Raw genomic sequence first — 49,367 nt, 5'->3', positions numbered from 1 at the left:
AGCGCACCGACGCCAACCGCCTGACCCCTTGGGGCAAGGCAATCTATAAGCGCCGCAAGGAGACGGTCGAGCGCTCGTTTGCCGATGCCAAGCAGCTTCACGGGCATCGCTATGCCCGCTTTCGAAGTCTCACCCGCGTCGCATGCCAGTGCCTGCTGGCTGCAGCCGCCCAAAACATCAAGAAGATCGCCATGGCGCTCACCAAGCCACCCAGACCAGCCATGGCATGAGGGCCAGAGGCCGCCAACTTCGCCCCGCCTCAGAACCCAACTAAAACAACCAACGTCCAAAAAACAAACCCGCCGAAAATATCGACGGGTTTGTCAGCAGTCTGACGGGCCCTCGCGGGCCCGTTTTTCGTTGTATTGGAAAGACCTCTCAGGCTCTCGCCTGAAAGGATCAGGCTTCCATCGAATAGCCGGCACCGCGCACGGTGCGGATGACGTCCTGCATGTTGGAAAAGTTCAAAGCCTTGCGCAGGCGGCCGACATGGACGTCAACAGTACGCTCGTCGACATAGATGTCGTGACCCCAGACGCCGTCGAGCAACTGCGAGCGCGAGAAGACGCGGCCGGGCGATGCCATCAAGAACTCGAGAAGGCGGAATTCGGTCGGGCCGAGGCGGACTTCGCGGCTCTTGCGGTGAACGCGGTGCGTCTCGCGATCCAGCTCGATATCGCCGCACTTCAACAGCGTCGAGAGCACCTCGGGCTTGGCACGACGCAGCATCGCCTTGACGCGAGCGACAAGCTCCGGCGTCGAGAACGGCTTGACGACGTAATCGTCAGCACCGGTCGAGAGGCCGCGAACCCGTTCGCTTTCCTCGCCACGGGCGGTCAGCATGATGATCGGCAGGCGCTCGGTTTCCGGCCGCATGCGCAGGCGGCGGCAGAGCTCGATGCCAGACACGCCCGGCAACATCCAATCGAGGATGAGAAGGTCCGGCGTGCGTTCCTGAAGCCGGATCTCGGCCTCGTCGCCGCGCAGGATGGTATCGACCTCAAAGCCTTCGGCCTCAAGGTTATAGCGGAGAAGCACGCTCAGCGCTTCTTCGTCTTCAACGACAGCTACTTTAGGGATCATTCGTTTCGGTCTCCTGGGGGCGCGGTCGCGGAATGACTATTCAGTGACTGCGCCGACGGTGTTGGCGGTATCGTCCTTCGGACGTTCGCCTTCCGGCTGGGCACCGGTGGCCATGTAGTAGATCGTTTCGGCAATGTTGGTGGCGTGGTCGCCGATGCGCTCGATGTTCTTGGCGCAGAACAGAAGATGCGTGCAGCTGGTGATGTTGCGCGGATCTTCCATCATGTAGGTGAGCATTTCACGGAACAGCGAGGTGTACATCGCGTCGATTTCCTCGTCGCGCTCACGGACCGATTTTGCTTTGTCGGCAGCACGGCTCGTGTAGACGTCGAGGACTTCCTTGAGTTGGACGAGGGCGAGCTCGGACAGGTGCTCGAGGCCGCGGGCGAGCTTGCGCGGCACGCCGGCGCTCTGTACGGCAATGACACGCTTGGCAGTGTTCTTGCCCAGGTCGCCGACGCGCTCCAGGTCTGCCGCGATGCGGATGGAGCCCATGATCTCGCGAAGATCGGCCGCCATCGGCTGGCGGCGGGCGATCGTGACGATCGCCTTGTCGCCGATCTCGCGCTCCGCGTGGTCGAGGATCACATCGTCCGAGATGACCTTCTGGGCAAGAGCCGTATCGCCGTTTACGAGCGCGCGTACGGCATCCGAGACCATCTGCTCGGCCAAGCCGCCCATTTCCGAGATACGGCGGGACAGGAACTTCAAATCATCGTCGTAGGCAGAAAAGATATGTGTCGATGCCATAGGGCTCATCCTTGAATATCGTAAGTGCTACCGAGACGGCCGATCAACCGAAGCGGCCCATGATGTAGTCCTGGGTGCGCGGATCGTCCGGGTTGGTGAACATCTTGTCGGTGTCATTCTCCTCGACGAGGTTGCCAAGGTGGAACATGGCTGTGCGCTGCGAAACACGGGCGGCCTGCTGCATCGAGTGCGTCACGATGACAATCGTGTAGTTCTCGCGGAGCTCGTGGATGAGCTCCTCGACCTTGGCCGTTGCAATCGGATCGAGTGCCGAGCATGGCTCGTCCATCAGGATGACTTCGGGGCTGACGGCGACGGCGCGGGCGATGCAGAGGCGCTGCTGCTGACCACCGGAAAGACCGGTGCCGGCTTCGTGAACGCGATCCTTCACCTCATTCCAGAGGCCGGCGCGCTGCAGGCTGTGTTCGACGATCTGGTCCATGTCGGCCTTCGACTTGGCGAGCCCATGGATACGCGGACCGTAGGCGACGTTTTCGTAGATCGTCTTCGGGAACGGGTTGGGCTTCTGGAACACCATGCCTACACGCGCGCGAAGCTCCACAACGTCGATATCCGGATCGTAGATATCTTCGCCATCGAGCGTGATCTTGCCCGTGACGCGGCAACCGTCGATCGTGTCGTTCATGCGGTTCAGGCTGCGCAGGAAGGTGGACTTGCCGCAACCGGATGGGCCAATCAGGGCGGTCACCGTGTTTTCACGGATGTTCAGCTTCACGTCGAACAGCGCGCGCTTCTCGCCGTAGTAAACGGAGACGTCCTGGCCGATCATCTTGTAGGGAATGGCGTTCATCTTCTGATCAACCGCTTTCTCAACTGCTGCTTCCGTCAACATGTTCATAATGTCTACTCCGTTTACCAGCGGCGCTCAAAGCGACGACGCAAGAGGATGGCTCCGAGGTTCATGAGGATCAGGAATAGGAGCAGGACGATAATGGCGCCGGAGGTCCGCTCGACGAAGGCGCGCTCGGCTTCATTGGCCCACATGTAGACCTGCACCGGCAGGGCCGTCGAAGGCTCCATGGGCGTCGCCGGAGCATTCGCGACGAAAGCGACCATGCCGATCAAAAGCAGCGGCGCCGTCTCCCCGAGCGCGTGCGCCAGACCGATAATCGTGCCGGTCAGGATACCGGGCATCGCAAGCGGCAGGACGTGGTGGAAGACCATCTGCATCTTGGAGGCGCCGAGGCCGAGCGCGGCCGAGCGGATCGATGGCGGGACGGCGCGAAGCGCTGCGCGGGTCGCGATGATGATCGTGGGCAAGGTCATCAGGGTCAGTACCAGGCCACCAACCAGCGACGCTGAACGCGGCAGGCCGGCGAAGTTGATGAAAACAGCAAGACCGAGCAGACCGTAGACGATGGAGGGAACCGCCGCGAGGTTGTTGATGTTGACCTCGATCAGGTCCGTCAGCTTGTTCTTCGGTGCAAATTCCTCGAGGTAAATCGAAGCGGCAACGCCGATCGGCAGGGATAGGACGAGCACGATCAACATCAGATAAAGCGAGCCAACCAGGGCGACACCAAGACCGGCGGCCTCGGGACGGCTGGAGTTGCCGTTGACGAAGAGTCCGGTGTTGAATTTCTTGTGCAGCGCACCGGTTTCCGCCAGCTGGTTCATCCAGCCAACCTGCCTGTCGTTCACCTTGCGGTTCTTCTCGTCGACCTTGAGGTCAATCTGACCCTTGTTGGCGGAGTCAACGTTGGCGTCTGCAAGCAGGGTGATGTTGACTGTCCTGCCGATGAGCGACGGATCGGCAACGACCATGTCGCGCAGCTGGATCGGCGCGCCCTTGGAGATCATAGCGGTCGCGTCACGCACCTCGGGACGGCTCGATGCATTGAGGTTCAGCGTCTTGACCATCGCGTCGCGGATGAGAACCGAATAGTTGGCCGCGATCAGCACGGACGGATCCGTTGCGCGCTTGTTGTTCGGGTCGATGGTTTTCTCGCTGAACTCGATCGGCAGCGTGATCGCCGTCTGCAGGAAGGCCGTGTAGCCCTTGCTGACGACGCTCGTCAGCAAAACCGCCAGGAAGATCAAACCAAAGGAGATCGCAGCGATGCCATAGATGCGGAACCGGCGCTCGGCGGCATAGCGGCGCTTGAGGCCGATGTCGCGACGTTCAGGCGCCTTCGAAACAACAACGCCCTGACCCGGAGAAACAATATCCGTCATTCGTACTGCTCCCGGTATTTGCGCACGATATAGAGCGCGTAGATGTTGAGGCAAAGCGTGATGAAGAACAGCGTGATACCAAGCGCGAAGGCAACCAGCGTCTGCGGCGAGGTGAACTCCAGATCACCAGTGAGCTGATTGACTATCTTGACAGTGACTGTCGTCATTGGCTCGAACGGGTTGATCTGGATGCGCGCCGCGACACCCGCCGCCAGCACCACGATCATGGTTTCGCCGATGGCGCGCGATGCAGTCATCAGAAGCGCGCCGACGATGCCGGGCAGCGCCGCGGGAAGCACCACCTTCTTGATTGTCTCCGAACGCGTCGCACCGAGACCGAGCGAACCATCGCGGAGCGCACGCGGCACAGCGGTGATGATATCGTCGGAGAGCGACGAAACGTATGGGATCAGCATGATGCCCATGACGATACCCGCTGTCAGAACGCTCTGCGCCTGAATAAAGTTCGCATAATTGCCGGTAAGGAGGCCGTTTACCTGCGAAGACAGGTCGCGGAGGAAGGGGCCGACCGTGACGAGGGCGAAAAAGCCGTAAACAATCGTCGGAATACCAGCGAGCACTTCGAGCAGCGGCTTTGCGATCGATCGCACTGCGGAGGCCGCGTATTCCGCCATGTAGATCGCCGCGAACAGGCCGACAGGCACCGCCACCAGCATCGCAACGAAGCCGATGTAGAGCGTGCCTAGCAGCAGCGGTATCAGGCCGAATTGCCCGAAGGACGAGCCGCCGGCACCGGCAAAGCGCGGATCCCAGACCGTACCGAAGAAGAAGTCTGCAGCAGGAACGACCGCGAAGAAATGCGCGGCTTCCGTCAGCATTGACAGAACGATACCGATCGTCGTCAGGATGGCGATCGAGGACGCCAGGAGCAGGCCCCAAAGCATGACACGTTCGACGCGGTTGCGTGCACGGAATCGCGGAGCGACTTCACGAAGCGCATAGAATGCGCCGGCAACGGCAAGGATGAGGACGACCGCCGTCATGACGAGGCGGCTGGAAGCCGATTCTTCGTTCAGCTTTTGCGCTGCGTCGATCATGTATGGCTGCGGCTGGCCGGCCAGCGGAACGCCCTTTGCAGCAAGCTTTGCCTGGAGGCCAGCCGGATCGCTGGCAGCACCGCTGATCTCCTCCGGGGTGAGGAGCGGCAGGCCGCGCGCAATCGCGCTGACCATCCCGTAATTCAGGTTCTGCTGCGCGGCCGGCTGCGCCTTGACGTCATCCGGGAAAGTGCTACGGACGGAAGACTCAATGATCGAAGGGCTGATCGCCAGCCAGGCGCACAGCACGATAAGTGCCGGCAGCACCGCCCAGATGGCGGCATAGGCGCCGTAGTAGCCCGGTCGCGAATGCAGCGCGGAGGACTTGCCCCCGGCAAGTGCCGTAGCACGGCTGCGCGCTGCGATGAAAGCAACGGCGCCAAGCACCACGAGACACAAGAGTATGATGGATGTACCCATTCGTTTAGGTCCCAGGCCCTTTGACCCCAAAAGCGGAAACGGCAGGCGGACCGATCCGGCTCTCAAACTTGCAGAAGTTCAGACCCCGTCCCGACTTGGCGGAACAAGGCAAAGCCGGCGCGATCTGGTGATCGCGCCGGCAAGGTCATTACATAGTCTTGCCGTCTTCAACGCCCTTGCGGATCGCGTCGCGCTCACCGTCCGGAGCGGCAACGAGGCCGTACTCGACGAGCGGGCTGTCCGGTCCGATCATCTGTTCGGATACGAAGAAGTTGACGTATTCCTTCAGGCCCGGGATGACGCCGAGGTGTGCCTTCTTGACGTAGAAGAACAGCGGACGGGAAACCGGGTACGTGCCGTCGGAGATGGTTTCGGTCGACGGAACGATACCGTTGACGGTCGCAACCTTCAGCTTGTCGGCGTTGTTTTCATAGAAGGAAAGGCCGAAGACGCCAACGCCGGTCTTGTTGGCAGCGATGCGTGCCAGCGTTTCCGGATAGTCACCGTCGATGTCGACAGCAGCGCCGTCCTTGCGGACTGCGACGCAAGCCTTGGTCTGAGCGGCGGCGTCAGAGATCGAAGCCTTGATGACGTCGAGAGCGCCGGAAGCCTTGCAGCCAGCAGCAAGAACGTTCTGTTCGAAGACTTCGCGCGTGCCGTGCTTTTCGCCCGGGATGTAGGCAGCAATGTCAACAGCCGGGAGTGCCGGGTTGACTTCCGACCACTTCTTGTAAGGGTTGGCGACGAGCTTGCCGTCAACAACGACCTGGGCAGCCAGAGCCTTATAGATGTCGGCCGGGACGTAGGCGACATCAGGGTTGGACGAGTCGGTCGCGAAGACGATGCCGTCATAGCCGATCTTCACTTCCTGGATGTCGGTGACGCCGGCTGCCTTGCAGGCGTCCAGTTCCTTGGCGTTGATCGGACGCGAAGCGTTGGCAACGTCGATGGTGTCCGGGCCGACGCCCTTGCAGAATTCCTTGAGGCCAGCGCCCGTGCCGCCGGATTCAACGACCGGCGTCTTGAAGTCCTTGAAGGTTTCGCCGAAGGTTTCGGCTACGATCTTGGCGTAAGGCAGGACGGTGGACGAGCCAGCAACCTGAACCTGGTCGCGCGCAACGGCCGCGCCAGCGAAAGCGGCGGAAGCGGCAAGTGCTGCGACCGTGAGTTTAAAAGCGTTCATAACAGTCTCCCGGGCATATAGCGGTCTGAGTGCGGCCTTGAGCGGCCTTTGCAGTGCCGTCTTCATCAGCGGCCCGCTCTCTTTAGCCCCTGATGCCCAGAGCTTTTATGTCATTTTCACGAAACATTTGTGACAGATTAAATATATGAAATCATTATACAAAGAATGCGATCCCGCACGATTGATCGCAGTTTTATGTCAAAACCGCACGGTGAAGCTCGTTCCCTTGCCGACTTCCGACTTGACGATCAAGCGCGCGCGGTGCCGCGTCAGGATATGCTTGACGATGGCAAGGCCCAACCCCGTGCCTTTCTTCGAGCGGCTGTCCTCGATGCTCACACGGTAGAAACGCTCGGTCAGTCGCGGCACATGCTCGGCCGGAATTCCCGGTCCCTTGTCGACAACCGTGACCTCCACCGGCTCGCCCGGTGCATTCTTCAGGAACACATCGACGGTCTTGCCCTCCTGCCCATACTTGCAGGCATTTTCCATCAGGTTTTCAAAAACCTGGACCAGTTCGTCGCGGTCGCCAAGCACCTCTGCCTTGCCCAGCGGAAGATGCAGCACGATCTCAACGCCGACATCGTTTGCGAGTGGTGCCAGCGAGTCCCTCACATGGCCGAGAAGTGGAACGAGATCGACCTTCTGATCCGGGGCGATGTGTGACTTGAGTTCCAGCCGCGACAAGGACAGGAGGTCGTCGACAAGACGGCTCATACGAGTGGCCTGATCCAGCATGATGCCGAGAAAGCGCTCCTGCGCCTTGCCGTCATTCTTCGCCGGGCCCTGGATAGTCTCTATGAAGCCGCGCAGGGACGCGAGTGGCGTGCGCAACTCGTGGCTGGCATTGGCGACGAAATCGGAGCGCATGCGGTCGATGCGGCGAACCTCGGAAATGTCCCGGAAGGAGAGCACGAAGAAACGCTCATCAGCCGGCTGCTGTTCGTCAAACTCCACGGGGGCGCTGCGGACGATGTAAACGCGCTCGGATGGCAGGCGTTCGGAGTGCTCGATCTGGTTCGGCGCGTTGGTTGCAATCGTTTCGCTGACCATGTCGAGGATGCCAGGCGAGCGCAGGCGAGCGGAAATATGCGCACCAATGGCGGCCTCGCCGAAAGCCTTTTCGGCCGCGCGGTTCTGGTAAAGCACCGAGGCATCACCGGAAAGCACCATGACGGGGATGTCGAGCGCGGCAAGCGCCGCGGCAACCTCGGCCAAGCGGTTCCCGGGCGCTTCGATAGTCTCGGGAACTGGTTCCAGCTGGACTTTCGGGAGGGCCGCCGGAACCGTGTGCCACAACGCCGTGATGATCATTAGCAACAGAAGACCGAGCACGACCCACTTGTTTGCGCCTGCAGCCAGAGCAATCAGGGCAATCAGCAGAGCCACGAGCAGGACGGGACGCTCCTGCCGAATGCGTGCAATCAGGCTTCGTGTCCATGGCGCTTTGTCTTCCAACTGCCCCTCGCGGTTTTCGGCTCGTACTCTTATCTTCAAACTCTGCCTGATAGCCGTGATTCATGACAGAAGTTTTCGCCTGCACACGACACGCGGAAAGCCTTTGCTGCGAACACACAGAAATTTCCACGATCCGCAAGACATTTGATTTTCAACAGGAAATATGGTCGCCTGTATGCGACGAAGTTCACCGGAGAAGAAGCCATGGCCGATGATGTCGAAAGCAGAGCCGTCGAACTGGACATCCGCGGAGAGAAGCGCGTCTTTGATGTCGACAATGCCTTGCTGCCGGACTGGGTTGACAAGGCGGCTTTGGAATCCGGCGGCTATCCATACGACAAACACCTCAAGGAAGAACAATACCTTGAAGAACTCAAAAAGCTGCAAATCGAGTTGGTCAAGGTGCAGTTCTGGCTGCAGGCCACCGGCAAGCGGGTCATGGCGCTTTTCGAGGGACGGGATGCGGCGGGCAAGGGCGGCGCGATTTCTGCCTCATCGGCGCACATGAATCCCCGCCTTGCCCGGGCGGTCGCATTGGCCAAGCCCACCGATCGTGAGGCCGGGCAATGGTATTTCCAGCGCTATGTCGCGCAATTCCCGACCGCGGGCGAGTTCGTGCTCTTCGACCGGTCCTGGTACAATCGTGCCGGCGTCGAGCCCGTCATGGGCTTCTGCACACACAAGCAATACGAAGATTTCCTGAACCAGGCGCCTCAGCTTGAGAAGGTCATCGCGCACGAGGGTATCTTCTTCTTCAAGTTCTATCTCGATATCGGCCGCGAGATGCAACTGAAGCGCTTCCACGATCGGCGCCACGACCCGCTCAAGGTCTGGAAACTGTCGTCGATGGACATCGCAGCGCTGACGAAATGGGGCGACTACAGCGAGAAACGCGACCGGATGCTGAAAGAGACACATACGGAATTCGCGCCCTGGACGGTCATTCGTGCCAATGACAAGCGTCGCGCCCGGCTAAACCTGATCCGGCACATGCTGAAGACGATGGATTATGACGGCAAGGACAAGGATGCCATCGGCAAGCTCGATGACAAGATCATCGGCTCGGGTCCGCATTTCCTGAAATAGCCTATTGCCCCGGCAGGATTCGGATAGCGTAGAGGTTGATGCCGCGCGCCTTGCCGTCGACATCGCTGTTGATGATCAGACGTCCGGCGGCGTTCGGCGCCAGCGAGCGATCGAAGCGGACCTGGAGAAGCACATCCGACTTCTGCCGGGTGACCGAGAAACGGTGACGGGCGCAGTCGCCGAGCGACTGGAAATCGCATTCCACCGTAACCTGAGTTGGTTCGTCGGACGTCGATTGCAGCGTGATTGCAATCGTCGAGGACTTGCCGGCCAACTGCTGAAGGACATCGGCGGGAACGCTGATGCTGATATTGCCGTCGCTGTCGTTGCTCTGCGAGATCAGGCGGACCGCGGTGCCCTCGTTTTCCGCAACATTCTGAATTTCCGCCCGTGCACCGGTCTTGATCTTGTCCGCATTGGACGGCTTGAAAACCTCAATCCAGTCGGCGGAGAAGGAGTTCTGCGGGTCGATCGCAACCGGCGCCGCATTGCCTGCTGCACCGCTGTCGCCACTGTTGTCCGCGCCGTCGAAGTCTTCCGGCTGAGTGCTCGCCGGCGGATTGGCAACGCTTGTATCTCGTTCCGCAGCGGTCTTAAGCACGCCCGAGGTGTATACCCACCACGCACCCATGCCGATGAAGGCCAGGAGCACGCAGGCGACAAGCAGTCGGGAGAAAAACTTGCGCGGCTTGCGTCGAACCGCGGCGCGCTCCGGCCGGAAATCCATCTGCGTGGGCTTTCGCTCCGCCGCTGGCGATTCAGCGACCGGCTCGGCGCCAAGATGATTGCCGCTCCCGGCATGGACGCCGGCGAGGCTGGATTCATCGTCGAAGCGTGGGTCGGTAACCGAATGCTCACGGGTTTCGCCGCCAATCGAAACGTTCGCGACTTCTTCCTCTGCCACATGATCAGCCGGCCTTGGTACTTCCACCACGGGGGGAACAGCAACTTCCGGCGGCCCCTGGCGCGGATGAAGGCGTTCGCGCTCCTCCGCTTCGATCATATGGATCGTCGTTTCGAGCCTGTGGCGATGATAGGCGACCGCTTCCGTCTCGGTGATGTCCTGCTTGCGGAGACCGGCTTCAAGAGCCTGACGCGCGGACTGATAAATCTTTGCACGGACTTCGGGATTGTCGCGATCGGCATTGCTGAGCGCCGTTTTGATAGCCGTTTCTAATCCGCTCACGTCCGGTCCTTTACTCTGAGACTGGGCTTTGTACTTAACAATTCGTAAATGCGGTAGCCGCTGCCGCCGCAAATCGCAAGCCTCACCCGGTGTCCGGGTTCGCATCGGCAGGGGATAACGCAGGAGACCCTGACCGTCCTATGTCCTTGCAACAATAGCCGATATTTGAAGAATCGATAGAGCGCACTTTTCCTCTGTCAAAGTCTCTGCTATCACATTGACGTTTTCGTAAACGTCAATTCCTACGGTGTCCCATGGCCCTGCCTCCGATCCTGACCCAGAATCTCAGATTGCCGGTCGTCGCCTCCCCGCTCTTCATCATTTCGCACCCGGCACTGACGCTGGCGCAGTGCAAGGCTGGGATCGTTGGCGCCTTCCCGGCCCTGAATGCGCGGCCGGAAAGCCAGCTCGACGAATGGCTCGCCATTATCACCGAGGATCTCGCCGCGCACAACGCCGCGAACCCCGAACGGCCAGCGGCTCCGTTTGCCGTCAACCAGATCGTCCATATGTCGAACAAGCGGCTGGAGCACGATCTGAGGCTCTGCGTCAAATATAAGGTGCCGGTTGTCATCTCGTCACTCGGCGCCGTGCCGGAAGTGAACGCCGCGGTGCACTCCTACGGCGGCATCGTGCTTCACGACGTCATCAACAATCGCCATGCGAACTCAGCCATCCGCAAGGGCGCGGACGGGCTGATTGCCGTCGCAGCCGGTGCCGGCGGCCATGCCGGCACGCTTTCGCCGTTCGCGCTTGTCCAGGAAATCCGCGAATGGTTCGACGGGCCGTTGCTGCTTGCCGGCGCGATAGCCAATGGCGGTGCCATCCTCGCGGCGCAAGCGATGGGCGCCGACATGGCCTATATCGGCACGCCCTTCATCGCGACCAAAGAGGCCCGCGCCTCAGACGCCTACAAGCAGGCGATTGTCGACGGCATGGCGAACGACATCGTCTATTCCAACTACTTCACCGGCGTGCATGGCAATTATCTCAAACCGTCGGTGAAGGCCGTCGGCCTCGACCCCGACAATCTGCCGGTCGCCGATCCCTCGAAAATGGATTTCGAACAGGCCGTCGGCGGTGCCAAGGCATGGAAGGACATTTGGGGCAGCGGACAAGGCATCGGCGTCATCAAGGCGATCGAACCAGTCGGCAAGCTCGTCGACCGGCTGGAAGCCGAATATGCGGCTGCCCGGACGCGGCTGTCACTGTAGAGATCGGCGGCGGATTTCCACAGCACCGTTCTTTTTTGCCGAAGAGCCGACAGGGCGCTTGAAATCTTCAAACAATGCCTGTATCAGCCCATGCAAATCGCGGGCCGCATGGTTCGGCCGCAGGGATTGCCGCTTTAGCTCAGTCGGTAGAGCACATCATTCGTAATGATGGGGTCACGTGTTCGAGTCACGTAAGCGGCACCATTCTTTCCTTGATAAATCAAATAGTTATCAAGGGTCGCGCTCCACCAAGCCCGTTGCAATTCATCACTGTCACACCACGGTCACAGCATGAGGTTTTGCAATGGCGACCATCCGTAGGCGCAATGGAAAGTATCAGGTGCAGGTCCGCGTTCAGGGCTGCGCCCCACTCTCCAAGACATACAGCCGCCTCGAAGACGCAAAGACTTGGGCACAGCTCACGGAGGTTGAGGCCGAGCAAATCGGCTTGCCCGCCGATCGCCGCACCGCCGGAACCCGATCCCGTCGACCTTATGAAGCCCTTTCCGGCCGGAGTCATGAAGATGTGGCCCGTCGGCAGAAAGGTCGGCTTGCCGAGGAACGACACGCCCGACGCCTTGACGAGATTGATCCAGATGCAGAACCAAGAATGGTCTAGCTGGCCTCAAATGGGCGGCATAGCTGGGCCGAAGCCGCAGGATCGGGAGAGAAGCTCAGGCGTTGCCTCCGAAGAGCTAAGCTTCTCTCCCTCTGGCATTCGAGATTTCGTCCTGTACAGGATGCTCGGTCCCCGCTGCGCCCTGTTTAAGCCGCACCGTTCGGTTTGCCATGCGGGAACATTAGCGATCCCGGAAATAATTGAAACAAGTTTCTGAGGTGCGTGAAGGACGACTCCTACGGCAGTGACGGCGGAGGTTGACGCACTGCCAGTTCGAGGAGGCTGAAGATATGGTTGACCTGCCGAACTGGCAGTACATCATAGGCCATGTTTGTCGGTGCTTTACGAGGATGTGAGCAATGACCCCTGCCCGTTTCACGGAATGCCTTCTTCATATCCGGTGGACGCCGATCAATCTGGCATCGGCCCTGCAATGCGACCTTTCATGGGTGGAAGCGCTGGAGGCCGGGAACGCTGAAGTTCCAGCTGGCTTGGCCTCGTGGCTCGAAACGCTTGCTCAAGCTCACGAGGCGCTTCCTCCGCCGACCACATATCGCGGCAAACACTCGGAATGACCCGCTACCCTGCAAAGCATTAAGTTCGCGGACGACGTCGGCTGACCGAAGATCAACTGGCAACCGTCCCGCGGCGGGCGTATGATAATCGTGTTACCCGTGGGAGCGTACACCGGCGGGTTGCTCGGCGGTGGCCCTGAGGTTTATGGCAGCCCACCAGCACGGCCCCAGGGTCTTCGCTGAGTGTCGAACCAGCAGTGGGGCCCTTTTCTTTAATATTAGTCATTCCTAAATACTAAATTGACCCTGAACTCTTAGCTTCCGGCACGTTGCTTTTGGAGCCAGGACCCCAGCCCCTCCAGAGCAATGGGGTGTGCGGTTGGGGCTCAAGGCGAATTTGCTTCGACCGCGCGCCCTCAATGCTCTTGTCCGAGCTGTCATCAAAATCGACCATGATGCCGTGACTCGTTTCCAGGGGGATAGAACCCCGGATCTCTCCACTACGCCCCGTACCACGTCGATGCTCAGGTAAAGTGCCATGGCTGCGGGACACAGCGACCATTCGACAGAAACAGGCCTGCCGGATCGATTGAGGCAGGCGTATATTGATGAGATCCAACCTCGGTTGAAGTGCTCCGTGTGTGGAGCGAATGGCGGGGAAATGCTTTTCGGGCAATACGCAGTGAGGAAGAGCCGTGAACCGCTTCGAGATCCCAGCATGATATTCGCCTTCCTCCTCGTCGTCGGCGCTTTAGCCTTTATCTGGATAGCCTTCTGGATGCTGGGAGCGTGGGTGTTTGGATGTCTTCGCCCGCGCCAGCCCCGAGCACAAGCTCAGGCTCGTGAAGGCAATCCAAGCCAATCGTCAGATTGTCGCCATGACCGGAGACGGCGTCAACGATGCGCCGGCGCTGAAGAAGGCCGATATTGGAGTGGCGATGGGCATCAAGGGCACGGAGGTGACGAAAGAGGCCGCGGAGATGATCCTCGCCGACGACAATTTCGCCTCGATCTCGGCGGCCGTAAAGGTCAGCGCCTCGGCCCATGTCAGTGCCGCCCGTTCGCGATCCGTATAGAGCTCCGATTCATGCCAGGCGTTTAACAAGAGCATCCGCTCTTCTGTCTCGCCCAGCTTCAACGCGTCCTGACGATGCATGTGCAGGCAATTGGCGCATCCGTTTATCTGGGACCCGCGCACCTTGACGAGCTCCATCAGCGTGGGATCGAAGCTCTTGGCAATCCAGGCCTCCACGGCAACGAGGCCTTCTATGCCTCCGTTCTTCCTGGCCAGTATGTTCAAACGCTTGGTCATCATGCTCTCCGTGACATGAGTGATCGGGACGTTGCGCCCGGACAGGAGGTATCCCCGACATCGTGGATCATCCATCTGGCCGGTCGATGCGCCCGGCCTAACGCGGAATTCAGCAGACGCCCGCCGATCGATCAGGCCTTCCGCCGTTCGGGACACCCCTTCCTATACTTCGGCAGGAGATGAGCGCGTCCCCGGTAGAATGGTTCAAGACGGGGATCCAACGCATTGTCCCGCCATCGGAGTCGCATCCGGGCGTGGCTTTCGCTGATCCCACACACGGAATGCTGACACTGGCGGGTTTCAATCAAGATCCGGGCACATGACCCAAGAAGGAGACTAGGCATGAAAATCGTTGTCATTGGCGGCACCGGACTGATCGGCTCGAAGACCGTCGAACGGCTGCGGAAAAAGGGCCACGAGGTCCTCGCAGCATCCCCAAATACGGGTGTCGACACTCTGACCGGCAAGGGCCTGGACGACGGGCTGGCTGGCGCGAAGGTGGTGATCGACCTCGCCAATTCGCCCTCGTTCGAGGACAAGGCGGTGATGGAATTCTTCCAGACCGCGGGACGTAACCTCCTCAAGGCAGCCGCCGTGGCAGGCGTCGAACATCATATCGCCCTTTCCATTGTCGGCGTGGAGCGGCTCGAGGGCAGCGGCTACATGCGCGCCAAGATGGCCCAGGAAGCGCTGATCCGTGCTTCTGGCATTCCCTACACGATCGTGCATTCGACGCAGTTCCTGGAATTCATTCCGGGCATCGTCCAGTCAGGCACGGTCGACCAGACGGTGCATCTGTCCTCCGCCTATGTGCAGCCGATCTCGTCGGAGGACGTCGCCGACGCCATGGCCGACGTGGCCCTCGGTAAACCCCTGAATGGCATCATCGAGATTGCCGGTCCGGAGAAATTTCGCCTCAACGAGATCGCGGCGCAGTTCCTGAAGTCGACCGGCGATTCCCGCCAGGTCGTCGCCGATCCGCATGCGCCTTATTTCGGCACCGAGCTCGCCGAGGGCTCGCTCGTGCCGATCGGCGACGCCCGGCTTGGCCGCGTCAGCTTCCAGGACTGGCTCAGCCACTACCAGCCGAGAACGTAACCCCTTCGGAGGGGCGCGGCGCATCCGGCAAGACCCATGCTGCCCCTTCCATGCACAATCACGACAGGAGAACCAGCATGTTCCGGACCTTTATGGCGGCAACCGCATTGACGGCCGTCCTCGGCGGCGCCGCCGTCGCGCATGACACTTCCTCCGGTGACGCGAAAGTCACCATCGTTTACGACCAGAAGCTTCCCAACGTGCCCGGCAAGAGCATGAAGGGCGTGCTGGTCGAGTATGCGCCGGGCGGCACCTCGCCTGCCCACACGCATCCGAACTCAGCCTTCATCTATGCAACGGTCCTCGAAGGCGCAATCCGCAGTCAGGTCAATAGCGGCCCGGTCACGACCTACCATGCCGGCGAAAGCTTCTCGGAGTTTCCCGGCGATCACCACGCCGTCAGCGAGAATGCAAGCAAGACCGAGCCGGCGCGCCTGCTTGCGGTCTTCGTCGTCGATACCGACGAGAAGAACATAACGATCGACGACAAGTGAGACAAACCTCTGCGATGCCCGGCCAATGCCTGACATCGCAGCCCTCACCCGCCGATATTTCGAGAGACTCAGATCAACAAGGCTTGGACCCATGAGCGCGACAGCAATGCGAACACTTGCCGGAATTTCGGTCCCCCAGACGCCACTCGTCGAGCGCGCGCTGGAGCATGCGCGCCAGGCATGCGAGCCCTATCTCTTCAACCACGTTGTCCGCTCCTGGCTGTTTGCCGAGCGGATCGGGCAGCTTCATGCCATCGAGCACGACGCGGAAGTCTTGGCCGTCGGCACGCTGCTGCATGACATAACGCTGAACGAGAGATTTGCGGGACCACGGCGGTTCGAGGTGGAGGCCGCGGATCTGGCGCGCGGATTTGCGACGGAAGCGGGGCTAGACAAGTATCGCGCCCAACAGATCTGGGATTGCGTCGCGCTCAACTCGACGCCGTCGATCGGCCTCTACAAGGAAGCCGAGGTCGCACTCTGCACCGCCGGCATCTGCCTCGACGTCGTCGGCCTGCACTACAGTTCCATTCCCTCGGCTGAGATGAAGGCGATCGTCGCCGAATTTCCGCGGCTTGGGATGAAGCAGCAGATGACCCTGTGCTTTTGCCACATCGCCGCGACACAGCCGGAAACGACTTACGACAACTTCACGCGGGATTTCGGGGAGCGCCTGGTTCCTGGCTATAAAGTGCCGACCTCCTCGGTCGATCTGGTGGCAAATGCGCCCTTCGATGAGTGATCGCCATGTTCGATGCGATGGACGTGCACTTCGAACAGGAAGAGCTGCAAGGGCCTGCACTCACCATCGCAGGCCCCCTATCGGTAACCCACACCGCACATAGACAAGCAAGAAAACGCGCGCTCCATCAGCGCGTGTTTTGCGTCGTGAACGCCTCGGTGCGAGCAACCGCCCTAATCGTTCGATGCGGTCACCTAGACTTTCGCACAGTCCCCAGATGCTTCCGCCCAATGGTTTTCCGGGCCGCCGGTCGCCATCCTCCGTCGCGTGTCAATTACCGCGAAGGATAGAAAATGCGCAATATTTCAAACCCATCGACTGTCAGTGTCTCACGTCGCGACGCCCTGCTCGGCAGCCTCACCGCCGGGATCGCCGTGGGCCTGCCGGCGGTTGCCTCCGCAAAGACGCCGAAGCACCCCCTCCCCGCCACCAGCAACTACGGAACGCAAGCCATGAGCACGATCACCACCAAGGACGGAACGGAAATCTACTACAAGGATTGGGGCACCGGTCCAGTCGTCACCTTCTCGCATGGCTGGCCGTTGAACTCCGACGCCTGGGACGGCCAGATGCTCTTTCTCGCCCAGCACGGCTTCCGCGTCGTGGCGCACGATCGCCGCGGCCACGGACGATCCAGCCAGCCGACATCCGGAAACGATATGAACGGATACGCCGACGATCTGGCCGCCCTGATCGAGGCGCTTGACCTCAAGGACGTGACACTGGTCGGCCACTCCACCGGCGGTGGCGAAGTCGCCCGCTATATCGGCCGGCACGGCACGAAGCGTGTCGCCAAGGCTGTGCTCATCGCCGCGGTGCCGCCGGTCATGGTGAAATCAGAGGCCAATCCGGAAGGCCTGCCGATCGAAGCGTTCGACGCGATCCGCGCCGGCCTCGTCAAGGATCGCTCGCAATTCTACCGCGACCTTGCCCCGCAATTTTATGGCGCCAACCGACCGGGCTCAAACGTCTCCCAGGGCACACTCGACCAGTTCTGGCTCTGGAGCATGCAGGCCGGCCTGCTGAACGCCTATGAATGCGTCAAGGCATTCTCGGAAACCGACTTCACCGAAGACCTGAAGAAGTTCGACGTGCCGACGCTCGTCCTGCACGGGGAGGATGACCAGATCGTTCCGGTCAAGGATTCCGCCGTCAAGTCCGCCCGGGTGATCAAGGGCGCCAAGGACATCTACTATCCCGGCGCGCCGCACGGCATCACCGCCACACATCAGGACCAGGTCAACGCTGACCTGCTCGCCTTCCTCAAGGCCTGACGCTCGTAACTTGGACCATCGGTGGCGCGGCAAGGCCGCGCCATTTCCATTCAAGCCCTTTCCGTCATCGCCCTTTAAGGAAATCCAACATGTCGAAGACCTGGCTCATAACCGGCAGCGCCAGCGGGATCGGCCTGAGCACGGCCGAACTCGTCCTCGCGCGCGGCGAAAACCTCGTCGCGACGGCCCGAAACGTCGACCGCCTTCTCAACCTTGCGCGCCGCTACGGCAAGCAGGTGGAACTCATCGAACTGGATGTGACAAATACGCCAGCAGCACGCGGAGCAGTCGACACCGCGATGGAACGGTTCGGTCGCCTCGACGTGCTGCTGAACAATGCAGGTTACGCGCATCTCAGTCCCTTCGAACAGGGCTCGGAAGATGATTTCAAGGCGGAGATCGACACCAATTTCTACGGTGTGGTCAATCTCACGCGCGCGGCGCTCCCTGTAATGCGCCGTCAAAAATCAGGGCATATCATCAATATTTCGTCCAGCTCGGCGCGCTTCGGCAGTCCTGGGTCGACCGCCTATACTGCCGCCAAATGGGCGGCGAGCGGTTTCACCGCTTCGCTAGCCAAGGAGGTCAAGCCGTTCGACGTCAAGGCCATCGCCATCGAACCTGGCAGCATCCGCACGAACTGGACGCGGGTTGCCCGTGGGCACGTCCCGCCGCTGTTGCCGGAATACGAACCGACCATCGGCGCGATCATGAGGATGACTGAAGGCTATGCCGGCACCGAGCCCGGCGACCCGGACAAGGTGGCCGTCGTCATCTTCGATCTTTCGCGCCGGGATGATCTGCCAGAACAACTCGTCCTCGGAAGCGATGCCCTGGGACGGATTGCCCAAAGCGATGCGGTTCGATCCGCAGCCGCTCTCTATTGGGACAAGATCAGCCGGTCGACGGACTTCGACGAGCCGACCACTCCCCTCCCACTTCTGGACTGAGACCGGAACCGTTACAGGGTTTTCGATGCGGTCTTGGGGGGCTCGGCTGGCACATCTTGCTGCCGGCCCTCATGTCTTGCGCATTCTTCTGGACCAGGTCTCCTTCGGCTCTGCGGCAGCATCGCCACCAACATATGGATTTCCATAAGTTGCGGCGGTGCGGTGGCGCGATTAGGGTGCGGCATAGCTTCGCCAGCACCGGGATTGACAACAAGTTCAATACGAAAGGCTGACGATCCCGGACTATTGTACCTTGCAGGAGCCCCAATGACGCGCGTCTGGTCGTATCGCCCGCAACTCCTGCATCTCGGCCTCTTTATTCTGGCTTATGTCCTGGGCTGCGGATTCGCTCAGGCGCTCGCAATCGTGCCCGGAACGGGTATCTCCATCTGGCCTCCAAGCGGACTGTTCATTGCGACTCTAATCCTCGCTCCCATGTGGAGCTGGCCGTGGTGGGTGCTGGCGGGCGGTCTGGCGGAACTGCTTGGCAATATCCTATGGTTCCATCTTCCCTTGCCCGTAGCCCTTCTTATCTATTCCGGCAACGCGCTCGAAGCCACCATCGGTGCATGGCTCGTGAACCGTACTTTGAAGCGGTCGGTTCGATTGGAAACCTTGCAGGAGGTTGTCGCATTCGTCGTCATCGGCGCAGGGATTGCGCCGATGCTGAGCGCGACGGTCGGAAGTGCCACGCTGGTCTGGTTCGGCATGTCTTCGCAAACCTTCCTGGACGCCTGGGCTCTGTGGTGGATCGGGGATGCCACCGGGGTCCTGATCGTGGCGCCGCTCGCACTTGTCGTGTTCCAGAGTTGGGGTGGCAAGGCCGAGTTTTCGGCAGCGCGGTGGGCGGAGGCTTGCGTTCTGGGGGTAATCCTGCTCGGCGTCGCCACCCTTTCGCTGAGTGGCTTTCTGCCCTTCGCCTACATCATCATGCCGCCACTTCTTTGGGCCTCGGTGCGCTTCGAATTCAAGGGTGCCACCGTTACGCTGGCCCTTCTTGCACTGATCACGGCGACATTCACGATATCCGGCGCTATCCAATTTGCCGGCGATGCCGAGACCCAGCGCCACAACCAGATCATGCTGCAGCTCTTCCTGGCGATCTCGGCATTTTCCGCGCTCATCGTTGCTGCCATATCCCGGCAGCATCAGCTGACGCTACAGAGCCTGCGCGACCGGGAGCGGGAGCTCTTGCAAATCGTGAACATGGTCCCGGTCCACATCAGGCGGCTGACGCCGGAAGGCGAACCGACCTTCTTCAACAAGCGTCTGGTGGATTTTTTCGGGATTGACCTGGATCAGTTGAACAAGCCGGGCACGAGCCGGCTGGCGACGAACATAGAAACCCTGGTCCACGAGGATGATGCACCCGTCCTACTGCAAGCGGTCCGTCGTTCCGTCGCCACCGGAGAGCCCTATTCCTTGAAGTATCGCATGCGCCGTGCGGATGGCGTCTATCGCTGGGTCGATGGTCGAGCAGAACCGCTACGCGACGAAAACGGCGCGATTGTGCAATGGTTCGCCATCTCCATCGACATCGACGACGAAGTGCGCGCCCAAGACGCGTTGCGGCACAGGGAGCGGCAGCTGCAGCAGCTGATCGACGCCGTGCCCGCCATGATTTGGACCACGACCCCTGAGGGAACGCCGACCTACCTCAACAAGTGGTACACGGACGTAACTGGCGCCACTCTTGAGGACTTTACCGCCAACGGCGGGACGCCGGCGTTCCCTTTAAACGTCATCCATCCGGACGACAGGGCCATGAGGGCGCAGGTGCGCACCCACGCATTCGAGACCGGCACGCCCTATTTTGTGCACTATCGCCACATACGGCGCGACGGCTCCTATCGCTGGACAGAGAGTCGCGCAGAGCCTTTGCGCGACGAGTCAGGCGCCATCCTCGCTTGGTACGCGGTAAGCGTCGACATACATGATCTGGTGACCGCGCGAGAGGCATTGCGCGACCGGGAACGGGAGCTCTCGCAGCTCGTCGACATGGTGCCGAGCCTGCTTTGGAGACTTAATCCAAGCGGCGAGCCGAGTTTCTTCAACAAGCGCATGATGGATTTCCTCGGTGTGGATAGGCCCGACGCCGGCAAGCTGGATACGAGCCAGATGGCAGCGATCCTCAACGCCGCTATCCACCCCGATGACGCACCCGGGCTCGCCAAGTCACTCAGTGACAGCCTTGCGACCGGCAACCATTTCGCGATGGACTACCGCCTGCGTCGCGCAGACGGCGTCTATCGATGGATGTCAGGCCGGGCGGAGCCGATGCGGGACGAAAAGGGGCAGATCATCCAGTGGTACGGCCTTTCGCACGACATAGACGATCAGACGCGCCTCTACAGCGACATAGCCGAGCGCGAAGCCAGAATCCGGCGACTGATAGATTCAGACATCATCGGGATCGTCATATGGGATCTGGACGGAACAGTCATCGACGCCAATGACGCGTTTCTCCGTATGATCCAGTACGAACGGGAGGATGTGCAGGCCGGCCTTCGGTGGTTCGATATAACGCCTCCCAAATGGCAGACCGTGCATGCCCGCGAAGAGGCGGAAGAACTTGCGGCGACGGGCAAGATGCAAGCCCGGGAGAAGGAGTATTTCAGGAAGGATGGCAGTCGAGTGCCGGTCTTGATCGGGGCGGCCTGCTTCGAAGGGCAGTCTCGACAAGGGGTTGCCTACATTCTCGATCTGACCGAACACAAGCGTGCGGAAGCTGCATTACGCAGCCGGGAACAGGAACTGTCGCTCCTCGTGGACATGGTCCCGAGTTATCTCTGGCGGATCTCACCAGACGGCCAGCCCGTCTTTTTCAACAAAAGACTTGTGGACTACCTGGGCCTGGATGTCGCGGGCCTGGACAAGCCGGACATGAGCCGGCTCGACGCATTTATCGAGACCGCGATTCATCCGGATGATGCCGTTGAGGTTGCGGACGCGTTCCAACGCTCCCTGGCGAGTGGTGAGCCACTTTCCATGAAATGGCGGATGCGTCGAGCTGACGGCACTTATCGGTGGATGGCGGCAAGCGCCGAAGCGATGCATCAGGACGATAGCATCGCCCAATGGTACGGTCTCTGCCACGACATCGATGATCAGTTGCAGAGTGAAGAGGCGCTGCGCAACAGCAAGCGGCAACTGGAGCAGATGATCGACGCAGTGCCTATCAACATCCTGAGCTACGATCCCGAGGGCAAGCTCACCTCCGCCAGCAAGCGATATCTGGACAATGTTGGAGCGGTGCCGGATCACGTCACGGATTTTGAGGGGCTGGCCCGGCATCTGGCTCACCCTGACGATCTCCCGGTCATGCTGCGGAGGGCGTTGGATGGCTTTGCGACAGGAACGCCTTTCGTGAATCGTTTTCGGCGGCGTACCAAGGACGGCGCCTATCCCTGGATCGAGGCCCGCGCGCAGCCTTTGCGCGATGCGTCTGGCGCGATCGTGCAATGGTACCAGGTTTCGATCGATATCGAAGATGAGATGCGGGCGCAGGAAGCTCTTCGGGAGAGCGAGTCGCAGCTGAGACGGCTCGTGGATGCCCTCCCGGTACAGATCTGGGCAGCGGCGGCCGATGGCGAGCCGTCTTACCTGAACAGGCGATTGGCCGAGTATGTCGGCCTGACGTTGACCGATCTCAGTTCGCCCAAAGCCACCCGGTTGCAGATGGCGATCCAGAATTCCGTCCATCCGGACGATGCCTCCGCAGTCGGGCAAGCTCTCATGCACTCGTTTACAACGGGCAGCACCTTCACGATGAAATACCGGCAACGACGGGCCGACGGCGTCTATCGCTGGATCAACGGGCGAGCCGAGCCACTTCGCGATGCAAACGGCAACATATTGCAATGGTATGGCGTGAGCTTCGACATCGATGACGACGTGCGCACCCAAGAGGAATTGCGCCGGACGCAGGAAAGGCTAGCGGTCGCTTCGCAGGCGGCAAGCCTTGCGGAGCTCTCGGCATCCATCGCCCATGAGGTGAACCAACCGTTGGCCGCCATCGTCGCCAACTCGCATGCCTGCCATCGCTGGCTGTCGTTCGAGCCTCCGAACGTAGCACGCGCCAACACCGTGATCGAGCGCCTGATCCGTGACGCGAACGCCGCCGCCGATGTCGTGAGCCGCATTCGGGCCCTGTTCAAGCAATCCACGGAGACAAGGAGCCGCGCGACGCTCTCGAGCGTCATAGCCGAAGCGCGTGGCCTGATGGCCGAGGAGGCCGCCCGACGCCGCATTCGCATGGAGTTTCATGTCGATGCCGACCTTCCTGTCGTCACACTGGATTCCGTCCAAATTCAACAGGTCCTCATCAATCTCTTCCGTAACGGCATGGATGCGATGGATCTCGTTGAAGGCGAAAAAGTCCTTGAGGTGCATGCGCATCGCGCGGGCAACGAGGTTCAGACGGAAGTCAGCGATCGTGGACGAGGCGTCGAATCTCCCGATCGTGTGTTCGAGCCCTTCTTCACGACGAAGCAGCACGGGATGGGTATGGGACTGGCCATCAGTCGATCGATCGTCGAGGCGCATGGCGGCCGTTTGTGGACCGAGAAGAATGAACCGAGCGGCGCGCGGTTCATTTTCACCTTACCAATTGCAGCGAAAGAGACCTCATGACGACGGACGACCATGTTGTTTTCATCGTGGACGATGATGAAAGCATTCGGGAGGCGCTCGGCGAACTCCTCGAGACCCACGGCATACACACCATCGCCTTCGGGTCGGCGGGCGAATATGTCGGCGGTAAGAAACCGGATGTCCCTGCCTGCCTTATCCTCGACGTCGAACTCCCCGATATCAACGGCCTCGAACTGCAGCGGCAGATCGCCGAAGGCGATCATCCGCCGATCGTTTTCATCACCGGACACGGCGATATTCCGTCGTCGGTGCGGGCGATCAAGCATGGCGCGGTGGACTTCCTCACCAAGCCCTTCAGCGATGCGGACCTCATGGCAGCGGTCCACACGGCGATTTCCCAGGATCGGGAAAAGCGATCGGAGCGGGCCGAACTGAGCCTGCTCAGGCAGCGATATCTGGAGCTGACCCCACGGGAGCGCGAGGTGCTGCCGCTCGTGGTCAGTGGTCTCCTCAACAAGCAGGCAGCATCGGAACTGGGGATCAGCGAAGTCACGCTGCAAATTCATCGAAGGAATGTAATGCAGAAAATGGGAACAGCATCGCTCGCCGATCTCGTGCGTATTGCGGAGAGGTTGGAGATACCTGTCACCCACTCGCGCCGCGCGGGAGGAAATTAGTCATGGAGAGAACAAGACCGACCATCGCGGTCATCGATGACGATCCGAGGTTGCTCGAATCGCTGGAGGAACTGCTGGAATCCGCCGGCTATGCGGCTTGCTGCTTCCGCTCGGCCGGGCACTTGCTGGTTCGCGGACTCTCGGACCTCGACCTTCTCATAACGGACATCGGCATGCCCGGCACGGACGGTTTCGAACTTCGCGACATCGTGAAGAAGGCGCGTCCGGAACTGCCGGTTTTTCTGATCACCGGCCGCCATGAAATCGCGGACCACGGCCGCGCCCAAGGCATCAGCGGTTTTTTCCGCAAGCCTTTCGACGCCCCTGCCCTGCTTGTAGCCATCGCAGACGCTTTGCAAAAATCGAAAAATGGAGGGTGACATGAGAGTTGAACAACTGCCGCGGAAATCGGCGCCGCTGTTACCACAGCACAAGAATGATGCCGAGCAGCCAATCGTCATCATCGTCGATGACGACGCGGCTGTCCGCGAGGCTTTGTCTGAGTTGATTCTTTCGGCGGGTTTCCGGTCAGTCGATTTCGCCTCAACCCAAGAAGTGCTCGACGCCGACATATTGGACAGCCCAGGTTGCCTGATCCTCGATGTGCGCATGCCGGGAGCAAGCGGGCTTCATCTGCAGCACCATCTGGCGCAAAACGGCAATCTCAAGCCAATCATTTTCCTCACCGGACACGGCGACATCCCGATGACGGTGCAGGCCATGAAGGCCGGCGCGGTGGACTTTCTCACCAAACCGGTGCGGGATCAGACGCTGCTCGATGCGGTGATCGCCGGGATTGAGCTCGATGTTGCGCGGCGCGCGGAGGCTGTTGTCGTCAAGCGCAATCTCGAGCGCTTGGAGACACTGACGCACCGGGAGCGCGAAATCCTACGCGAAGTCGCACGCGGGCGACTGAACAAGCAGATCGCCTTCGACCTCAGCATCAGCGAAGTGACGGTGAAGCTGCATCGCGCCAACGTCATGCGCAAGATGGGCACCGGCTCGATCGGAGAGTTGATCAGGGCATGGGAAACGTTGCCGACTGCGATGCGGGAGGCGGGTGGCTCGAAATTTTGAGTTGGCTGAACAGATGCCGGCATTGGCGATGATGCGCCGTTGGTTAGATAGCTTCGATGGCTTTTGCCTCGCGGGCCATGAAGTCACAGAATAACCTTACGCGCAGCGGCACCGTGCGGCCAAACGCGTGCAGCGCGTTGAATGGAAGCTTGGGAAACCCCATCCCCGACGCGACGGCGACAAGCGCACCGGATTCTAGTTCTTTGGCGACCAGGCATCGCAGAACATAGGCGGCCCCCAACCCGCCGAGCGCAGCCTGAATGAGGGCTGCTCCCGAGTCGCAATCCACGCGCCCTGACGGAGTGAAGCTCTTCCCATCCGCCAGGGGCAAAGGCTGTATCACGCCGCCCGGCGCATATCGGGCAAAGGGCATCGCTGCCAGGGCTTCGTCGCTGGTGGGATTGCCCCAGGCTTTAACAAGAGCCGGAGATGCGACGATCGCCATTCGCAGGTCGGCGAGATGGCGCACGATCAGATCACCCTCCAGGGGTCTACCTGCACGCAGCACGACGTCATAGTCCTCCCTGATCAGATCGACAAACCGATCCGTGAGACCGATATCGAGATGAAGGTTCGGATGGTCGGCGGCAAAGCTCGAAAAGAGACGCGGGAGCAGAAGAGGCGCCAGTTCGCTCGGCATGCTGATGCGCAAGCGGCCCGACGGCGAGGCATCGGACCTGATCGCCTCGTCACTCGAATCCAGATCCCGCAATAGCGGCGCAACGCGGTCGAAGAAAACCTGACCGTCCTGGGTCAGCGTGAGGGCACGGGTGGAGCGCAGGAATAGGCGCGCGCCGATCTTCTTTTCCAGCCGCGCCACGCTCTTCGACACCGCGGACGGCGTCGTGGCCAGGTCACGCGCGGCGGCGCTGAACGAGCCAGCCTCCACGGTCCGTACGAAAGCCATCAATCCCGACGTCTCGTTCAGCAGGTTTGCCACTTGCACCTCCGCGGCACAGATCATGTGCCCGCCCATGATCTAATGACGCCGGGAGGCAACGTCTATCTCATCTCTTGTTGAAAAGGAGATAAGCAATGCAACACCTTAAAGACAAGGTCGCCATCATCACCGGCGGCAATAGCGGCATCGGCAAAGCGATCGCACAGCTCTTCGCGGAAGAGGGAGCGCAGGTCATCATCACTGGCCGGAGGCAGGATGTCGTCGATCGGGCCGTGAAGGAAATCGGCCATTCAGCCATTGGCTTCGTGGGCGATGTCGCCGACCTCGAAGATCACCGCAAGTTGGCGGATATCGTCAGGAGGAGCTTCGGCGGAATCGACGTCTACGTGGCCAATGCCGGTGTCATCAACCTTTCCGCGTCTGCCAATGTCACCCCGGAAGACTATGACCGACACTTCGCCATCAATGCGCGCGGCGTATTCTTCGGCGTGCAGGCAATCGCGCCGCTGATCCGCGACGGCGGCAGCATCATCGTGACGAGCTCGCTCGCGGCCACGAAGATCCTCCCAAATCATACGGTCTATGCCGGGTCGAAGGCGGCAGTCGCCGCCTTTGCGAAGAATTGGGCGATCGAATTCAAGTCGCGGCGGATCCGCGTCAACATCCTGAGCCCGGGGCCGGTCGAGACCGAAATCCTCGGCAAGCTCGGCGTATCGGAAGCCGAGCGCCCGGCCTTCGAGGACTACATGTCCGAGCTTATCCCCGCAGGTCGGCTGGGACGGTCGGAAGAGCTGGCGCGCGCCGCACTGTTTCTCGCCTCTGATGCAGGAAGCTTCGTCAATGGGATCGAGCTTCACGTCGACGGCGGCATGACCCTGGCTTGAAAGGATTGGAAAAATGCAAAAGCCACACACAACCCCGAGATCATCGCCTTCACCAACCGCCCGGCGGAGCAGGCAGCAACTGTCGGATGGAAGAGATGGAGGATATCGCATCCGCCCCGTTCTTTACAAATCGCTTGTATCGAACCATTGTAAAGCGTATTTCGTCGCGCGATTTGTCGCACGAGCCGAACCTCTTCGGAACTATAGTTCTCCAACCTATTTTTCTGGCAAGTATCACTATTGACATAGCTACAAATACACTTGCCACCTCCCACATCACTAAGCGACACCATGTTCCTTGGCTGAAGCAGGGAAATTCCCCATTCCGTTAGGCAAGCTTTGAAACCCTCGCGCGAATGGCGATGCGGTAGTGTCTCTCAACCGTCAATTCCGGCGGGAGGAAGAGGAGAGATACAATGAAAATCAAGGGCCTAGTAATTGCAACCGTGTTTGCTCTTTCGTCGATCTCCGGCGTATTCGCTGCGGATAATGAAGCCATCACGGATCAAACCGGTTGGGGCAACAGCGCCGGCACGTTCCAGAGTGGCTTCCGTAACTTCAGCGGCACCGGCCAAGTCGGTATTCGAAACAGCTCGACGACCATTCAACATGGCGCATTCAATGAATCCGGCACGGCCCAATTCGGTCGCCGCAATGACTCGCTTACCGTACAACAGGGCCTAGGAAACGTCTCTGGCACGCTGCAGTTTGGCCGCGGAAACAACTCGCAGACCTATCAGTCCGGCGTTGGCAACAACTCTGTGACCATCCAGCATTAGTCGAGTATCCTTGAAGGTCAGCGGCGGTGCCGCTGACCTCTTTTGCTCTGGAGTCCCACAATGATTGCTGCCCTGCCACCCGTTCACTGCATCATCGAACATCATGAGAAAGGGGGCGCCATGACCCTCGTCCCGACGATCGAAAGCGACGGCCGTGGCCGAGGTAGCTATCAGTTCGAGATTTTCTCGAACTCCAATGGCAACACCTCAAGCAACGTTCAAGGCGGCGATTTCCAGAAGGATGACCCGGGACGGCTCGCGCTTTCGCGATCAACAGTCTCCGCGTCGCCAAACGGATGGAGCGCCCGCCTGACTGTCTATGGTCCGAATGGCGAGAAGCTCTGCGTGGTGTCGGTGCCGTGACATTTATGCACCGTTGGTGCGATCTTCCCCGCACGCAAAACGGCCGCTAATTGATTGTACACTAAATTATAATAGTAATAGACCTCGGTGCGTCGCGTCGGCGTGTGTTAGCGGCTATCTTGGGGTGACGAGGGAATGGGGATCTGCCTGGCTGTTCGGTCGCACAAGCTGCCTGCTGTCCTCGCTGTGGCCTTGGCAAACCTTGCAACTACGACATCCATTGCGGCTGCGGATGACACCAAGCCTGCGCTCGTAGCGCAGAACGAGGAAGCTGCACTAACCTTGCAGATCGGGGCCGGCATCAACTGGCTGAGCTTGCCAAGCTGGGGTTCGCATCGACCCGATTTCTTCGGAAGCGGGGACAGCAGGGTCGTTGACGACGGCCCGAATTTTGGCATCAGCCTGGATGTGCCGCTCGGGCAGATAGGATCACAGCCGCTGATCCTGGAGTGGAACGGCAGCATCTCAGACCTTTCTTCCAATTCCACGGACCGTACGAGCCTTTCCGGGCAAAATTCCCTGAACCTGGTCTATGGTAATTCCGCAAACGGCAACATCAGCACGCTATTCGCGTCACCTGCCGGCACCCTACCAGCGGTTGCAACGGTTAATGTTACAGTCAACGACAGCGCAGGCGGGACAGTCGGCACACTTATTTCAAGCTCCTCACCGGTGGGCGGACGTGTGACTCAGTTTGCCTCGAATAGCGCGATAACCGGCGGCACCTTTGCCGCGCTCCTCACGAACGGCGATACACAAAGCGCCGCGGCCTATGCTGCCTATGCCGACAACACTGGGATGACCCTTCGAGCTACCGGCGACCTCAGTAACAGCTCAATCGTCGATGAGCGCAGCGAGGACGCCACGGTCATCGATCAGACACTACTGCTTGGCGCTCCGATCGACCTTCAAGGCGGCTGGACGATCACGCCCAAGTTTGGCCCGATGTATAGGTCCATCGATCGCGACGTGGATTTTCGTCGGACGCTCCAAATTACCGCGAACTACCCGGGTGTCGTGGTTCCGCAGGTCAGCGTCGCGCAGGACGACGAACTCGATGCACGCTATGTCGGGGCGTTGGCTGAGCTCTCGGTCGCCAAGGCATTGCAGCCGGATCTCAGCGTCTCGTTCGATGCGAGATTTGGCGGGGCCTACCTGCATTCCCACTATCGAAGCCATTATTCCGCAGTTCTGCCGAGCGTATCGACGGGCGCCTTCGACTTTGTCTCCCAGACGCGCGACGACGCCAGCTTGCTTGCCGGCGTTGGCGCCGGGCTGCGCTACGCGCCCACGGAGAATCTGCAGGTCGGCCTGGACGCCGGCGTGAACTACATTAACAAGGTACCGACGATCAACTATGTCGCAGATGCGGGCGGCGTATCGCCCACGATAGGCATGAGTCATGCCATCGATTACAACGTCTCCGTCAGCGTTACCTGGCGGTTCTAAGCAGCACGATCAGCACATCGCGGAGAGCATGGAAAGGCAGTGCAGAAACTGCGTCTGCCGGTTCACGCCCACGCGTGCCATCGCAGAGGCAAGCTGATTATGGACTGTATTTTTCGAGACACCACGTTGCCGCGCGATTTCGGATGCCGTTTCCCCCCGCAAGAGGCAATAGGCAAGATCGGCCTCCGTCGGTGTCAGGCCGAAGATGGACTTGATGGTGTCAGGCGCCAACAGACTGTTTCCGCCGAGCTCGCGTATCGTGAGCATGTAAACGCGCTCGTTGGTCGCAAAGACGTTCTTGAACTGCGAGCCAAGGCCGACACGTCCCGACAGCGCATCGACGCTGATGAGCCATTTGACGTTCTTCACCTTGTCTTCAACCCAGGCAACGTGTCGAACACGTCCATGCGACGACGCCATACCGATCAGCCGGGCAACCTCGTCCTGAAGTGCCGTGTCGACGAAATCGATCACGGAGTCGCTATATTCGACTAGCAGATGCGACGCTTCGACAAATTTCTCGAAGCTCCCATTCGCCAGGCGAACCTGATAGTCTTCCGTAATGATCGCAGAGGGTGCGGACGAACTGAAGAAGGCGCTCTCCATATGTGCGGATTTCTCACGCTCCAAGAGCGTGGTCTTCTGGATTGCAAAGGCCGTCTGAAAGTGCGGCAGCAATTTCATCAGCGCTTCGGCCGCTCTATCTGTTTCACTCCGACCCGGGCGATCGAAATGAAGCATCAGTGCAATCCTGCGTCCGCCTTCCTTGACGAGAACGAGTATCAGAAGGCTGCCCTCGACACCAAAGCACTCGTGCACGGGCTTGTCCCATTGCGGATTGAGCTTGGCCTTCAGGTCGATCGTCAGGAACGCCCCCTGTCCCAAGGTAAGCGTCGCCGCGTGCAGTGCAGCGATCATCTGCGGATTGCAGAGCGCGGCTTTCGGGACGCCCTTTGCAAACACGCTCGCGCGCCGATCCTCTGCCCCCTTGAAGCCCACGACTGCCCCGGCGGCAGCCTTGGTGGCATTGATCAGCTCCGCTATGACCTTCTCCCATTCGGGAGGGCTTACCACGGTTTCGTAGATTAGTTGTACCAAAGGCAAGTAAATGTCTTCACCAAAGCTATTGATCATCGGACCCACTCCAACGCTTGGCGAATTTCTAAGATTTTTAGGCCCGGCCGCGTCGTTTCAGAACGCTGCCGCTCGATATCGCCTACTGCGGCACCATTGCCGCGCATTCGCCTCATGAGTGTTTTCAGGCTACCTTTATCCCGGTCCGACCATGCGGTCGAAGGTGGTTCCCAGCCACTTGCCTGTCGGCTTCACGCCCTCAGCGGCCTCAAGAGAAGCCGATGAAAAGCCAAGGCTCTTTATGAAACATCGGATGCCTCCTCAAGATTGAGTCTTTTTGTTCTCAACTTGCTCGGCCGATGCCGATCACAAGCCAAAAGCGCTCATTGGCCTTTCAAGCACCAAACAGCGCTGAAAATGCACGCCGTGCCGAGAATAGTCTCACCACGTGTCCCTAAACTAGAGATTCTAAGAATAGCATGCGCTTTCTTGTTGTAAAATGTAAAATGACGCGAGTTTATTACAACAATAGGGGTATATATTATTGCAACCGATAGAGAGACTATTAACATCCGGTAATTGAACTTCAAGCCAATTGAGGTGGCCGAGGCGCCGCGCATACCGCATATGTCGTCTTGCTTTCTTGGCGCCCCAACTCGCCCTAAGCGTGCGCCATCCAGATGCGACTCCCGCGCGGAAGCCGCACTCGTAACCAAACGGATAATAATTGACGCCTTCCGGTCGGCGGCCTAGAACCGGTGCTACACTCCGCGCCAGCCCGCCTAGCCGACTTGCTGGTCATTTTTTGGCACTTCGCGGAGCACCCGGAGAAGATCTCATGTCCCATACAGCTCTGCGCTCGAACCGCGCGCTCGTCGTCGCCATTATCATGCTCGCGACTTTCATGGTCGCGATCGAGGCCACGATCGTCGCGACCGCCATGCCGAAGATCGTTGGGCAGTTGGGTGGCTTTACCTATTACAGCTGGGTCTTCTCGGCTTTTCTTCTGGCCCAGTCGACGACAACCGTCATTTACGGCAAGCTTTCGGACATCTTCGGGCGCAAACCGGTGCTGATTTCGGGCATCCTGATCTTTCTCTTCGGTTCCCTACTCTGCGGGCTGGCATGGTCGATGGCTTCGCTGATCGTTTTCCGCCTGTTGCAAGGGCTTGGCGCCGGGGCTATCCAGCCGGTAACAATGACAATCATCGGCGACCTCTTCACGCTCGAGGAGCGAGGCCGCGTGCAGGGTGTCATGGCGACAGTGTGGGCCACATCGGCGGTTGTCGGGCCGCTCGCCGGGGGTGTGATCGTCGATACCATCTCCTGGGCCTGGATTTTCTGGATCAACCTGCCGATCGGAATCGTGTCGATCGCCGCTTTCTCCCTCTTCCTCAAGGAATCGGTCGCGCACAAGCAGGCGAAGATCGATTATCTCGGCGCCATCCTGTTTTCGATCGCCGTCATTGCGCTGCTCGTCATCCTGACTGAAGCCGCGGATGCCAAGGCGTGGGTATTGGCGTTGCTCGCCCTGGTGTTCGCCGTCGCCGCCGTCCTTTTCCTGCTGCAGGAGAAGCGGGCGGCCGAGCCGATCATTTCCATTGCTCTCTGGAGCCGCCGGCTGGTCGCGACCAGCAACGCCGCAACACTGCTTGCCGGCATGGCGCTGATCGGGCTTTCGACCGTATTGCCCATGTACGTCCAAGGCGTCCTCGGACGGTCGTCGATCGTCGCGGGCTTCACGTTGACCATGCTGGTCGTCGGGTGGCCACTGGCTGTGATGCTCTCCAGCCGCTTGTTCAGGGCGTTCGGCATCCGACGCACGCTACGGGTTGGAAGCCTCATGTTTCCCTTCGGTGCTTCCTTCCTGCTCTTCCTGACACCGGACAGCCACCCCGCGCTCGCGGGAGCAGGCTCGTTCTTCATGGGCTTCGGCATGGGGCTGATCAGCCTCACCAGTATCGCGCTTGTACAAGACAGTGTCGAATGGTCGATGCGCGGCAGCGCCACAGCGTCGATCATCTTCGCCCGCAGCCTCGGCAATACCCTCGGAGCAACCGTGCTCGGTGCCATTCTCAACGCCGGCATCAGCCACTATGCCGCCGGGGACGCAGCAAGCTCGCTGCATGATGTTCTGAACCAGCCAACCGGGCTTTCCGAATTGGCCGCCGATCCCGCAATCCGCACCGTCTTCGATGCATCGCTTCACTGGACGTTCTGGGGCGTGGCGGTGGTTGCCGTTCTCACGTTCCTGTCGGCCTGGCTCATTCCTGTGGGACGCGAGCAAGGCCGGGCATCGGTGACGTCAGCCGCCAGCGAAGCGTCGCACTAAACCTTCAACTGGACCACATGTGATGCTCGAAAGAGGATCGTCAGGCCAACCGGCGCGTCATTTCTTAAGGAACCAGGTCTGTTCTCCTTCGTCTGTCTTTCATCAGGGAAAGAGAACTGAGATGTGAAGGACCCTTATGAATTGCACTGCTGCAGCTATGGCGCTCTGTTCGTTCGTCGCACCCGCAATGGCTGACAGCGTGCCCATAATGCGCGAACGGAGCTACGACGACGAGTACGATCGTGTGCGTCCCGGAATTACCATCAACAAGCACGGCATCCGAGTTGGCGCGGGTCGCGATCGTGACCGCTATTATCGCGATGGCTGCTACACCAAGACCGTCAGAACGATGACCGACGATGGCGATGAGGTCACCAAGACAGTACGCCGCTGCCGATAACGTTGAATGGTGAGCAGGCCTTTCTAAGCCCCAAAATAACACGCGAAGGAATTGCCGCAATCGAGGTGAAGAGGAGGATTTTGTCGCTGACGACGCAAATGACTGCCGGCGGTACATGCGCGCCCATTCGCCGGTAGAGGGAAAGCAGGCGTGAAATAGAACTTAGCCCGGTTCCGGCCGGGTTTTCTCTCAAGATTGGCTTTCCGCCAGAACCTCGTCGGAGGGCGTCAGTGGAATTGATTGCAGCAGGGTCTGGCGCGCCGAGCGCAAGTGCAGACGGCAGGCGGAATCGATCGCTGCCTGATCACGAGATTCCAGCGCGGCGATATAATCCAGATGCTCATGAATGGCACGTTCGTTGCGCTCGCGAGCGAAAGCCTTGTTCCACTGGTAGTGATAGTGAAAGATGATCGCGATAGCATCGTAGAAATCGGCAATGAAGCGGTTCCGCGAAGCCGCGTGGATGAGCAGATGGAAGCGCTCGTCGAGAGTGGAGAAATCCTTGTAGCGCGTGTCGAGATCACGCAGCATCGCCTGATGATCCGCCTTGATGTCAGACAGCGCGCGCCACGCGTCGCTCTCTGGCGGAAGTTTGCCGAATTCCGCCGCCGAATGCAGCTCGAACATCTCGCGCACGTCTGCGAGTTCAAGCGCAAAATCGCGTGTGAAGCCCTTGAGAATCCAGTGGCTGTTCGGCCGTTTCTCGATCAAGCCAAACCGCGAGAAGCGGATCAAGAATTCGCGGACACTCGTGGTGCCGGTGCCGATCTCGCGCGCGAGCTCCAATTCGTTGATCTGCATGCCCGGTGCGGCATCATCCGACAAGATGCGCTGCATGAAGCTTCGCTCGATGATGTCGTGAAGTGAGTTGGTCTCTTCTGATGGAAAGAAATCGGCTTCGGTCGGCTGCCTGAGGACGATCTTCTGACGCTTGTTCCAACGAATGATGCCGGCATCGCTGAGCCGCGTCAGGATCGCGCGCGCAGTGCTGCGACTGATGCCGAGCTGCGCCGCTATTTCGGGCTCCGAGGGCAATGCCGCATCCGTTCGCAAAGCGGCGGCATAGCGGTTGTACGCTTCCTTGAAGACTGTATTCTGCCTTGCCATGCACACCCCGCCCTTTTGCCCCGGCAACACGGATCGGACGGCCACGAAGTTGCGGCGCGAAGCGTGGCAGAAGCTTATCTGTCAGCAATCCTTATCTTATTTTGGATTGCATGCGGCTGTTTGCCTCCCTCGTCCACAGGATGAATAATCCCGTTGACTTGAAAATGTTTATTGTAGATAAAAAACAAAATCAATGAGCATTCGCCGACGAAGCGAGTGTTTCCCCTAGGGAGAAGAATGTTGACCAAGGACCCCTGGATCATCCTGTCTGCCGGCGACAACGTTGCGGTTGCGACGGCGGCGATCCCATCCGGCGCGACGGTCGCCGGCATCCAGACCCGCGAGAAGATCGACCCCGGTCACAAGATCGCACTCGCCGATATCCCGCTTGGCCAGCCCATCATCAAATACGGGCAGGCGATCGGGCGGACGACGGCGGACGTGAAGGCCGGCGACCATATTCACAGTCACAATCTGCACTTCGAGAACGACCGTCTTGCCGCGACCGCCAACTCGGCGCCTGAGGAAGCAACTGCAGCGGATCGTGCGCGCACGTTCATGGGCTATCGTCGTGCCGACGGCCGCTCGGCGACGCGCAACTACATCGGCATCATTGCCAGCGTCAACTGTTCCACCACGGTTTGTCGGGCGATCGCCGACGAGGCCAACAAGACGATCCTGCCGCATTTCGACGGTATTGACGGTTTCGTGCCGATCGTCCATGACCAGGGCTGCGGCATGAGTTCCACAGGTGACGGCATGGCCGTGTTGCACCGGACCCTTGCCGGCTATACCAGGCATGTGAACTTCGGCGGCGTGCTGATGATCGGCCTCGGTTGCGAAGTCAACCAGCTGACACTCTACGGCCAAAGCGGCGCCGGGAACTCCAAGCGTCACTTCAACATTCAGGATGCCGGCGGCTCGCGACGCGCCGTCGAGCGCGCCATGGGCATGCTGCGTGAAATTGCGCAGGATGTCGGCAAGGAAAAGCGCGTGGCGCTGCCGATCAGCGATATCATCATCGGCCTCCAGTGCGGCGGCTCCGACGGCTTTTCCGGCATCACCGCCAACCCCGCGCTCGGCGTTGCAGCCGACCTGCTGGCAGCTGCCGGCGGCACGGCGATCCTCTCCGAAACCTCCGAGATCTACGGTGCCGAGCACCTTCTGCGCAGCCGCGCCGTCAGCGACGAGGTTGCCCGCAAGCTCGACGACAAGATCGCCTGGTGGGAGAAGTACGTGGCGATGCACGGGGCATCGCTCGACAATAATCCGTCGCCCGGCAACAAGCGCGGGGGCCTGACGACGATCCTTGAAAAATCACTCGGAGCCGTCGCCAAGGGCGGACGCTCGCCTCTGACAGCCGTCTATGGTTATGCCGAGCGCGTCAGCGCACCGGGCCTCGTCTTCATGGACACCCCCGGTTACGACCCCGTCTCCGCAACTGGTCAGGTAGCCGGCGGCGCGAACATGATCGCCTTCACCACCGGCCGCGGCAGCTGCTTCGGCTGCCGCCCGGCGCCCTCGATCAAGCTTTCCAGCAATTCGGCTCTCTATGCCTCGATGGAAGAGGACATGGATATCGACTGCGGCACGATCGCGACAGGCGATGCGACGATCAGCGCCAAGGGCCGCGAGATCTTCGACCTGATCATCGACACGGCATCCGGCAAGAAGACGAAGAGCGAGGAATTCGGCTACGGCGACAATGAGTTTGTGCCGTGGCATTTGGGTGCGACACTCTAAATCAGATGCATATCAAGTCTTCAGGGGAGGAATAATGAAGACGAGGAGGATCGGCAGCACGGCGCTGGAGGTGACCGAAGTAAGCTTCGGCGGCGCCGCTCTCGGCGGCCTGTATCGCGCCTGCCCGCGCGAACAGGCTATGGAGACGCTTGAGGCTGCATGGGACAGCGGCATTCGCTATTTCGATGTCGCGCCGTGGTATGGCCTCGGTCTCGCCGAGCGTCGTTTCGGCGACTTCCTGCGCGACAAGCCGGAAAGGGAGTGGGTGCTCTCGACCAAGGTTGGTCGGCTGCTGCGCCCGGTGCCGACGGGAACCGTTCCAGACTATAGCTATGTCGACCCACTCTCCTTCGATGCCGACTACGACTATTCCTACGATGGCATCATGCGCTCGGTGGAATTCAGCTATGCCCGTCTCGGACTGAATCGGATCGACATACTCTACGTTCACGACCTTGGCGGATACACCCACGGCGCGGCGAAGAACGCTGTCTTGCAGAAGCAATTCCTGGACACCGGCATCAAGGCGCTCGATGAACTGAAGTCTTCCGGCGCGATCAAGGCCTTCGGCCTCGGTGTCAACGAGATTCCGGTCTGCCTCGACGTGATGCGCAATGCCGACATCGACTGCATCCTGATGGCCGGGCGCTATACGCTGCTCGACCGGTCAGCGGTTGCCGAACTGCTGCCGCTTTGCAGAAAGAAGGGCACCTCGCTCGTTGTTGGCGGCGTCTTCAATTCCGGCATCCTTGCGACGGGCCCCGTGCCCGGCTCGCATTTCGACTACATGCCGGCGACAGACGATGTCCTCGCCAAGGTCGGGGGCATGGAGAGGATCGCTACCAAACATGGCGTGTCGCTGGCTGCCCCGGCGCTCCAGTTCCCGCTCCGCGATCCGCTCGTCTCCTCGGTCCTGATCGGCACGGCCAAGGCTTCGAGCCTGACACGCAACATGGAGCTTTTCGAGCCAGCCTTGCCGGACTCGATCTTCCCGGAATTCGACTCTCTGACGCTCGTCGCGCCGCCGCTCGGCGAAGACGCCGTGCGTGTATAAGGACGGACCATGCTTAGAGGTATCCACCCCATCCTCAATCCCGACCTGCTGCGTGCGATCGCCCGCATGGGGCACGGCGACGATATCGTCATCGCCGACGCCAACTTTCCCTCGAGCACAATGGGTCCGGAAGTCATTCGTGCCGATGGCGTCAGCGCCACCGACATGGCCGAGGCGATCCTGACGCATTTTCCGCTCGATACGTTCGTGCCGGAAACGGCGTGGCGCATGCAAGTTGTCGGCGACCCGACCGCAGTGCCCGACGTTTGCGCCGAATTTCAGGAAATCGTTTCGAGGCGCGCCGGCGACTTCAAGATCGCATCCCTCGAACGCTTCGCCTTTTATGAGCGTGCCCGCACGGCCGCCTATATTGTCGCGACGACAGAATTCCGGCTGTACGGTAACCTGATTTTGAAGAAAGGTGTTGTTCGCCCCGACGAAGTCTATCGCGGCTGACAGCACTTTAGACTGCGGATGAACGATTGGAAAAACAATTACTTGCGATAGATAAAGAAACAATGAGCGAGCCGCTTGCAGTACTTGCAATTTGACTTTCGCTCGGCTAGCTTCTCGTGGTAACTGTTTTTTATCGATAAAAATCGCCCGCCTGCGTTCAGCGGTACGGTTTCTTGGAGGAGAACGCACCTAGGAGGAGAACTACATGCGCATGAAATCCATTCTGTCGCGCCGAGCCTTCACGGCTCTCGCGGGTGCTGCCGCTATCGCCACCGCAATGCCGGTAACGTCGTTTGCAGCTGACGTGACGATTCCGATCATCGTCAAGGACACGACCTCTTTCTACTGGCAGATCGTTCTGGCCGGCGCCCGCGCTGCCGGTAAGGATCTAGGCGTCAACGTTCCGGAACTCGGCGCACAGTCGGAGTCCGACATTAACGGCCAGATCAGCATTCTTGAGAATGCCGTAGCCGGCAAGCCTGCCGCCGTTGTCATCTCGCCGACGGAGTTCAAGGCACTCGGCAAGCCGATCGATGAAGCCGCCAAGTCCGTACCGGTCATCGGCATCGACTCGGCCGCCGATTCCAAGGCTTTCAAGTCGTTCCTGACGACCGACAACGTCCAGGGCGGCCGCATCGCTGCTGACGGTCTTGCTGCTGCCATCAAGGGCGCAACCGGCAAGGAAGAAGGCGAAATCGCCATCATCACCAGCCTGCCGGGTGTCGGCTCGCTCGACCAGCGCCGCGAAGGCTTCCTGGAAGAAGTCAAGGCCAAGTATCCGGGCCTCAAGGTCGTTGCCGACAAGTATGCTGATGGCCAGGCAACCACCGGCCTCAACATGATGACCGACCTGATCACCGCCAACCCGAACCTCGTCGGTGTCTTCGCTTCGAACCTGATCATGGCACAGGGCGTTGGCCAGGCGATCGCCGAGAATAAGCTCGGCGAGAAGATCAAGGTTATCGGCTTCGACAGTGACGACAAGACCGTCGGCTTCCTCAAGGACGGCTCGCTTGCCGGTCTCGTTGTTCAGGATCCCTACCGCATGGGCTATGACGGCGTGAAGACGGCGCTCGCCGTATCCAAGGGCGAAAAGGTCGAGGCCAACGTCGACACGGGCGCAAACCTGGTCACCAAGGCCAACATGAGCGAACCGAAGATCGACGCTCTGCTGAACCCCAAGGTCAAGTAAATCACACGACGAAGGCCGCGCGAGAGGAATCCTGCGCGGCCTTCCTTCACCTATGTTATCGTCCGCATGAGGAACGCGGGCGGCGGTGGAGAGACGGCAATTCGCGAGGAGGAAACGCCCATGAGCCTGGAAGAGGTCAGTCATCGACACGATGACAGCGCCACGCTGACGGAGGCAAACCGCATTCCCGCGGGCGCCCCGATCCTCGAACTTAAAGGACTTCAAAAGAATTACGGCTACGTCCAGGCGCTGAAGCCGGCGACGATGACGTTCCTGGCCGGCGAGATCCACGCGATCGTCGGCGAGAACGGGGCAGGCAAATCGACCCTGATCAAGCTGCTGACCGGTGTGATTACCAGAACGGCGGGCGAGATTCTCTGGTGTGGCCACCCCGTGGCCCTGGCAACGCCCAACGAGGCGATCGCGCGCGGCATCAACGCCGTCCACCAGGAAGTTGTTCTCTGCCCGCACTTGACGGTGGCAGCCAACCTCTTTCTCGGCGACGAGGTCAATCAATACGGGCTGATGCGCAAGAAAGAGATGGAGAAGATGGCGCAGGCCGTCCTCGACGATCTCGGCTTCGGACTGCCTGCCGGCGTGCCTCTCGCCGATTTGACGATCGGCCAACAACAACTCGTTGCGACTGCGCGCGCGGCCATGCGCGGCACGCAATTCCTGATCTTCGACGAGCCAACAGCCTACCTGACCCGCCAGGAATCGGCGCAGCTTTTCAAGCTGATCCGCCGCCTTCAAAGCGAAGGCGTCACAATCGTCTACATCAGTCATCGCATGGAAGAAGTGTTCGAACTCGCGGACCGCGTTTCGGTGCTGCGCGACGGCACGCATGTCGGCACACGCACCATCGGCGAGACGAATGAAGCCGAGCTGATCGCGCTGATGATCAACCGCTCGATCGAGCAGATCTATCACAAGGAAGAGATCCCGATCGGAGACACGATCCTTGACGTGCGCGGGCTTTCCGGACCGGGCTTCGAGAGCGTCTCGCTCTCGGTCAAGGCCGGCCAGATCGTGGGCCTCTATGGCCTGATCGGCGCAGGGCGCAGCGAATTCGCGCTCGGCCTGTTCGGGCGGGAAAAGACCACGGCCGGCGAGATCCACTGGATGGGCAAGAAGGTCGACATCACCAACGAGCGCACTGCAATGGAACTCGGGATCGCGCTGGCGCCGGAAAGCCGCCGCGACCAGGGACTTTGCCTCAACCTGCCGATCGGGTTGAATATCAATCTTCCGGTCTTCAAACGGTTGAGCAAGGGTCCTGTCATCAGCCACAGCGAGGAATCGCAGAATGCCGACCAACAGATCCGTGACCTGGCGATCAAGACGCCGAGCCGGCGTGTCCTGGTTTCGGCCATGTCGGGCGGGAACCAGCAGAAAGTCGTCATCGGCAAATGGCTGAGCTACGGCGCTCGCCTCTTCATCTTCGATGAGCCGACGGTGGGCGTCGACGTCGGTACGAAGGCGGAAATCTACCGGCTGTTTGCAAAGCTTCTCAAGCAAGGCGCGGGTATCATCCTGATCTCCTCCTATCTGCCTGAGGTTTATGAGCTCGCCGACAGGCTGCACGTCTTCCGCCGCGGCCAGCTTGTTGCAAGCCACGACTTCCACGCGGCAACACATGAAGAAGTGCTCAGCGAAGCGATCGGTGTCTAAAAGAAAAAGAGGGAGAGAGAACCAATGACCGTAACCCCCACCGATATCGCCGCGCCGCCGCCGCGCCGAAAAGTCAATATCCTATTCGGCCTGACCCTCATCGGTCTCCTGGCCTTCCTCTGGATCGTTCTCGGCTTCGTCACAGCCAGCTTCTGGACGCCGCTGAACATTTCCAACCTGCTGCGGCAGGGCGCAATGACGGCCATTCTGGCGCTCGGCCAGACGTTCGTAATCATCACCGCCGGCATCGACCTTTCGGTCGGCGCGATCGTCGGATTCTGCACCGTTATCCTGGCTTGGCTGCTGCAAGCAGGCGTGCCGGTCTGGGCGTCCATCCTGATCACACTGCTGATCGGCGTCGGCATCGGGGTATTCCACGGCTTCGGCATCGTCAAGATGGGACTGCCGCCCTTCATTATCACGCTGGCAACGCTGACCTCGCTGCGCGGCATCGGACTTTTGATCACCAATGGTTCGACGATCAACATCGTCAACGAGCCCTTCACGAACTTTGCCCGCGCCGACTTCCTTGGCGTGCCGAGCCTGTTCTGGATGGTTATTCTTGTTGCAGTCCCGTCCTACGTCTTCCTGCATCTCAGCCGTTGGGGGCGCTATCTTTTCGCCGTCGGTTCGAACCGTGAAGCGGCCCGCCTGTCGGGTGTCCGGGTGAACGGCATCATCTATCTCGCCTACATTCTCTCGGCGACATTTGCTGCCTTCGTTGGTGTTCTGCTTGCTTCCCGTATCGCGATTGGCAACGCCACGCAGGCGGACGGATGGGAACTGCAGGCGATCGCTTCGTCCGTTATCGGCGGCACCAGCCTGTTCGGCGCCATCGGCTCCGTGCACGGTCCGCTCATCGGCGCTTTCATTCTGGCGACCATCAACAACGGTGCGAACCTGCTGAACGTCAATTCGTTCTGGCAGCGCATCATCACCGGCCTGCTGATCATCGTCATCGTCTACTTCGACCAGCTGCGCCGCCGCCGCACGCCGTAAGCCGGCAGCGAGACAGGGAGCCGGCCCAAAGGCCGGCTTCTTCCATCTAGGGAATGCGAGATCATCATGAAAGCAGTGCTCTGCCAAGAACCTGGCGTCCTCGAACTCGTGGAACGCCCCTCACCCGGCGCGCCTGAATCCGGCTGGGTACGGCTTGCGGTGAGCCATGTCGGAATCTGCGGCACGGACTACCACATTTTCGAGGGCAAGCACCCGTTCCTGGAATATCCCCGCGTGATGGGGCACGAGATCTCGGCGACGGTTGTCGAAGCGGGCGAAGGCGTTGCCATGGCGGTCGGAACGCCTGTGGTCGTCAACCCGTATCTCTCTTGTGGCACCTGCGTCGCCTGCCGCCAAGACAAGCCGAATTGCTGCACCAATATCAAGGTGCTTGGCGTTCATACCGACGGTGCTTTCTGCGACGAAATCACGGTGCCTGCCGGCAATCTCTATGCGATGAAGGGCGTGAGCCTGGAAGCTGCAGCCACAACGGAGTTTCTTGCAATCGGCGCCCATGCCGTTCGCCGTTCGATGGCGCCGACCGGATCACGCTCGCTCGTCATCGGTGCCGGCCCGATCGGGCTTGGGGCCGCAATCTTCTCGCGGATATCAGGGCATGAGGTGACATTGCTCGACACCAGTCAGGAACGGCTGCAGATGGCCGTTGATCGGTTCGGCTTTTCCTCTAGCATCGTTGCAGGCGAAGGTGCCGCTGATGCTGTCAGGGCGATGACTGGCGGCGACGGTTTTGACGTCGTTTTCGATGCCACCGGCTATGGCCCATCGATGGAGAAAGCCTTCGGTTTCGTCGCCCATGGCGGCGCGCTGGTGCTGGTCAGCGTCGTGAAGGACGATATTCGCTTCTCCGATCCGGAGTTCCACAAGCGCGAAATGATGGTCATCGGCAGCCGCAACGCGACCCGCGTGGACTTCGAACATGTCGCGGATTCGATCGCCAAGGGCCTCGTACCGGTCGAGCAGTTGATCACCCACCGTACGACTTTGGAGAATGCGCCACGAGACCTGGCACGCTGGGCTCATGAAAAGAGCGGCCTGATCAAAGCGGTCATCAAGGTCGGCGCTTAAAGCGCGTCGATCGCCGCCCGCATCTGGCGAACGACGTCGGCATCCGTCCGGTTCGTTGTCGCTGCTTCGAAGCCGAAGGCAACCGCCCGTGGGTCGATGCTGTCGACCCGTGAGCTGCAGGAGGCGTGAACCTCGCTTGCGCCGGTGGCCCGCAGTATCTCAGCGACGTTGCCTGGACGCACGCCACTGCCGGGCATGATCGAGATACGGCGAGCCGCCTTGCGGGAGAGACGGCTCAGCGTTTCCAGGCCGTCGATCGCCTTCGGCACACAGCCTGACGTCAGGATGCGCTCGCAGCCGAGTTCGATCGCCTGTTCCAGTGCTGCACCGGGATCAGGGACGAGATCGAAGGCACGGTGGAGGGTCGATCCAAGTCCCTCGGCACGCGCCCTTAGCCGGCTGATCAGAGGCATGTCCAGCCTGCCGTCCTGGCGATTGGCGCCGATGACGACGCCGGCAAGGCCGAAGGCGCGCACGGCATCGATATCGGCCATCATCGCCTCTTCGTCAGCCGCATCGAACACGAAAGGGCCGGCGTGCGGGCGGATCATTGCATAGACCGGAATGGGCGCAGCCGCGGCAGCTTTCATCAGCCCGGCGACCGGCGTCAGCCCGCCAAGCTCCAGCGCCGAGCAGAGTTCGATACGGCCCGCACCGCCGGCAATTGCAGCCGCAAGCCCCTGCGGGCTGTCCACGCACACTTCCAGCAAAACGCTCACGCTCGAATCTCCTTGTCCGCCGCGCCGTCCATTTAAGCGAAAGCGTTTTCTTGCGCGACGGGTTCGGCAATTATTTCGGCAACGGCGGCGACAATCACGGCACTTGCGTCAGCCGAGGCTTTCCGATGGTTGAAGGCGACGTGATAGGACATCGGGATGGACTCCTCAAGTTCGACGATGCGAACCTTGTCGGCAATGGGCATGGCGCTGACGCGGCCAAGAAACGAGATATAGCCATGGTTGGCGACAAGGTCGACGATCACAGGCAGAGAGTCGGCGGCAGTGATATCCTGGTTGCGGTGCCTGCGATTGGCAGTGCGCTCGTGGCTTAGCGCCATCGTGGCGTGTCCAAGCCCCGTCCTCGAACTCGGCGTGCAGATCGCGTGACCTTCGACAAGCTCGGCCACCGTCCGCTCTCGGCTTTGCAGCGGTGCTATCAGGACCATCTCGGTCTTCAGCAACTCGCGATGCTGGAAGCGCTCAAGACCAAAAACGGAGTCGAGAATGGCAACGTCGATCCGGCCGGATTTCAAAGCTTCCCGCAAGTCATCCGCCGTCATCAACACCAGAGACAGGGCATTCTTGCTGCGGCGGGCGTTCCATTCGGCGACGAGAGCGCCAAGGCATCGTGCAACCCAACTTTCCGATCCTGTCGGAATGATCGAACCGATGCGCAGCGCCCGCGCCGTGCGCTGATAGCGTTCGTCAGCGGACGCTTTCAGATCATTCCACTCCTGCGTGATGGCCTGCAAGATGGCATAGATCCGGCTACCCTGCTCCGTCAGCGCGGAGCCATTAGCCTGCCGCTCGAAGAGGCGATGACCGAGCGCCTTCTCCAAAGTCGCGATCTGAAGCGAAAGCTGCGGCTGACCGAGCTTCAGCCGTCGCGCCGCCCGGTTGATGCTGCCTTGGTCAGCGACCTCAAGGAACCGCTCCATCGTGGTGATCTTGATCGGCAGACGCGACGGTTCGTTGGTCCCCATCCAGTTCGCGAGCTCTTCAGCTGCCCGCACGATCGGGGCGAGTTTTTCGCGCACGTCGTTGCTGGCGAGGAGCGTCGCAAGCTCGCCGGAACTGCGCTCTGTCAGCTTCAGGGCAAGCTCCGTTTCGAGATTGCGGACGGCGGTCGAGACCGTCGATGCTGCAAGCGAAAGGCTTCGCGCCGTCTCTCTGACCGAACCCGATGTGAGCACGTGACTGGCGACAAACAACGTGCCGAGCTGCAATCGCTTTCTCCGTAACAATATGAAAAATCGAACGATATGATGTGTTCGCGAAAAAAGATATCCCTGTCGGGAAATCAGACGGCTATCGTTCCCGCCAAGAACAAAACCGGGTTGGACAGTAAAAGCACTGAAGAGCACCGGACATCTGCGGAAACACGCAAGGGAACAAAAACAAATCGCGGCAGCGATGGAAAAGGAAATGCATTTTCGCGCAAGCATTTGCATTCACCGCCATAATCGCACCGCGACCGCGAAACTGGTGAGGCTTGCATCGATTTTTCGAACGCGAACGCTATTTCCATGACGCACGTATTTCCGGCATGATCGCAGCCAGACTGCTTTCGCCGGTGATTTTATACGTGGAAGGCTCCCGCCAGGGCCTGCCACGAGGTCAAACGGTGTAAATCAAGGGGACAATCCATGTTGAAGAATTTCGCTCTTGCCGTCACGCTTTCCGCCTTTGCGGCAGGGGCGGCCCATGCTGCAGACGTCGTCGTTTCATCGAAAATCGATACTGAAGGCACGCTGCTTGGCAACGTGATCGTGCTCGCGCTCAACGCAAACGGCATCAAGACGCAGGACCGTGTTGCGCTTGGGACGACGCCGGTTCTTCGCAAGGCAATCACATCAGGCGAAATCGACATCTATCCGGAATATACCGGCAATGCCGGCTTCTTCTTCAACAAGGCCGACGATGCAGCCTGGAAGAACCTCGAACAGGGCTACGAACTGGCCAAAAAGCTCGATTACGATGCCAACAAGATTGTCTGGCTGGCGCCTTCTCCCGCCAACAACACCTGGGCGCTCGCGGTCCGCAACGACGTCGCCGGCCCGAACAACCTGAAGACCATGTCGGATTTCGGCAAGTGGGTCGCAGGCGGTGGTGCGGCGAAGCTCGTGGCTTCCGCCGAGTTCGTCAACTCGGCTGGCGCGCTTCCGGCATTCCAGACGACCTACGGCTTCACGCTGAAGCCAGACCAGGAAATCGTCCTTTCGGGCGGTGACACGGCCGCGACCATCAAGGCGGCAGCCGACCAGACGAACGGCGCCAACACCGCCATGGTCTATGGTACAGATGGTGCGATCCAGGCCGCGGAACTGACGGTTCTCGAGGACGACAAGAACGTCCAGCAAGTCTATGCGCCGACCGCGATCATCCGCGAGGAAGTGCTGAAGGCAAACCCGAAGATCGAGGAAGTGCTCGCACCGATCTTCAAGAGCCTGAACGCCGATGAACTGCGCAAGCTGAACGGCAAGATCCAGGTCGACGGCGAACCGGCGAAGTCGGTTGCCGAAGGCTTCCTGAAGGAAAAGGGCTTCCTGAAGTAATCTCGTTGCCCGATGCTCCGCCTGCCCACGGGCGGAGCAGCCTTTCGACCGGACAGGATGGATCGATGGAAGAAACCTTAGCGGTCCGCAAACTGGACCGGCTCGGCGTGGTGCTGGTGACAACAGGCGTTGTCGCAACTGCGCTCCTGCCTTTCATCTATGTGAAGGCAAACCGCATCGCCGCCGGAAAGCCCATGCTGCTGACGCAGCTACTCAATCAACCCTCCGCCCTCATCCTGACGATCCTCCTGCTGGCCACGGCCTTTGCCGTACTTTTTCTTCAAAATGCGCTGCTGCGGCTGGTGATCGCCACCCTTTGTTTTGCTGCGCTGCTCGCGACCATTGGATTTGCAGCTTCGGCATTCACGCCACCGGCCAGCAATGCCGCGCGCATGACGCCGGGCGGTGGGTTCTGGGTGCTGTTTGCGGTGATCGGGCTCGTCGTTTCGGACGCGCTCGTGAAGATCAAGCTTACGCCGTGGATGCGTATTGCGGCCCTTGTCGCCTACACCGGATTGCTCGGCATCTTCCTGGCTTCCGGACTGCTCGACGATCTCTCGATCATGAAGGAATTCGCGACCCGATCCGCGCAGTTCTGGACGGAAGCGGTCGCCCATTTGCTGTTGGCACTCGGCTCACTGGCGATCGCCATCGTCATTGGCCTGCCGCTCGGCATCCTGTGTTTCTGGGTTCCAAAGTTGCGTGCCGTCGTCCTGCAGGGCCTCAGCCTCATCCAGACGATCCCGAGCCTTGCGCTCTTCGGCATCCTGATGCTGCCGCTCGGCTATCTCGCGACGCACCTGCCCGCCGCCGCCTCGATCGGCATTCGCGGCATCGGCGCCGCGCCGGCGCTGATCGCGCTTGTCCTTTATTCTTTGTTGCCGATCGTGGCCAACACCGTCGTCGGTCTGCAGGGAGTCGATCCCTCGGTACGTGATGCAGCGGCTGGCATGGGATTGACGCGTCGCCAAATTCTGACCGGCATCGACTTGCCGCTTGCCTTTCCCGTCATTTTGACGGGCATTCGTATCGTCCTGGTGCAGGCGATCGGCTTGGTGACGGTCGCGGCCCTGATCGGCGGTGGCGGCTTCGGCATCTTTATCTTCCAAGGGCTCGGTCAAACAGCCATGGACCTCGTTCTGCTCGGCGCCGTGCCGACCGTCTTCTTCGCCTTTTCTTCGGCCGTCATCCTCGATGCGGTCATCGACAGCATACGGGGATCCGCCGCATGAGCATGATCGAAATCAGGAACGTCACCAAGCGCTACGGCACGGCGGCCGTCGTCGACAACGTCTCGATGGAAGTCGAGAAAGGTTCGATCACGGCTGTTGTCGGCACCTCCGGCTCGGGCAAATCGACGCTGATGCGGATGATCAACCGTCTCGTGCCGATCACGTCGGGCGAGATCTTCGTCGGCGGGCAGAACATCATGGACGTGCCGGTGACAGAATTACGCCGCAAGATCGGCTACGCGATCCAGGGGCACGGCCTCTTTCCGCATCGGACCGTTTCGCAAAACATCGCGACGGTGCCGCAGCTTCTTGGCTGGGATACGGCGAAAATCAAGAGCCGCGTCGAGGAACTGCTCGGCCTGTTCAACCTCGATCCCGCGACCTTTGCCGAAAAGTATCCGCACCAGCTTTCCGGCGGGCAGCAGCAGCGAGTCGGCGTTGCGCGGGCGCTCGCCGCGGAGCCGGAACTGCTGCTGATGGACGAGCCGTTCGGGGCGCTCGATCCCGTCATCCGCGGCAAGGCGCAGGACGATCTGCTGGCGATCCAGAAGCAGTTCGGTACGACAGTCGTCCTCGTCACGCACGACATGGACGAGGCCTTCCATCTCGGCAACCAGATCGCCGTGATGAGCGCCGGCAAGCTGCTGCAATGCTCGACGCCAGAAAAGATCCTGACCGAGCCGGCCGATCCCTTCGTGCAACAATTGACCGGCACCTCCGACCGGGCGCTGAAGCTGATGTCGCTGCTGCCGCTGAAGGAAAGCATGGAGCCGGCAAAGTCAGGCCTCGCTTACGCATTGCCGCAGTCGCTCAGCCTGCGAGATGCCCTGGCAGAGATGATCTGGCAGGGCGTTGGCGAAGCCGCCGTCCAGAATGCGGACAAGGCGCCTGTCGGCTCGATCTCGATGACGCGATTGCTCGAACTGGGCCGGAAGGCATGAAGTTCGTCCTTGCGAACCTCTTCCGTGCTGCCGCACTGGTCCTGCTGCTGATCCTCTTGTTCCGGACGGAGTGGCTGTCCTTCCTGCTCGTACCATTGACGAGCAACAATGCGCCGGCGGTCTATACCCAAAACAGCCTTCCGCATCTTGCCGCCTCGCATCTCTTTCTCGTGGCGATCTCGATCGTCGGCAGCGCCGTTCTCGCGATCCTCGGCGGCATATTCGTCACCCGCAAAAGCGGCGAGGACTTCCTGCCGCTGTCCCGGGCGATCGCCAATGCCGGCCAAACCTTCCCGCCGGTGGCAGTGCTCGCCCTTGCCGTGCCTGCAACCGGCTTCGGCGCCGGGCCAACGTTGATCGCGCTCTTTCTCTACGGCCTCCTGCCGATTTTCGAAAACACCGTCTCCGGCCTCAAGCAAGTCTCTCCCTCCGTGCTGGATGCCGCCGACGGCATGGGCATGAATGGCACGCAGCGGCTCTTTCAGGTGGAATTGCCGCTTGCCCTGCCGCTGATCCTCGAGGGTCTGAAGGTTGCGACCGTCATCAACATCGGCACGGCAACGATCGGCTCGACGGTGGCCGCCAAGGGCTTGGGCGAAGTCATCATTGCCGGGCTGATCTCCGACAATACCGCCTTCATCCTGCAAGGCGGCCTGATCGTCGGCCTGATGGCGGTGTTGATCTATGATGCGATGGGGCTGATCGAAAACGCCATCACTGAAAGAATTGGCTTGCGCCAGGCATGAGGCGACGGCTACCAAGGCTGCCGTGATATCGGCAATGGGAGGCAGCCTTGGCCAAGATGATCCACTCCATGATCCGCGTTCTCGACGAGGCGCGCTCGGTCGAGTTCTACGGCAAGGTCTTCGGCCTCAAGGTCGCCGATCGTATCGATTTCGACACCTTCACCCTGATTTACATGAGCAATGACGAGACCGGCTTCGAGCTGGAGCTGACGGTCAATAAGGGGCGCATCGAGCCTTATGACCTCGGCAACGGCTACGGGCATCTTGCCCTCTCGGTTCAGGAAGTGGAGATGGAGCACAAGCGTCTGACGGAGGCGGGATTGAACCCCGGCAAGATCGTCGAGCTCAATCGCGACGGCAAGTTGCTGGCGCTGTTCTTTTTCATCACAGATCCCGACGGCTACAAGATCGAAGTCCTGCAGCGTCACGGCCGTTATCTCTAAGAGCTTCACATGATTGAAAAGACCGAATTGAACCGTGGCTGGACGCTCTCCTGCAACGTTGCCGGTCGACGCGACCTGCCGGCCGAAATTCCTGCACAGGTGCCGGGTTGCGTACATCTCGACCTTCTGGCCAACCGTCTGATCCCGGACCCCTATCTCGACGTCAACGAGATCACCAACGACTGGATCGGCAAGGAAGACTGGACCTATCGCTGCAGCTTCGATGCAGTGCCGGATGCCGGAAAAGTCCAGGTTC

The 49,367-nt window shown here is 60.2% G+C and carries 46 protein-coding genes, 1 tRNA gene and 2 pseudogenes (1 of these 49 cut by a window edge); 35 read left to right on the top strand and 14 right to left on the bottom strand.

Translation table 11 applies throughout. From position 1 onward, the window contains the following. A partial coding sequence (locus RHIBUN_RS0105685; RefSeq protein ID WP_025658812.1) for a transposase occupies nt 1-230 on the top strand: 230 nt, incomplete at its 5' end. A gap of 169 nt (nt 231-399) precedes the next feature. Here the strand turns inward: RHIBUN_RS0105685 and phoB are convergent. The 7 genes from phoB to phoR all read right to left on the bottom strand — a co-directional run bounded on the left by phoB (nt 400) and on the right by phoR (nt 8,115). Then, nucleotides 400-1,083: a phosphate regulon transcriptional regulator PhoB gene (phoB, locus tag RHIBUN_RS0105680; RefSeq protein WP_007529789.1), complete on the bottom strand. Its 684-nt coding sequence runs from the start codon at nt 1,081-1,083 to the stop codon at nt 400-402. A gap of 36 nt (nt 1,084-1,119) precedes the next feature. Then, a complete protein-coding gene (gene phoU / locus RHIBUN_RS0105675) occupies nt 1,120-1,833 on the bottom strand; it encodes a phosphate signaling complex protein PhoU (protein ID WP_025658811.1) in 714 nt (237 codons plus the stop codon). A 43-nt stretch (nt 1,834-1,876) separates the two neighbouring features. Further along, nucleotides 1,877-2,692 (bottom strand): phosphate ABC transporter ATP-binding protein PstB, encoded by an 816-nt coding sequence (pstB, locus tag RHIBUN_RS0105670; protein ID WP_025658810.1) that lies wholly within the window; start codon nt 2,690-2,692, stop codon nt 1,877-1,879. 14 nt (nt 2,693-2,706) lie between these two features. Beyond that, nucleotides 2,707-4,029 (bottom strand): phosphate ABC transporter permease PstA, encoded by a 1,323-nt coding sequence (gene pstA / locus RHIBUN_RS0105665; RefSeq protein ID WP_018857628.1) that lies wholly within the window; start codon nt 4,027-4,029, stop codon nt 2,707-2,709. Beyond that, entirely contained in the window at nt 4,026-5,507 is a 1,482-nt protein-coding gene (gene pstC, locus RHIBUN_RS0105660) for a phosphate ABC transporter permease subunit PstC (protein ID WP_025658809.1), read from the bottom strand. The genes pstA and pstC overlap by 4 nt, the downstream gene beginning before the upstream one ends. A gap of 148 nt (nt 5,508-5,655) precedes the next feature. Further along, nucleotides 5,656-6,690, bottom strand: a complete 1,035-nt coding sequence (locus RHIBUN_RS0105655) for a substrate-binding domain-containing protein (RefSeq protein ID WP_025658808.1) — start codon at nt 6,688-6,690, stop codon at nt 5,656-5,658. Between the two features lie 198 nt (nt 6,691-6,888). Continuing rightward, entirely contained in the window at nt 6,889-8,115 is a 1,227-nt protein-coding gene (gene phoR / locus RHIBUN_RS0105650; protein WP_025658807.1) for a phosphate regulon sensor histidine kinase PhoR, read from the bottom strand. 237 nt (nt 8,116-8,352) lie between these two features. On the opposite strand from phoR, the gene ppk2 reads away from it, so the two are divergent. After that, the gene (gene ppk2 / locus RHIBUN_RS0105645) at nt 8,353-9,234 is read left to right on the top strand and encodes a polyphosphate kinase 2 (protein ID WP_025658806.1); all 882 of its coding nucleotides are present in this window, start codon (nt 8,353-8,355) and stop codon (nt 9,232-9,234) included. A 1-nt stretch (nt 9,235) separates the two neighbouring features. Here ppk2 and RHIBUN_RS0105640 read toward each other — a convergent pair whose 3' ends face one another. Beyond that, nucleotides 9,236-10,420, bottom strand: coding sequence for a hypothetical protein (locus tag RHIBUN_RS0105640; RefSeq protein ID WP_025658805.1), 1,185 nt, complete (start codon nt 10,418-10,420; stop codon nt 9,236-9,238). A 254-nt stretch (nt 10,421-10,674) separates the two neighbouring features. On the opposite strand from RHIBUN_RS0105640, the gene RHIBUN_RS0105635 reads away from it, so the two are divergent. The 5 genes and pseudogenes from RHIBUN_RS0105635 (at nt 10,675) to RHIBUN_RS35140 (ending at nt 13,844) form a co-directional block, all read left to right on the top strand. Further along, nucleotides 10,675-11,634: a nitronate monooxygenase family protein gene (locus RHIBUN_RS0105635; RefSeq protein ID WP_025658804.1), complete on the top strand. Its 960-nt coding sequence runs from the start codon at nt 10,675-10,677 to the stop codon at nt 11,632-11,634. A 128-nt stretch (nt 11,635-11,762) separates the two neighbouring features. Next, nucleotides 11,763-11,838 (top strand) — tRNA-Thr (locus tag RHIBUN_RS0105630). Between the two features lie 266 nt (nt 11,839-12,104). Next, nucleotides 12,105-12,253: pseudogene (locus RHIBUN_RS37980) on the top strand (SOS response-associated peptidase); the annotation flags it as partial. Nucleotides 12,254-12,612: 359 nt separating this feature from the next. Next, nucleotides 12,613-12,828, top strand: a complete 216-nt coding sequence (locus RHIBUN_RS37195; protein WP_018857635.1) for a hypothetical protein — start codon at nt 12,613-12,615, stop codon at nt 12,826-12,828. 782 nt (nt 12,829-13,610) lie between these two features. Further along, complete coding sequence (locus RHIBUN_RS35140; protein ID WP_280949562.1) at nt 13,611-13,844, top strand: HAD hydrolase family protein; 234 nt, start codon at nt 13,611-13,613, stop codon at nt 13,842-13,844. On the opposite strand, the pseudogene RHIBUN_RS35135 reads toward RHIBUN_RS35140, so the two are convergent. Then, nucleotides 13,796-14,080: pseudogene (locus RHIBUN_RS35135) on the bottom strand (carboxymuconolactone decarboxylase family protein); the annotation flags it as partial. The gene RHIBUN_RS35140 and the pseudogene RHIBUN_RS35135 overlap by 49 nt on opposite strands. Nucleotides 14,081-14,422: 342 nt before the next feature. Between RHIBUN_RS35135 and RHIBUN_RS0105610 the strand changes: the two are divergent. From RHIBUN_RS0105610 to RHIBUN_RS0105570, 9 genes are all read left to right on the top strand, one after another. Further along, nucleotides 14,423-15,178 (top strand): SDR family oxidoreductase, encoded by a 756-nt coding sequence (locus RHIBUN_RS0105610; protein WP_025658801.1) that lies wholly within the window; start codon nt 14,423-14,425, stop codon nt 15,176-15,178. Nucleotides 15,179-15,255: 77 nt separating this feature from the next. Beyond that, nucleotides 15,256-15,672, top strand: coding sequence for a cupin domain-containing protein (locus tag RHIBUN_RS0105605; protein WP_018857642.1), 417 nt, complete (start codon nt 15,256-15,258; stop codon nt 15,670-15,672). 91 nt (nt 15,673-15,763) lie between these two features. Continuing rightward, nucleotides 15,764-16,414 carry a hypothetical protein gene (locus RHIBUN_RS0105600; RefSeq protein ID WP_025658800.1) on the top strand — a complete coding sequence of 217 codons (651 nt, stop codon included), beginning with the start codon at nt 15,764-15,766 and terminating at the stop codon, nt 16,412-16,414. A 293-nt stretch (nt 16,415-16,707) separates the two neighbouring features. Continuing rightward, complete coding sequence (locus RHIBUN_RS0105595) at nt 16,708-17,688, top strand: alpha/beta hydrolase (RefSeq protein WP_025658799.1); 981 nt, start codon at nt 16,708-16,710, stop codon at nt 17,686-17,688. Between the two features lie 89 nt (nt 17,689-17,777). After that, nucleotides 17,778-18,638, top strand: coding sequence for an SDR family oxidoreductase (locus RHIBUN_RS0105590; RefSeq protein WP_025658798.1), 861 nt, complete (start codon nt 17,778-17,780; stop codon nt 18,636-18,638). A 267-nt stretch (nt 18,639-18,905) separates the two neighbouring features. Then, on the top strand, nt 18,906-23,270 hold the full coding sequence (locus tag RHIBUN_RS33095) for a PAS domain-containing protein (RefSeq protein WP_025658797.1): 4,365 nt from the start codon (nt 18,906-18,908) through the stop codon (nt 23,268-23,270). Continuing rightward, entirely contained in the window at nt 23,267-23,908 is a 642-nt protein-coding gene (locus RHIBUN_RS0105580) for a response regulator (RefSeq protein WP_025658796.1), read from the top strand. The genes RHIBUN_RS33095 and RHIBUN_RS0105580 overlap by 4 nt, the downstream gene beginning before the upstream one ends. A gap of 2 nt (nt 23,909-23,910) precedes the next feature. Then, nucleotides 23,911-24,288: a response regulator gene (locus tag RHIBUN_RS0105575; protein ID WP_025658795.1), complete on the top strand. Its 378-nt coding sequence runs from the start codon at nt 23,911-23,913 to the stop codon at nt 24,286-24,288. A 1-nt stretch (nt 24,289) separates the two neighbouring features. Continuing rightward, nucleotides 24,290-24,985 carry a response regulator transcription factor gene (locus RHIBUN_RS0105570; RefSeq protein ID WP_025658794.1) on the top strand — a complete coding sequence of 232 codons (696 nt, stop codon included), beginning with the start codon at nt 24,290-24,292 and terminating at the stop codon, nt 24,983-24,985. A 43-nt stretch (nt 24,986-25,028) separates the two neighbouring features. Here RHIBUN_RS0105570 and RHIBUN_RS0105565 read toward each other — a convergent pair whose 3' ends face one another. After that, nucleotides 25,029-25,961 carry a LysR family transcriptional regulator gene (locus tag RHIBUN_RS0105565; protein WP_025658793.1) on the bottom strand — a complete coding sequence of 311 codons (933 nt, stop codon included), beginning with the start codon at nt 25,959-25,961 and terminating at the stop codon, nt 25,029-25,031. A gap of 59 nt (nt 25,962-26,020) precedes the next feature. On the opposite strand from RHIBUN_RS0105565, the gene RHIBUN_RS0105560 reads away from it, so the two are divergent. The 4 genes from RHIBUN_RS0105560 to RHIBUN_RS0105545 all read left to right on the top strand — a co-directional run bounded on the left by RHIBUN_RS0105560 (nt 26,021) and on the right by RHIBUN_RS0105545 (nt 29,361). Further along, nucleotides 26,021-26,770: a glucose 1-dehydrogenase gene (locus RHIBUN_RS0105560; RefSeq protein ID WP_025658792.1), complete on the top strand. Its 750-nt coding sequence runs from the start codon at nt 26,021-26,023 to the stop codon at nt 26,768-26,770. Between the two features lie 416 nt (nt 26,771-27,186). Continuing rightward, nucleotides 27,187-27,549: a hypothetical protein gene (locus RHIBUN_RS0105555; RefSeq protein ID WP_018857653.1), complete on the top strand. Its 363-nt coding sequence runs from the start codon at nt 27,187-27,189 to the stop codon at nt 27,547-27,549. A gap of 60 nt (nt 27,550-27,609) precedes the next feature. Next, complete coding sequence (gene csgH, locus RHIBUN_RS0105550; RefSeq protein ID WP_025658791.1) at nt 27,610-27,912, top strand: curli-like amyloid fiber formation chaperone CsgH; 303 nt, start codon at nt 27,610-27,612, stop codon at nt 27,910-27,912. A gap of 135 nt (nt 27,913-28,047) precedes the next feature. Further along, entirely contained in the window at nt 28,048-29,361 is a 1,314-nt protein-coding gene (locus RHIBUN_RS0105545; RefSeq protein WP_025658790.1) for a hypothetical protein, read from the top strand. A gap of 9 nt (nt 29,362-29,370) precedes the next feature. Here the strand turns inward: RHIBUN_RS0105545 and RHIBUN_RS0105540 are convergent, their stop codons facing one another. Continuing rightward, the gene (locus RHIBUN_RS0105540; protein WP_025658789.1) at nt 29,371-30,495 is read right to left on the bottom strand and encodes a helix-turn-helix transcriptional regulator; all 1,125 of its coding nucleotides are present in this window, start codon (nt 30,493-30,495) and stop codon (nt 29,371-29,373) included. Between the two features lie 778 nt (nt 30,496-31,273). On the opposite strand from RHIBUN_RS0105540, the gene RHIBUN_RS0105535 reads away from it, so the two are divergent. After that, nucleotides 31,274-32,767, top strand: a complete 1,494-nt coding sequence (locus RHIBUN_RS0105535) for an MDR family MFS transporter (RefSeq protein WP_025658788.1) — start codon at nt 31,274-31,276, stop codon at nt 32,765-32,767. A 136-nt stretch (nt 32,768-32,903) separates the two neighbouring features. Next, the gene (locus tag RHIBUN_RS33090; RefSeq protein ID WP_245271631.1) at nt 32,904-33,167 is read left to right on the top strand and encodes a hypothetical protein; all 264 of its coding nucleotides are present in this window, start codon (nt 32,904-32,906) and stop codon (nt 33,165-33,167) included. Nucleotides 33,168-33,356: 189 nt separating this feature from the next. Here RHIBUN_RS33090 and RHIBUN_RS0105525 read toward each other — a convergent pair whose 3' ends face one another. After that, entirely contained in the window at nt 33,357-34,274 is a 918-nt protein-coding gene (locus tag RHIBUN_RS0105525) for a GntR family transcriptional regulator (RefSeq protein ID WP_025658787.1), read from the bottom strand. A 240-nt stretch (nt 34,275-34,514) separates the two neighbouring features. Between RHIBUN_RS0105525 and RHIBUN_RS0105520 the strand changes: the two genes are divergently transcribed. The 7 genes from RHIBUN_RS0105520 to RHIBUN_RS0105490 all read left to right on the top strand — a co-directional run bounded on the left by RHIBUN_RS0105520 (nt 34,515) and on the right by RHIBUN_RS0105490 (nt 42,475). After that, nucleotides 34,515-36,017, top strand: coding sequence for an altronate dehydratase family protein (locus RHIBUN_RS0105520; RefSeq protein WP_025658786.1), 1,503 nt, complete (start codon nt 34,515-34,517; stop codon nt 36,015-36,017). Nucleotides 36,018-36,051: 34 nt separating this feature from the next. Beyond that, nucleotides 36,052-37,071 carry an aldo/keto reductase gene (locus RHIBUN_RS0105515; protein WP_025658785.1) on the top strand — a complete coding sequence of 340 codons (1,020 nt, stop codon included), beginning with the start codon at nt 36,052-36,054 and terminating at the stop codon, nt 37,069-37,071. A gap of 9 nt (nt 37,072-37,080) precedes the next feature. Beyond that, complete coding sequence (locus RHIBUN_RS0105510; protein WP_025658784.1) at nt 37,081-37,527, top strand: RbsD/FucU domain-containing protein; 447 nt, start codon at nt 37,081-37,083, stop codon at nt 37,525-37,527. Nucleotides 37,528-37,732: 205 nt separating this feature from the next. Then, entirely contained in the window at nt 37,733-38,719 is a 987-nt protein-coding gene (locus tag RHIBUN_RS0105505) for an ABC transporter substrate-binding protein (protein WP_025658783.1), read from the top strand. Nucleotides 38,720-38,839: 120 nt separating this feature from the next. Beyond that, entirely contained in the window at nt 38,840-40,390 is a 1,551-nt protein-coding gene (locus RHIBUN_RS0105500; protein WP_025658782.1) for a sugar ABC transporter ATP-binding protein, read from the top strand. Between the two features lie 24 nt (nt 40,391-40,414). Further along, on the top strand, nt 40,415-41,389 hold the full coding sequence (locus RHIBUN_RS0105495; protein WP_018857666.1) for an ABC transporter permease: 975 nt from the start codon (nt 40,415-40,417) through the stop codon (nt 41,387-41,389). 66 nt (nt 41,390-41,455) lie between these two features. Continuing rightward, nucleotides 41,456-42,475, top strand: a complete 1,020-nt coding sequence (locus tag RHIBUN_RS0105490) for a zinc-binding alcohol dehydrogenase family protein (protein WP_025658781.1) — start codon at nt 41,456-41,458, stop codon at nt 42,473-42,475. On the opposite strand, the gene RHIBUN_RS0105485 is transcribed toward RHIBUN_RS0105490, so the two are convergent. Further along, nucleotides 42,472-43,194, bottom strand: a complete 723-nt coding sequence (locus tag RHIBUN_RS0105485) for a copper homeostasis protein CutC (RefSeq protein WP_025658780.1) — start codon at nt 43,192-43,194, stop codon at nt 42,472-42,474. The two genes, RHIBUN_RS0105490 and RHIBUN_RS0105485, sit on opposite strands and share 4 nt — an antisense overlap. 32 nt (nt 43,195-43,226) lie before the next feature. Further along, complete coding sequence (locus RHIBUN_RS0105480; RefSeq protein ID WP_025658779.1) at nt 43,227-44,420, bottom strand: LysR family transcriptional regulator; 1,194 nt, start codon at nt 44,418-44,420, stop codon at nt 43,227-43,229. A gap of 420 nt (nt 44,421-44,840) precedes the next feature. Here RHIBUN_RS0105480 and RHIBUN_RS0105475 point away from each other — a divergent pair, with 420 nt between their 5' ends. The 6 genes from RHIBUN_RS0105475 to RHIBUN_RS0105450 all read left to right on the top strand — a co-directional run. Then, entirely contained in the window at nt 44,841-45,749 is a 909-nt protein-coding gene (locus tag RHIBUN_RS0105475) for an ABC transporter substrate-binding protein (protein WP_025658778.1), read from the top strand. 65 nt (nt 45,750-45,814) lie between these two features. After that, nucleotides 45,815-46,981: an ABC transporter permease gene (locus RHIBUN_RS0105470; protein ID WP_025658777.1), complete on the top strand. Its 1,167-nt coding sequence runs from the start codon at nt 45,815-45,817 to the stop codon at nt 46,979-46,981. Beyond that, nucleotides 46,978-47,922: an ABC transporter ATP-binding protein gene (locus RHIBUN_RS0105465; RefSeq protein WP_025658776.1), complete on the top strand. Its 945-nt coding sequence runs from the start codon at nt 46,978-46,980 to the stop codon at nt 47,920-47,922. Before RHIBUN_RS0105470 ends, RHIBUN_RS0105465 begins: the two co-directional genes overlap by 4 nt. Then, nucleotides 47,919-48,668 (top strand): ABC transporter permease, encoded by a 750-nt coding sequence (locus tag RHIBUN_RS0105460; protein WP_025658775.1) that lies wholly within the window; start codon nt 47,919-47,921, stop codon nt 48,666-48,668. The genes RHIBUN_RS0105465 and RHIBUN_RS0105460 overlap by 4 nt, the downstream gene beginning before the upstream one ends. A gap of 47 nt (nt 48,669-48,715) precedes the next feature. Then, nucleotides 48,716-49,111: a VOC family protein gene (locus RHIBUN_RS0105455; RefSeq protein ID WP_025658774.1), complete on the top strand. Its 396-nt coding sequence runs from the start codon at nt 48,716-48,718 to the stop codon at nt 49,109-49,111. Between the two features lie 9 nt (nt 49,112-49,120). Beyond that, nucleotides 49,121-49,367: the start of a glycoside hydrolase family 2 protein gene (locus RHIBUN_RS0105450; RefSeq protein WP_025658773.1), read on the top strand. The gene runs 2,204 nt beyond the window's last position; only the first 247 of its 2,451 coding nucleotides appear in the window; it begins with the start codon at nt 49,121-49,123; its stop codon lies beyond the right edge, outside the window.

The organism is Rhizobium sp. IBUN, assembly GCF_000510625.1.
Taxonomy (GTDB): domain Bacteria; phylum Pseudomonadota; class Alphaproteobacteria; order Rhizobiales; family Rhizobiaceae; genus Rhizobium; species Rhizobium altiplani.
The sequence above is the reverse complement of the archived record's forward strand: the minus strand, read 5'-3'. Positions and strand labels throughout refer to the sequence as shown.

Coding starts and splice junctions, on each gene's coding strand:
- phoB (WP_007529789.1), bottom strand. CDS start 1,083: ATGATCCCTAAAGTAGCTGTCGTTGAAGACGAAGAAGCGCTGAGCGTG.
- phoU (WP_025658811.1), bottom strand. CDS start 1,833: ATGGCATCGACACATATCTTTTCTGCCTACGACGATGATTTGAAGTTC.
- pstB (WP_025658810.1), bottom strand. CDS start 2,692: ATGAACATGTTGACGGAAGCAGCAGTTGAGAAAGCGGTTGATCAGAAG.
- pstA (WP_018857628.1), bottom strand. CDS start 4,029: ATGACGGATATTGTTTCTCCGGGTCAGGGCGTTGTTGTTTCGAAGGCG.
- pstC (WP_025658809.1), bottom strand. CDS start 5,507: ATGGGTACATCCATCATACTCTTGTGTCTCGTGGTGCTTGGCGCCGTT.
- RHIBUN_RS0105655 (WP_025658808.1), bottom strand. CDS start 6,690: ATGAACGCTTTTAAACTCACGGTCGCAGCACTTGCCGCTTCCGCCGCT.
- ppk2 (WP_025658806.1), top strand. CDS start 8,353: ATGGCCGATGATGTCGAAAGCAGAGCCGTCGAACTGGACATCCGCGGA.
- RHIBUN_RS0105635 (WP_025658804.1), top strand. CDS start 10,675: ATGGCCCTGCCTCCGATCCTGACCCAGAATCTCAGATTGCCGGTCGTC.
- RHIBUN_RS37195 (WP_018857635.1), top strand. CDS start 12,613: ATGACCCCTGCCCGTTTCACGGAATGCCTTCTTCATATCCGGTGGACG.
- RHIBUN_RS0105610 (WP_025658801.1), top strand. CDS start 14,423: ATGAAAATCGTTGTCATTGGCGGCACCGGACTGATCGGCTCGAAGACC.
- RHIBUN_RS0105605 (WP_018857642.1), top strand. CDS start 15,256: ATGTTCCGGACCTTTATGGCGGCAACCGCATTGACGGCCGTCCTCGGC.
- RHIBUN_RS0105600 (WP_025658800.1), top strand. CDS start 15,764: ATGAGCGCGACAGCAATGCGAACACTTGCCGGAATTTCGGTCCCCCAG.
- RHIBUN_RS0105595 (WP_025658799.1), top strand. CDS start 16,708: ATGCGCAATATTTCAAACCCATCGACTGTCAGTGTCTCACGTCGCGAC.
- RHIBUN_RS0105590 (WP_025658798.1), top strand. CDS start 17,778: ATGTCGAAGACCTGGCTCATAACCGGCAGCGCCAGCGGGATCGGCCTG.
- RHIBUN_RS33095 (WP_025658797.1), top strand. CDS start 18,906: ATGACGCGCGTCTGGTCGTATCGCCCGCAACTCCTGCATCTCGGCCTC.
- RHIBUN_RS0105580 (WP_025658796.1), top strand. CDS start 23,267: ATGACGACGGACGACCATGTTGTTTTCATCGTGGACGATGATGAAAGC.
- RHIBUN_RS0105575 (WP_025658795.1), top strand. CDS start 23,911: ATGGAGAGAACAAGACCGACCATCGCGGTCATCGATGACGATCCGAGG.
- RHIBUN_RS0105570 (WP_025658794.1), top strand. CDS start 24,290: ATGAGAGTTGAACAACTGCCGCGGAAATCGGCGCCGCTGTTACCACAG.
- RHIBUN_RS0105565 (WP_025658793.1), bottom strand. CDS start 25,961: ATGGGCGGGCACATGATCTGTGCCGCGGAGGTGCAAGTGGCAAACCTG.
- RHIBUN_RS0105560 (WP_025658792.1), top strand. CDS start 26,021: ATGCAACACCTTAAAGACAAGGTCGCCATCATCACCGGCGGCAATAGC.
- RHIBUN_RS0105555 (WP_018857653.1), top strand. CDS start 27,187: ATGAAAATCAAGGGCCTAGTAATTGCAACCGTGTTTGCTCTTTCGTCG.
- csgH (WP_025658791.1), top strand. CDS start 27,610: ATGATTGCTGCCCTGCCACCCGTTCACTGCATCATCGAACATCATGAG.
- RHIBUN_RS0105545 (WP_025658790.1), top strand. CDS start 28,048: ATGGGGATCTGCCTGGCTGTTCGGTCGCACAAGCTGCCTGCTGTCCTC.
- RHIBUN_RS0105540 (WP_025658789.1), bottom strand. CDS start 30,495: ATGATCAATAGCTTTGGTGAAGACATTTACTTGCCTTTGGTACAACTA.
- RHIBUN_RS0105535 (WP_025658788.1), top strand. CDS start 31,274: ATGTCCCATACAGCTCTGCGCTCGAACCGCGCGCTCGTCGTCGCCATT.
- RHIBUN_RS33090 (WP_245271631.1), top strand. CDS start 32,904: ATGAATTGCACTGCTGCAGCTATGGCGCTCTGTTCGTTCGTCGCACCC.
- RHIBUN_RS0105525 (WP_025658787.1), bottom strand. CDS start 34,274: ATGGCAAGGCAGAATACAGTCTTCAAGGAAGCGTACAACCGCTATGCC.
- RHIBUN_RS0105515 (WP_025658785.1), top strand. CDS start 36,052: ATGAAGACGAGGAGGATCGGCAGCACGGCGCTGGAGGTGACCGAAGTA.
- RHIBUN_RS0105510 (WP_025658784.1), top strand. CDS start 37,081: ATGCTTAGAGGTATCCACCCCATCCTCAATCCCGACCTGCTGCGTGCG.
- RHIBUN_RS0105505 (WP_025658783.1), top strand. CDS start 37,733: ATGCGCATGAAATCCATTCTGTCGCGCCGAGCCTTCACGGCTCTCGCG.
- RHIBUN_RS0105500 (WP_025658782.1), top strand. CDS start 38,840: ATGAGCCTGGAAGAGGTCAGTCATCGACACGATGACAGCGCCACGCTG.
- RHIBUN_RS0105495 (WP_018857666.1), top strand. CDS start 40,415: ATGACCGTAACCCCCACCGATATCGCCGCGCCGCCGCCGCGCCGAAAA.
- RHIBUN_RS0105490 (WP_025658781.1), top strand. CDS start 41,456: ATGAAAGCAGTGCTCTGCCAAGAACCTGGCGTCCTCGAACTCGTGGAA.
- RHIBUN_RS0105475 (WP_025658778.1), top strand. CDS start 44,841: ATGTTGAAGAATTTCGCTCTTGCCGTCACGCTTTCCGCCTTTGCGGCA.
- RHIBUN_RS0105470 (WP_025658777.1), top strand. CDS start 45,815: ATGGAAGAAACCTTAGCGGTCCGCAAACTGGACCGGCTCGGCGTGGTG.
- RHIBUN_RS0105465 (WP_025658776.1), top strand. CDS start 46,978: ATGAGCATGATCGAAATCAGGAACGTCACCAAGCGCTACGGCACGGCG.
- RHIBUN_RS0105460 (WP_025658775.1), top strand. CDS start 47,919: ATGAAGTTCGTCCTTGCGAACCTCTTCCGTGCTGCCGCACTGGTCCTG.